Raw genomic sequence first — 57,671 nt, 5'->3', positions numbered from 1 at the left:
TCATGGCATGCAGGACGGGGTGCGGTAGGGAACGCATTCCCACGTGTACCTCGGGACGCCCCGTTACGTGGCGCTGCATGTCCCGCTTGAGCAAATCCAGTTGCGCCACTGTTTGCTGTGCGTAGGGGACCAGTGCGATGCCCAGCGGCGTCAGTTGAACGTTGCGGGTGTCGCGGAGAAACAGCTTTCCGCCGATCTCCGACTCCAACTGGGCGATGCTGCGGCTGAGAGGCGACGTTGCCATGAAGAGCCTCTCGGCAGCTCGGCTGAAGCTGAGAGTGTCCGCGACGGTCAGAAAATGGCGTAGTTGTCGAACATCCACAATTCAACATACCACTGCGATTGTCCCCACAAGCGGGTGGCCCGCAGCGCCGATTGTGACCGTGTGGGTCAAGGTCTTTTGCTGGAATGGTCCTTCACCTGCGGCGGTATCTGACGTTACGTTGCGGAAACGAGAACCTAAGGAGGTGCCGGAGCTGTGACGAAAAAGAGCTTGCGTGCGCTGATGGCCACTGAGAACCCCCTGATTGTGCCCGCAGTCTACGATGGCATCTCAGCACTGGCTTTCAAGGAGTCCGGCTTCAAAGCCGCCTACATTGGCAGCTACGGCACGGGGGCGACGAAATACGGGATCCCCGATATCGGCTACATCAGCGCCGAGGACATGGCAGACCAGGTACGTCGCCTCGCCCCGGTGGTCGACGTCCCCGTGATCGTGGACGGCGAGGGTGGTTGGGGAAACCCGCTGCATGTGGCCCGCAGCACCCGGCTGCTGGAGCGCGCCGGCGCGGCCGCACTCCATCTGGAGGATCACGCCTTCGGCAAGCACATCACGCAAAAGCCCTCGATCATCCCTGTGGAAGACGCAGTGGACAAGGTCAAGGCCGCTCTCGACGCGCGTGACTCGGATGACTTCCTGGTCATCGCGCGGACGGACTCCCAGAGAAGCCTCGGCGGGGCCGAGGCCGTCGAGCGACTGCTGGCATATCAGGATGCAGGGGCCGATGCCCTGTTCCTCGCCGGCACTCTGTCGCCCGAAGAGTGGCAGGCGTTCGTGCCAGAGGCGCGAGTGCCGATCATCGTCGTCGACAACCCGGCCACCAGTGCCGCGGACCTGGCGGAGCTCGGTGCTGGAGTCGTCCTGTATTACGCGCTTGCTCACTTCAGCGCCACGGCTGTATTGCGTGCCGCCTACGCGACGCTCGCCGCGGAGGGCTCGACGGTCTCCATCGAGGAATGGTGGAAAGGCCTGGAGGGCCTGCTTGCCTACGACTCGTTCCTCGGGATCGACGAAGTCCGTGCCAAGGCCAGACAGTACGGGCTCATTGAGTGACGCTCCAAGATGGCACCGCGCAGGCGTAGATTCCGGCACCGTGGCCGCACACTCCGATCCGGCCCGATTGATTCCAAAGGAGTAGGTCATGCCTGACGAGATGAAGGAAATCTTCGGCGAAGTCACGCGTAAACCACCGTACGACCCCGAACTCGCCCCTTTCGTCCATGTCTTCGGGGACACTCGCTCCATGCTCTCCTACGATCAACTGCCTGCAATCCGACAGACGACGGCGCAGACCTTGGTAACCGGAAAGCCGCTGGATCTGACGGTGGACGGCAAGGTCACGGTGGAAGAGCGACAAGTCCCCGGACCGCAGGGGGCTCCTGATATTACGTTGCTGATCCTCCGGCCTTCCGAGAATCTCGGCCCCAAGGCCGCCCTTTACCACATTCATGGTGGCGGGATGTTCGTCGGCGACAGGCGGCTGGGCGTGGATGCGTTGCTTTCCTTCGTCGCCGCGGGAAAGGCCGTGGTGGTGTCGGTCGAATACCGACTGGCCCCGGAGCACCCGGACCCTGCGCCTGTTGAGGACTGCTACGCCGGACTGGTGTGGACCGCTCGCAACACCACCGAGCTCGGCATCGACCCCGAGCGCCTGATCGTTGTCGGTGGAAGCGCGGGCGGCGGTCTCTCGGCAGGCACCGCACTTCTCGCGCGGGACCGTGGCTACCCCGGCCTGAGCCATCAAGTGCTCATGTGCCCGATGTTGGACGACCGCTTGCAGACCCACAGCAGTCACATGGTGGAAGGCGAGACCAGCTGGGACCGCAGGAGCAATCTCTTCGGCTGGACTGCCCTGCTCGGCGACCGCCGCGGTGGCCCGGACGTGTCGCCCTACGCTGCACCGGCTCGCGCCGTGGACTTGAGTGGCCTTCCGCGGACTTATATCGACACAGGCTCCGCCGAGCCATTCCGAGACGAGATCCTCGACTACGCCGGACGACTGTCGGAAGCCGGCGTGAGCGTTGACCTCCACATGTGGGGTGGCGCCTTCCACGGATTCGAGAGCCTGGCTCCAGATACCGGTGTCTCGCGGGCCTCCTTGGCGACGCGACAGGACTTCATCCGGCGGGCCGTTGAGAGCTGAGCGGCACGTCCGCTCGGGGCCAGGCTTCGCGTCCCTCGGCAGACGGGAAACCTGGCTGCATCAAGGTGCGGGGTCGGTCTGCCGAGCTCGGCACGAAGACATCTGACTCCTCGTCCGGAGCCGGCGCAGCCCCTGGCGAGGGCGACGGCCCGCGGCCCATCCCCCGGGCGGCGGGCCGTCCGACGCTGCTCCACTGCCACCCCAGGCCGATGAAGCGACACCAGTCGCGCTCGCGGCTTCTCTGTCTCCGTGGGAGATCTGTTCCACTTCTCAGGTGTAGCCCCTGACAGTCCTCCGGGTCATCGCCGCACCGGCTCTGGAAACGCTGCGCGGAGACGGTGGAGGACGTGACCGAGATCCTCGGCATTGTCCCGAGACGACCGCCACACAAGGAATGTTGTGACCGTCGTCCTCGGAGCGAGAGGCTTGATCACCACGCCGGGCGCGGCGACGTACTGGTGCCAGGGCGCTCCAGGATCCAGCGGAGCGAAGCAGCAGTGGCCGCCGCCCGCGATCAGTGCGGCGAACCCGCCGACGATGTCGAAGTCGACCGCGAAAACGGCCCTTGCAGCGGAACCGTATTGCTCTAGCTCCGGGCTGGCTGCGATGCCGGTTGTCGCCGGAAGAAGCAGCGTCAGATCTGCGAGTGTCTCGATCGAGGCAGAGACCAGCGGTGTGTACCGCCCCTGATCCGGCAGCGCCATCCCCATGGTCTCGATGAGGATGGGCAGGTATTGCAGACTTCGATGGTGCACCCGCTGCTGCACGATTCCCACGTCGAGTTCGTTCGCAAGGACCGCTCGGATCTGGGTCTCAGAGACCAACGGGCGTAGCTGTACGTCGACATCACCGGCCTTGTCGCCCTTCACGGCCGCCGTCACAAGTCGGAGGATGTCGTGCGGGACCGATCGGAACCCGAGGTTGACATCCGCCCTTCCTCGAGCCCGTTTGTACATGTCCCGCGTGAGTGAGTCCATCTCCCCGACTGCACGCTCGGCTCTCGGTACCAGGGCCATGCCAAGGGGTGTGAGTGCGACCTTGCGGGTGTCCCGGTTGAAGAGCCGGCCGCCGATCTCGGCCTCCAGTTGCTGAATGGCCCGACTCAGTGGTGATGGCGCGATGTGCAGTTGCTGCGCCGCGCGCCCGAAGTTCAGCGTCTCCGCTACGGCCAGAAAGTACCGCAGGTGCTTGTGGTCCATGGAATCACCGTTGCGCAAAGGCAAAAGTATATTTCTAGTGCACTTTTACGGAAAGATTTTTGTGAACTGTGTCAGAAGGGAAACCGGAAGGGAAGGTCCACGTCGACCTGTTGCAGTGCTGCCCTCGGGGTCGTCGTCGTGTGGTCGCTTCTCCGGCCGGCGAGCTTTGTACACTCCCACCTCCCGAGGCGGGCTGCTCTCAGGCGGGATTGAAGTCCTCCTGGCCCGTGAGGGAGAACTGAACTCCTGTCAGCTCCTCGGAAAGATCCCAGAGTTGGGTGGCGATCGTGGGATCAGAGGCAGTTGGCGTACGGCCGACCAAAGTGGGCGCGCCCTTCAGTTCGTTCTTACCATCGGGCCCGACGTAGCTGGCGCCAGGTAGGTCCTGGGTAGCGGCGTAGAGGGTGGGGAGCGCACCTGACCGAGCATCCTGGGCGTAGAAGCGTGCGTAGACAGCGAACACCGCACGCGCGACCGGGTTGATACCGCTCCACAGATTGGTGCTGGACAGGCCTGGATGGGCCGCCAGGGCGCGGACCTGTGAGCCGGCCTTGGACAGACGGTGCTGAAGTTCAAGAGTGAACAGCAGGTTCGCCAGCTTGGAACGACCGTATGCGCGCACCAGTCCCTGTCGGCTGGAGAGGTCGGGGCGGCTTGTGTAGGCGACCTCGTCAATCATCCGGTGGGCACCTGAGGCAACGGTGACGATGCGGCCGGAGATGTAGGGCAAGAGTCGGTTGGTCAGCGCGAACGGACCCAAGTGGTTTGTGCCGAAGAGGATTTCGAAGCCGTCCTTTGTGCGACCGGGCTTGTCGACCGAGACTCCGGCGTTGTTGACCAGTAGGTCGATGGGGCTGGACCAGGTGTCGGCGAACTCGTGTACGGACGCCAGGTCGGCGAGATCCAGGTGGCGTACTTCGGTACTGCCCGGCATGCGTGCTGCTGCCGCTTCGCCGCGTGCGCGGTCCCGCACGGCCAGGACAACGTGGGCCCCCGCCCGCGTGAGTGCGAACGCGGTCTCGAACCCGATACCGGAGTTGGCGCCCGTGACGATCGCGGTCCGGCCCGAGAGGTCGGGCATGTGACTGGCATCCCATGAAGGACTTGTATTGAGTGTCTCGATCATGCCTCGAATGTAGTCAATGGAAAGAATGATGACAAGAGAAACATTGCAGGTGGGGGCCAGTTTTTTGGGCGGGATGGTGTGGCGGTCGTGTACATGTCCACGTGTTGAGCGGCTACGCGTGACGTGACATGCGGTAATGCTGATGACGCCGGCGAGGTCGGCATCGGCCTCGCGTGGGGCTGGTGGCCCGGCGTGAGCCCTGCTGGTCCTGAGGGGCCGGATCTCTAGGAGGCCGCCTGTGGAGGAGTGAGGCCGCGCAGCAGGTGACGCAGGAGGGTCTCCAATGCGTCGACGGCGGAATCCGCCTCGAAGGCGCCGTTGGCCACCAGGACGGCCAGGCCGTGAATGCTCGCACCCAGCGACAGGGCGATGCCCTCGGGGTCTTCGTTGACGATCTCTCCGCGCTCCTGCGCCTCGGTGATCATCTGGAGTATCGGTCTCATCGTCCGATCCAGCGCGGCCGGCAGTTCCGCGTTCGTGTCCGGCCGGTGTTTGCGGGAGACCATCAGCTCCAGGAGTGCGCCGTTGGCGGCGGCGAAGCGCAAGTACGCGTCGGCGCGCGCAGTCAGGCGTTGGGCGAACGGGAGTGACTCGTCGTCGACCTCGTCCAGGGCTGCGGTGAGTCGCAGGTAGCCCGAGACTGCGAGCGCGTCGAGGAGGTCGTGCTTGTCCTTGAAATGTCTCCTCGGGGCGGCGTGACTGACGTCGATGTCGCGCGCCAGCTCCCGCAAGTTGATGCCCGCGGCGCCGTTCTCCTGTAGAGCACGCTCAGCGCTGGCGATGAGCGCGGCGCGTAGGTCTCCATGGTGATAAGAGCGGGCACCCATGCCTGCATCGTAGCAATGATGTTGCTCCCGGCTACATCTGGTTGGTGGGCGAGAAGTTGCCGGAGCCGTCGCCATGTCCGAGCCGAGGTCGATCCTGGTTGGTGGCGCCGGTGCAGGTCGGCACCTCTCGCCGCGACGATTTGCCGCGGGGCAGTGGCGCGTTGCTGCGGGGCAGTGGCGCGGCCGGGTTCGGTATCGGTCCCATTGGCTCCGGCGGGGCGCAGGGTGGCTCCTCGGTGATGGGCCAGGGCGTGGGACCGAGAGCGCAGGCCCATGGGTGCGAAGGTCACGTATGTCGGCGAGGGCTGGCGAGCCCCTCCACAATCATGTGAAACGTGCGTTCCGCGGCGGCGTCCTGGACCTCGGTGGGCAGCCTGCGCAAGGGGCCCTCCATGAGCAGGATTGCTACGCCGTGGACTGCGGACCAGGCGGCGAACTCCGCCCCGGGACGGTTCTCCGGTGCCATGAGGCCGGCGGTCACGAAGCCATCGACGAGCGAGCTGACCATACGAAAGGCGTCGTCCTCGGCCATTTCGGCGTCATTGTCGGAGAACGAGGTGTCGCCTTCCGTGCGGCGGAAAGCGGTGGCGAAGCAGCCCGGCTCGTCGCGTGCGAAGTCGATGTACGCACGAGCTCCAGCGAGGAGACGCGCGATCGCGACGTCCTGCGGGTTGCCGCTCTGAGGGATCGTGTCCAGGGCTGCCCGGATGCGCTCGGCCAGCATGTCCGTGGCTCGGTGCTTGATCTGCTTCAGCAAGTCCTGCTGCCCTGCGAAGTGACGGTACGCGGCCGTCGGTGACACTCCGGCTCGGCGGGCGACCTCGCGTAGCACGACGGCGTCGGGGCCACCGGTCCGGGCGAGGTCAATACCTGCTTCGACCAGCGCTTTCGCCAGATTTCCATGATGGTACGTGCTGCGGCTCATGCTCTTCATCCTGCCCAATGTTGACACCGTTAACTTCTGGGAGCAGACTGACGCTCGGAAGTTAACAGTGTCAACATTACCCCAAGGGAGCGTCATGCTCGCCTCATTTGCGTCGTTGATTCACCGACGGGCCAAGCTCGTTCTGATCCTCTCCGTGGTGGCGCTGGCCTGCCTGGGTGCCGTGGGAGTCGGCGCGTTCGGACAGCTGAAGGGGGGTGGCTTCGATGCGGAGGGCGCACAGTCCACTCGCGCGGGACGGATTGTTGACCGCGCCTTCGGAGGTGCGCCCAACCTGGTTCTGCTCGTCAAGGCCCGTAGCGGCTCCATCGACGATGCCGCACCCGCGGCCGCCGGCACCCGGATCGCCGATCGTCTCGCGAAAGACCCCGACGTGCATGACGTCACGTCGTACTGGCAGACGCGCAACCCGGAACTGAGGTCCAAGGACGGCGCTACCGCGGAGATCGTCGCCCACGTCGGCAAGGGTGACAACGAGGACAATTCGGAAAACGGGCTGGTCGGCCGGACTCTCGACACCTATGTGCACGACACGTCGGCCATCACTGTCCGTGCGGGAGGTGAGGCCGTCGTCAACCGTGCTGTCAGTACCCAAGTGGGCAAGGATCTCGGACTTGCCGAGTCGATAGCGGTGCCGTTGACGCTGCTCCTGCTGGTGCTTGCCTTCGGTAGCGTCGTAGCTGCCACCCTGCCCCTCGCGGTGGGGCTTGTCGCGATCCTCGGTACGTTCGCCGAGTTGTCGATCCTCGGCCGCATCACCGACGTTTCCATCTACGCAGTCAACCTGACGACCGCCCTCGGCCTGGCGCTCGGCGTGGACTACGCCTTGTTGATGGTGGCTCGCTTCCGGGAACTGACCGCACAAGGCACCGACACCCGCACGGCTGTGACAACCACTGTGCGGACCGCGGGCCGGACGATCCTCTTCTCCGCGGCCACGGTGATCGCCGCTTTGGCCGCACTGTTGATCTTCCCGCTGTACTTCCTGCGTTCCTTCGCTTACGCCGGCATCGGCGTAGTTGCCATCGCGGCCGCAGCGGCCCTCGTGCTCATGCCCGCCCTGCTGGCGGTGCTCGGCCACAGGGTCGAGGCGGGCCGACTGCCATGGTCCAAGAAGCGTCAGAGCAGTGCAGCGCCGTTCTGGGGTCGTCTTGCAGGGGCGGTCATGCGTCGCCCGCTGATGGCCCTGGCGCCGCTGGCACTGCTGCTGGCCATGGCAAGCCCCCTGCTGCACGCCGTCTTCGGCACGCCCGACCAAGAGGTGCTGCCCGCTGCCGCACCGGCCCGCGCAGCCTCGGACCAGCTGCGTACCGATTTCGCCGGCGACCAAGCGACTTCACTGCAAGCTGTCGTCCATGGTGACCCCGGAAGGCTGCCGGCGACCATCGGCAACCTGCCGCATGTCGCTCGCGTCACGGAAGTGACGAAGGGCGACACCCATCTCGTCACGGTTTCCACTGACTTGGCCGGGCACTCCTCGGCCGCACAGCACCTGGTGGGTGAGATCCGTGCGCTGCCCGCCCCACACGGCTCGTCCGTGATGGTCACCGGCGATGCTGCCCGCCTTGTCGACACCAAGCACGCCATCGGGGTGCGGTTGCCCTATGCGGCAGGGCTGGTCGTGTTGACCACGCTGATCCTGTTGTTCCTCTTCACCGGCAGCCTCGCCCAGCCTGTTCGGGCACTGATCCTCAACGCGCTGGGCATCTCCGCCTCCCTCGGCGCAATGGTGTGGATCTTCCAGGACGGCCATTTCGCCTCTGTCCTCGGCTTCACTCCGCATCCGGTGGATACCGCGATGACCGTTGCGCTGTTCTGCATCGCCTTCGGACTCTCGATGGACTACGAGGTGTTCCTCACCAGCCGTATCAAGGAGCTGCACGACGACGGTGCCGGAACCGTGGAGGCAGTCACCAACGGTCTCGCGCGCACAGGGCGCATCGTCTCCACAGCGGCCGGCCTCCTCGCCGTCAGTTTCTTCGCCTTCGGAACCGCGTCCGTGAGCTTCCTACAGTTCTTCGGGCTCGGCTGCGGGCTGGCCGTCCTGATCGACGCTCTCCTCATTCGCGGCATCCTCGTGCCCGCCGCCATGCGTCTGCTCGGCCGACACGCATGGTGGGCTCCTCGCCCCCTACGTCGTCTCCACGATCGAGTGGGCCTGACCGAAGCAGAGTCCGAACGCCCTCTGGTCTCCACACACTGAACCATCCCCGCACGGCCGCCTGTTCGCGGTTCTCGGCGAGCCGAACAGGACGTGACACCAACTCCCCGGAGAGGAATCCCTCATGACCAAGACCATCGTCATCACCGGTGCCAGCGACGGAATCGGGGCCGCGGCAGCACGCGGCTTGAGCAAGGCGGGCCACCAGGTTGTGGTCGTGGGACGCTCACCCGAGCGCACCGCGGCCGTCGCCGACGAGCTCGACGCCAGGTACTTTGTCGCGGACTTCACGCAGTTCCGTGAGGTACGCCGGCTGGCGGCACAGCTGGACGAGGCCCTGCCCCGAATCGATGTCCTCGCCAACAACGCCGGCGGTGTGTTCGGGGACCGCACGCCCACGCCCGACGGATTCGAGACGACCTTCCAGGTCAACCATCTCGCACCGTTTCTGCTGACCGGACTGCTCCGCACGAAGCTCATGACGAGTCGCGCGTCCGTGATCCAGACGTCCAGTGGAGCTGCCCGAGCCATGGGCCGGTTGGTCATGGACGACCTTCAGCACGAACGGGACTACACCCCGCAGCGTGCCTATGGCACGGCGAAGCTGGCGAACATCCTCTTCACAGAAGAACTGCACCGTCGCTGGCACGACTTCGGGGTCTCGTCCGCGGCCTTCCACCCGGGAATGGTGGCCTCCAGCTTCGCGACGCAGAGCTCGAGCATCATGCGCCCCTTCTTCCGTAACCCGATCAGCCGGGCCTTCATGGGCAGCCCCGAAGCGGGCGCTCAGCAACTGATCTGGCTCGCGGAGGGTGAGCCGGGCAAGGACTGGGAGTCGGGCCGCTACTACGAGAAGCGCCACGTTGCGTCGAAGATGCCGAAACAGACGGGAGACACCGCGCTGGCCGGTTCGTTCTGGGACGAGTCGGCCCGTATGACAGAGCTGGGGTCTGAGTGAGCGCGGCGAAGCCGACACGGTGTCGCTTCCCGGAGGACGACCCAGTAGGACCCAGGCCGATCAACGTGGAGATGATCGGGACGGGACTGGTCATCCAGCACTACGTGGCCGAGGTCGCCGAGAAGCACCATCTCGCGTCGGCGCGCGCCCGTTCTCGATCAATCCGTACGGCGAAGAGAAGTGGGTGTTACTCGCCCGGCGGGCTGCCGTTCTCCGGTCGTGCGCGGAGACCGCAATCGTGGGCGGGGCGGCGCGACAGATCGTGGGAGGTGCCATCTCGCCGGCCGGTAGGCTGCCAGGCATGGAGCGTACCGAGCGAGTGGAACGGCGGCCCGCGAACGACGGTCCGAAGGCCGCTGCCCGTAACCGGGCCGCTCTGATCACCGCAGCCCGGGAGATATTTGCGGAGCAGGGTCTGGATGCGCCGCTGTCCGCGGTGGCCCGTAGCGCTGGAGTCGGGCAGGGCGTCCTCTACCGACACTTTCCGGACCGGACTGCCGTGGTGAAGGCAGTTCTGGAGGAGAACGTGCGGCAGGTCGAGCAGGCAGCGGAGCTGGAGAGCACGACCTTCGCCGATGTCCTTGGGGTGTTGACGTGGCACCTGGCGGGGTCCGCGGCCTTCGTCGGCCTTATGCATGCCGACGGTGCCGCCGGGCCCTCCGGCATCCTTGCCCACGCCCTCGCACTGTCGGAGCGTGTGGAGACCGCCCTGCGGAGGCATCTGCCCCAAGGGCACCGGCTGGACGCTGGAGAAGACCTCGCGCTGTCGGTGGCCATGGTCTCGGCCGCTGCCGTCGGCCCCACCCGTGAAGCGCGTGAACGCCGCGCAGTGGCCGCCTGGCGGCTGCTCGGTGTCGAGGTGGGGCCGGTGCAGGCTTTCGGCGGTTGAGTCGGAGCCCGAGTCAGCCACCGTTGGACTGTCGGATGCCCTTCGCGAGTGCCTCGAAGGTGTACAGATATCCGCCGGCCGGACCGCTGACAGTCATGTAGGCCTGAGTGCCGCCGGGTGTGATGGCCACGTTGGTGGCCTCATCCAGACCTTTGGTTCGTGCCGGAAGCTCCACCGTTGCGATCCGCTCACCGTGCGTGTTGTACACGGCCATCGCCGCCCGACCGTGCAGCCCCTGGTAGAGGTTGCCGGCCGCGTCCACGGCGATCGAGTCGGTCTGGGCGGTTCCGCCGTCCACGCGGATTGCGGTGTGGCGGGGTGTCGCTGCACCCTCCATGTCGCGGCGCAGATACGAGATCCGGTTCTCCGTGAGCTCGCTGAACCACAGCCCTCGATACCCGACATCGAATGAGATCCCGTTCGGAGAGGCCAGATCGTCGGCGAGCACGGTGACTTTCCTCCCCGAGCGGTCGATCCGCACAATACGTCCGTGGGCTTCGCCCTCGGTCATGCCTCGAGAGTCACTGATGTACAGGTTGCCGTCCTGGTCGAACGCGATGTCATCGGGGTTCATCGGCGCACCGTCGACATCGCCGGTGAAGAACGTCCGCGGATCGCCGCCGTCGGGCGCGAGACTCACGATCTCGCCGTGCGCGAAGTCGCTGAGATAGAGCCGTCCGTCGTACGGACTGAACTGCGCCGAGGCGTAGGACGCATTGCCCTTGGTGTGTACCGCGCGATGGGTTTTCCTCCGGACGTCCACGCGTATGACCTTGGGCTTGCCGTCGGGCGCGGTGACGTCAACGACGAAGAGGCCGCCGTCCTCGCCGAACGTGGGTCCCTCCAGCAAGGTCATTCCGGTCTCGGCGTGTACCTCGGTCAGATGCATGAACTGCTGTGCCCGGACCGTCCTTTCCGCGGAGTGGGACGACAACTCGTCACCGCGGTCGGAGCTCTGTGTACCGCAGCCGGTGAGGATCAGCGCGCTTGTTGCGGCGAGGGCGCCGAGAGCTCTGGCCGAGCGTCGTTGCATAGGAGATCACATCTTTCTGCCCGCCGGGCGGTCGGGAGGGCCGGTTGGACAGCGCGCCAACCGGTCGAAAGTCCCTTGGCCGAATGTCGTCGTGCCGCTGGAACTCCAACCGGACATCGCTGTCCGGTTGTTGCTACCGTAGCGGACGGCCGCCCGATCGGGGCAGCTCTGTCGTCCAGGATCGAGGTCACTAAATGACGACCCCACAAACTCCGACCTCCTACGAGCTCGCCGCCCTGAGGCAGCGCTACCGCCTCGAACGAGATCGGCGCGTCCGCCCGGACGGCGCCCGGCAATACGTCGGTACGGACGCCGAGTTCAGCCTCTACGCGGACGACCCGTACACGGAGCCGATCGATCGTGACCCGCTGCACGACACCGTCGACGTTGCCGTCGTCGGCGGTGGGTTCGGAGGCATCCTTGCGGGTGCGCGGTTACGGCAGCAGGGCCTTGAGCGCGTCCGGATCGTCGAGAAGGGCGGCGATTTCGGGGGAACCTGGTACTGGAACCGATACCCGGGCGTCCACTGCGACATCGAGTCACACGTGTACCTGCCGATGCTCGACGAAACCGGTTACGTGCCGCAGTGGAAGTACGCCCCGGGCGACGAGATCCGCCGACACGCTGTGCGGATCGCGTCGAAGTTCGCGCTCTACCGGGACGCCCTCTTCTCCACCGCGGTCACGACACTGGAGTGGGACGAGGGGGCGGAGTCCTGGATCGTTGTCACCGACCGGGGCGATGCCTTCCATGCCAGGTACGTCGTCGAAGCTTCGGGTACTCTCACCGATCCGAAACTCCCGAAGATACCCGGCATCGAGGACTTCACCGGCCACACCTTCCACACCTCACGATGGGACTACACCTATACCGGTGGCACCCCGGAGGGCGGAATGACCGGCCTCGCGGACAAGCGGGTGGGCGTCATCGGCACAGGAGCCACCGCCATTCAGGCCATCCCTCTGCTGGCCGAGGACGCCGGGCACCTCTACGTGTTCCAACGCACCCCGTCCACCGTCGACGTGCGAGGCAACCGCCGCACCACGGCCGAGGACGTGGGCGCCGACGGTAAGGACTGGGCCCGGAAGCGACGTGAGAACTTCCTTCGTATCGTCTCCGGCGAGGACGTCGAACAGGACCTCGTGGCGGACCGGTGGACGGCGTCGGCAACCCTGCTCGAGAAGCTCCATTCGAGCTTCGAGCGCCCCGACGACCGGTCGGCTTTCGAGTCCGCCTACGAGGTTGCCGACGCCATGAAGATGAATGAACTGCGGGCCCGCGTCGAGGCATCCGTCACGGATCCGGACACAGCCGAGAAACTCAAGCCCTGGTATCGCTACGCCTGTAAACGCCCCACCTTCTCGGACCTGTACTACCCGGCGTTCAACCGCGAGAACGTCACCCTGGTCGACACCGCAGGCACACGCGGCGTCGAACGCGTCACGGAGAACGGTGTCACGGTCGGTGGCATCAACTACGAACTCGACTGCCTGATCTTCGCCACAGGATTCAACACCGGGGCTTCCAGCATCGGTCTGGCCGGACTTCCCGTTCTCGGCAGGGGTGGCGTCCAACTACCTCGTGGACGTTCGGGGGAGCACGCACGCACACTCCATGGCCTTACCAGCCGCGGCTTCCCCAACCTCATACAAATGGGCCCCCTCCAGAGCGCCATCAGCGTCAATTTCACTCACGTACTGGACGAGCAGGCCAAGCACGCTGCCGCTCTCATCGCGGCCGCTGAAGCCAAGACGGCCGTCATCGAACCGTCCCGTGAAAGCGAAGACGCCTGGGTCGCCGTTCTCACCGAGGACGCTCCCGACCACGAGTGGTTCCACGCCGAGTGCACCCCCGGCTACTACAACGGAGAAGGCCGCGGCAGGCCCAACGGTCCGACCGCCTACCCGCACGGAGCCGTCGCCTTCCACGAGTTGTTGCAACGGTGGCGCGACGAGTCCGTGGGCGAAGCCCTCCGAGCCCGGAACAGTCCTTCGACCGACATGACCTAGCCGCGTCCGGCCGGGTCGTCAACGTCCGGCCCCGGCCCCGGCCCCGGCGCCCGACCGGTGGCGTGGCGGGAATTCGCGTCGGGCTGTCACCGCGGGCGTCGAGCCCGCGCCTCACCGCTTCCGCGCCTGCTGGGCCAGTCGGAGTGCCCCTTCGACCGGTGGGGCCCGCAGCAGCTCCACCCGGGCCAGGGGGTGTGCCCTCAAGATCCGCTCGCGAACAGCATCCGCGTAGGCAGGCACCTGCGCCATGAGGCCGCCTCCCAGTACGACCGTGTTGGTGGCCACCCCGCGATCCGCCAGTGTGGTCACCAACTCGGCGATGCCGTCGGCCCCTTGGGCGAGTACCGCTCGCGCGTCCGCCGAGCCCTCCGAGGCCGCGTGAGTGACGGCCCGGCCGTGCCTGCCCCAGTGTTCCGGGCCGTCACCCCAGCTCAAGGAGTGCGCGAGGTCGGCCGGATCACCAACGCCGACGGAGCGCATCAGGGCCAGGCCCAGGGCGTCGGGCTCCTGGCCGCGGTCGGCCCGTCTCAGCACCGCCCTGGCCGCGTCCCTCACCAGGGCGGAGGCACTGCCGTCGTCGCTGAGCACCCACCCCCAGCCACCGGCGCGAACCAGGTCGTCGCCGCCACCCGTGGCCACGGCGATGGCCCCCGTCCCCACGACCACACCGATGCCCTCGTCGAAACCGGCCGCGGGCACCAGCAGTTCCGCGTCGTTGACGGTGGTCACCGGACACCCCAGTCGGACCGAGAGCGCCGCGCTCAGCTCGACGCACTGCCGGCGCCGCTCACATCCGTGAGCACCAACGGCCACCGAGGCCAGGGACACCTCGCTGCCCAGCACCGCGCCGAGCCGAACCGCCAGCCAGTCGGCGCCCGCTTCGATCGGCGGTACCGCCCAGCCGTCGGACGGCACCACGCGGTCGAGGACGGTGTGGCCGGGAAGGTCCGCTGGCACAGCCCGGACATGCGTCTTGGTTCCGCCGATGTCCACGCCCACAAGCCATGACGACGTCATACCGCACCCTCTGCTGCCGATGCCGGTACTTCGAAGTCGGCCGGGTCCAGGCCGCCTTGCTTGGTGTCGTTGTTGGCGAAGACGAACGACTCGATGACCAGTCCGCGCTCCTCGGCCAGCCCGGCCGCGAGTTCCTGGGCGACAGCGACCTCCAGCACACTGCGTGGACCGCAGTCGAGCTCAGGCAGTCTGATCACCGCGAGGTTCGGTCCGGCGGGCACGTCCTGCGTGGTGAGCAGCAGGCTGAGGTGGCCGGCGTCCGCGAGGGTGCGGGCCAGCTGTGTCTCCCTGCCATCGCCGTACAGAACGTGCAAGGTGCCGCCAGCCGACTCCATCTCGCCGTGCAGGTGGTTGCGGGTCGCGAACGCCGCGGCCGGGAGCCGGGCCACTTCGCGCAGCAGCAGCGCGGAAGCCTCTGCCGACGTCCGCGAAGTCCCCGACGCGATGGCGTCGACAGCGACACATTCGGCGGCCCGCGCCAGCAGCGGACCGAGGACAGTACTCGCCTGTTCGCGGACGGCGGTCAACCGGCCGGCGATGTCATGCCACGGGTCCGGGCGGTGCTCGCGGCCGGTGAACGCGCCGGCCAGCAGGTCGAGCGCGACGATCGTTCCGGTGAAACCGATGGTGGACGCGAAGGAGTCCGGCTCGTTGCCCAGCCCGACGCACAGATCTGCCAGTTCGTACAGCGGAGACGGCACCACGTTGAGCACGGCTACGGTCGGTACGCCCGAGCCCACCTGTTCGAAGGCCGCCAGGGTCTCGGCGCTCCGCCCGCCCTGGGAGACACCGATCAGCATGTCGGTGTCGAAGCCGTGGGGGATCCTGGCGATCTCGTCGGCCAGCACGCGGTGGGTGTCCATGCCGTTGCGCCGCAGCACTTCGACCGGCAGGGCCAGCGCGGCGTACGACGCGCCGATGCCGGTGAACAGGGGGCGCCTGGCGCGATGCAGGGCGGTGAGATCGGAATCGGCAAGCACGCTCCCCACCCGGGCGGCGATCCGCTGTAGGGCGGCGGGCTGAGCGTCCTGGCCCTGACGGAAGGTGATACGGGATCCGGACATGGTCAACGTTCCTGATTCATGAGTAGGTGGCTTTCCGCGATACCGCGCGCCGAGGGGTGCGGTCAGTGGGCGGAGGCGACAGCGAGGAGAAACCAGCCGGTGTGCGGGATCCACTGCTCGGCCCACCGCCAGCTCTCCGACTCGGGTGCGTCGGGCGGTAGGAAGGCGATGTCGTCCTCGTCGTTCCAGCCGGAGGTGATGCCGTTGACGATGCCGCCGGGGATGTTCGGAAAGTCCGAGGCGTAGTCGACGTTGTTGCGGCCGCGGCCTTGCAGCATGCACACGTCGAACGGGTTGCGGCCGGTAATCCAGGCCAACTGGTCGCCTGCGAAGGCCTGGAGCCGCAGCCGGTCATGTGTGCCGACATTGTCCAGTCCGGAACAGGCACTGGCAGCCGCCGACAGCGACGCGACCGTGGCGTTCTCTCCCTGCCACCAGTACCCGGTCTCGTTGGCGTGCGGGAAGAAGAACGCGTCACGCGGGACACCGCCGGAGGGCTGCACCCGTTGCCGCGGATAACCGAACGCGTTGGGGACCGCGTGGCTGCGGTCGATGGTGTCGAGCATGGCCCGCACCGCTGTCGCCGTTGCGGGCGCCGCCTCGGAGGCGACCGGGAGCAGTTGCGCGAACCGCAGCAATGCCAGCACGGGCAACCCGGCTTCGACGGCGTGGAAGAACGGCCGCTCCTCGGTGTCGGCGACGAACCAGCCCGGTCCGTTCTCGGGACGGAAGTAACGGGAGATCAGGGACCGGGCGCGCCGGCGGGCCACCTCGTGAGCGCCACAGGCCGCCGAAGCGCCGGCCGCCACCAGCTCAGAGGCTGCGAGCAGCGCGGCATAGTCGTCGACGATCGACTCGGTTCCGTCGTCGAGATATTCAGTGTTGTGAGCTTCCAGGTGAACAAAGGCATTCTCGGCCGCCGCCAGGTAATCGGCGTGGCTGAAGTCGCCGTGGTCGTCGAGAGTGGCGGCGCGCGCCAGCGCCGCGATGGCGAGGCCGCCGCCCTGCCGGTAGGCGGCGCGGTAGCCGTCGGTACGGACGCAGTCCTGGAGCGGTGCGGTGACCACGCGCTCTTCGAGTCGTTTTGTCAGCGCGTCGAAGATGCCCGTGTAGAAGTAGCCTTCGGGCGAGCGGAACCGTACGAGGAAGTCGGCACCCCACAGGGCCTCGTCGCGCAGCCGGACACCGAGCGAACGCATCAGTGCCGGGTGCCGGTCGGCCAGGTTGTCACGCGCGGCCATCATCGCCCAAGCGCAGAGAGGGATCTGCTGCGGGCTCATCGTGCGGGTGTAGGTGAGGTGGCTGAGGAACTTGCTGGTGTCGCCGCTGGCGTCGAGCCAGCCACCCCTCGCGTCGACTTCGTGGCCGGTGCTGTCCGCCCACAACCGGGCGTGGCGGTCCTTGCGGTCGATCTCACCGCTGGAGCGCATCGCTTTGAAGTAGGCGAGGACGTCGGACATGCTGCGCCGCTGGAGGAGGTCGGCCCCGACCTCGAAGGGCGCGGACTCGACGGTGCCGGCCGTGGTGACCACCCGGACCGTGTGACGCCCGGGTCCGACATGCTCGGGCAGGTCGATCCTGGCGAAGGGTCCAACGCTCCAGCCCGGCACCGCATGGGGGACGTCCACCGAAAGGGTCTCAGTCACCACGCCTGCCCCATCCGTCAGTTCGGCCTTCAGAGGCGCGTCTCCGTCGGGCAGCAGCACAACAGCCGCATGGGTCGCGCCGTTGGAGTGGCCGAGATGGCCAACAAATACCGCCGGTTGCTGCGGAGCGCCTGTCAGGTCATCCCTTGACTGCACCTGCGAGCACCGCCCCTTCCATCTTGTCGGCGAACGCCGCGTAGACGACGTACACCGGAATCAGCGTGATGACGATGCCGGCGGCCAGTACGCCGTACTGCGAGGAGTTCGCGAGGGACAGCGTGGGCAGCGCGACCTGCGCTGTGCGGATCGCCGAGTCCGGGCCGACGATCACGAGCGAGAAGAAGTACTCATTCCAGAACGACAGGAAGTTGAGGATGAGCACCACGGCGACGGTGGGTCGAGCGAGCGGGAAGTAGACCGACCACAGCAGACGCCAGCTTCCGGCGCCGTCGATCACGGCGGACTCCTCCAACTCCCTGGGCACGGCCCGCATTGCCTGGGTGAGCAGGATGACCGAGAGCGGGAGCGCGGTGGCGGGCAGGAAGAGGATCAGGAACTCACGTGTGTAGAAGAGACCCATGTTGATGGCGAGCAGCACCGTGGGGACGAGCGCGGCGAAGCCCGGGATGAGAAAGCCCAGTGCGAACACCCGCTCCACGGCGGCGCCGATCCTTCCGCCGGTCCTGGCCAGTGCGAAGGCGGCGGGGATGGCCAGCGCCAGGGTGAGCAGGTTGGCGCAGACGGTCACGTACGCCTGGTTGACCAGTGCGGGACCCAGCGTGGCGTCGCTCATCGCCCGGCCGAAGTTCCCGCTCTCGAACCCGGCGAACGGCGAGAACGGGGCGGTGAGGATGCCGACGTTGCTCTTGAAGGCCGAGATCAGCAGGTAGTACAGGGGCAGCAGGAGCAGCCCCACGTACAACCAGACAGCGAGGTGTGCGAGGTACTTGAGCGGACCCGAGCGGCGCAGGGGCGGCGAGTCGCGATGTGCGGTACGCAGCATGATGCGTCCTGTCAGTAGTTCTGCCGGAACAACCGGCGGATGCCGAGAAGACCGAGGACGCCGATGAGGAACAGCATCACGGCGACGGCCTGGCTGTAGCCGACCTTGGACTGGTTGAAGGCGTAGTCGTAGACGAGGAAGGAGAGGTTCACCGTCTCGGTGCCCGGTCCGCCCCGGGTCAGAAGGAGCACAACGGCGGCGGAGGAGAACAGCGTCCACAGGAACTGGAGCATGGTGACGACCCCGATGAACTCGCGGCACACCGGCCATGCGATCAGCCACATGCGTCGCCAGTGCCCGCAGCCGTCGAGTTCGGCGGCCTCGAACAGTTCGTCGGGCACGGTGTTCATCCGGGAGGCGAGAAGCACGGCGGAGACGGACATCGAGGACCAGATGATCACGACCACTATCGCGATCGAGGCGGTCGAGCCGTGGGCGAGCCAGGGACGTATCTGAGAGTCCAGTCCGACGCCCCGCAGGAACCCGTTGATCACCCCGGAAGGGGCGAACACGCCGACGAAGACCATGGCCAGCGCCGGCGCGGAAAGCAGTACGGGAGTGAAGAGCACCGCCCGCACGAAGCGGTGGCCCGGAGGCCGCAGCGACAGGTAGTAGGCGATCATGAAGGCTCCGCCGATCACGATGGGCAGCGAAATCACCATCTGAACCAGCGAGTTGAGCACCGCCTGGTGGAAGACGGGGTCGTTGAGGAGGCGCTGGGCGTTGTCCAGGCCGGTGTAGGTGCGCGGTGCGACGAGCCCCCGCCAGTCGGTCTGCGCGAACCAGAAGAGGCTGACCAGCGGGCCCAGGGTGAAGGTCAGGAACCAGCAGAGGGCCGGCAGGGTGAAGCCGAGCCAGGCCAGCTCACGCAGGCGGCCCGGCTTCCGCTGGGGCTGCGGCGCGCTCGGCACGGCGGCGGCCGGGGGTTCGGTGGCCGGTGCGGACAGAGTGAGACGGGGAGTGGACACGGTCTGCCTTCCTGCGGGGTGGCCGGGTGTGCACCGGCCACCCCGGCTGCTACTTCGAGGCTTCGTAGACCGCGTCGACGGTCGCGCAGATCTTCTTCGCGTCGTTGCCCTTGGTGTAGGCGATCGACGTGGCCCGGTACATGGGATTGGACACGTCGGCGGGCACGTGCAGATCCGGCATCACGGTGAAGTCCACGGCCTTGGGCAGCTGTGCCACCGACTGGCTCAAGAGCGGCGACTGCACCCCGGTGGTGTCCACGTCGGCGGAGGTCGCGAGGACGACTCCGCCCTGAAGCATCGTGTGCAGCACTTCGGGCTTGTACATGTACTGGACCAGCTTCTCGACGGCGGAGAGCTTCTTCTTGCCGTTGGGGCTGATCCACCAGCCGGCGGAGGTGGAGCCGTCGTAGGCCGTGGGCTTGTCGTAGGCGCCATCCGGAGCGACGGGCAGACCACCGAGAACGGTGGTCTCGGCCAGCGCCTTGCTGGTGCTCGCGTACGCCCAGGAACCCAGCGGTGCGATGGCTGCCGAGCCGTTCATGTACAGAGCCTGGGCCTGGTCGGCGCTCAGTCCCTCGACGCCGTCGACGAACACTCCGGCGTCGCGCATCCGCGTGAACAGCTCGATGCCCTTCATGGCTTCCGGGTTGTCACACGTGTGCCCCTCGGCGAAGACCTTCTTGGCCTCGTCGGGAGACAGGTAGGTCTCCAGGAACTGTAGGAAGATCTTCTGGCCGGACCAGTCGTTGCCGCCGATCGCGACCGGCTGTACTCCTGCGGCGCGCAGCTTCTTGGCGGCGCCCACGAGTTCGTCCGTGGTGGTGGGCAGCGATATGCCGTGCTTGTCGAAGAGGGCCTTGTTGTACCACCAGGGCCAGGTGAAGCCCGCGTAGGGCAGTCCGCGCAGATGGCCGTCGGAGTCGGTCCAGTCGGTGATTGCGCCGGCCGGGATCGAGGACTTCAGGCCCCATTCGCCGACGTAGTCCTCGACCGGAACGACGGCGTCGTTCTTCACCCAGTCCAGCTGCTTCTCCAGCAGGCCGACGAGCAGGACGTCCGCCTCCTTCCCCGCGAGCAGGGAGGTTTCGTAGACCTGGTTGAGGTCGTCGCCGTTCTCCAGCACCTTCACCTTGATGCCGCTCTGTGCCGTGAAGTCCTTGAGGGCGGCCTTGAGTGGCACGCTTTCGGTACCGCCACTGGTCCAGTTGGTCTGCAAGACGATCGTGTTGGAGTCACCGCTTCCGGGTGTTGCTCCACTGCCACAAGCTGCCGTGAGCGCCAACGCCGCGGCACACGCGACGCCGAGCCCGAGTCTGGCCGAACGATGCATCAGTGATCCTCCTGCTACCGGCACCCCGCGCCTGCGCAGGGGGAACAAGCGGAATGGGTCGTCTGGCCGAGATGCGACCAGTGCTGTGCGGCAAAGGTAAGCAGTGGACGGCAAGTGGTCAATAGTGGTCTATAGAAATATCTCCAGTGGTCTATTCAGGGATCTTGAGGCCGGGCTGGAATCCTCTCCGAGCCACCCTGAAGTGCCCGCCTGCGGCGTAAGTCCAGGGATCACCGGCCATGCACGCAACGATTCCTGAGCACTGCTGGTGGTAAGCAGTGGTACATTCGGACCTGATCAGGAGGATGAGTCATGGGCGTTGACGCCACCCCGCAGGCCCGCGCACCGCATCGCACCCACACCCCCGCGCCACTGTGGTCACAGACCGCCGACCTGATTCTGGAGCAGATCGAATCCGAGCAGCTCCCCGCCGGCTCCAGGCTCGCCGCGGAGCGCGAGCTCGCGGCACGGTTCGACATCTCCCGCGTGACACTGCGCAAAGCCCTGAATCACCTCGTCGACCGGGGCATCCTCACCGCTTCGCACGGCCGGGGCTGGTTCGTCGCTTCTCCGGTGGCCGATCGCGAATGGCCGAACGACCTCGAATCCTTCACCGCCACCGCCCGCCGCAAGCACATGGTGGCCCGCTCCCTGGTGCTCCACCAGGATGTTCAGCCCGCCTCGCTCGACGACGCGGACCGGCTGCAACTGCCCGCCGGCACACCGCTGATCCGGCTGGTCCGCGTACGGATGCTCAACAACGTCCGGGTTGCGATGGACCGCACGCTCTTTCCCGAAAGCATCGCTCCGGGTGTCATCGGCGTCGACTTCACCACGGCCTCGCTCTTCGAGGAACTGCACGAGCGGGGCGTGGAACCCAGCCGGTCCGTTACCACCATCGAAGCGCGCAGCGCTGATGATGTGCTCGCCGGTCACCTGGGGCTCGAACCTGCCGCGCCGATCCTCGTCCTCGACCAGGTCGTCTTCGGCCTCGAAAACACCCCGATCATGCTCTCGACCGTCGAATACAGCGGCGACCGCTACCGGCTGCGCACCACCCTTCGGCCGCGTTGAATTCCGGCCCATGAGTTCTCGGAGCCCAAGGCCGCGGCGCGGTGCCGGCAGGCTCTCCTCTCGGCGTTCTCAGGCGTTGGACTGGAGCCCCTCAAGCCAGCGTTGGTGCCAGCGGAGGAGTCCGGCCCGGACCCACCTTGAAGCCAGGAACGGGAGGGGCCCGCGTTGGGTCTCCTCCGTGACGACGGTGGTGGTGCCGTCGGGGTTCTGTGTGAGCTGCCACCGGTGGTGTGCGCGTGTGCCGAGGACGACGCCTTCCCAGGCGAGTTCGTGATCGGGGCGGAAGACCTTCACCGTGCTGGTGGCGCGGATGTTGAACGTCGTCCAGCGAAAACGTGTGCCTTCCGCGAGTTCGCTACCGTCCAGCACCTGCACATGTCGCGCATTGGGATAGAAGGACGGCCAGGCGGTGGCGTTGACGAGCAGCGCCCAGATGGCAGCGGGATCCGCCGCGATGGTGAGTTCATTGCGGGCATGGACGTGCGCCTGATTGGGGGCCATGCCGTCGGGCCAGTTCGTCATGTTGTCGGCTCCTGAGTGAAGTGCATGCCCCGCGGGCAACGAGCAGAGTGGGAGTGGCAGTCGCCTGACGAGTGGGAACTAGCCGGAGGTGAGACCGGCGGCGACGACGCGAGTCAAGGCGTGCAGCACATGGCGGGCCCGGACGGGATTGTTGAGTTCGGCTTCCAGGCCCTGGACGGTGTGCACCAGCGCCGCCGCGATCTCGGACCGCTGTCGTGGTGGGGCCCCGGTGTCCGCGAGTATCTGCTCGGCGATGGTGCGCATGGTTGCTTCGTACTGAGCCGCGTCCTCGGCGGCGACCCGTGCATATTCTTCCAGGAGCTCCAATGCGTGCTCGGAGCGCTCCGCCAGCCCCAGAGTGAGGTCCAGCTTGGCGTCGAGTGCGGCTGTCAGCCGCTCGGCGACGCCGCCCTCGCCATCGGCGGCTGACCGGGCCTTCTCGACAGAGTTGGCCAACAGCGCCGCGCCGACCAAGCGCAGCACTTCTTCTTTGCCGGTGACACGCAGGTACAGCGCAGGCCGTGACAGCCCTGCTGCTTGAGCGATGTCGCTCATCGTGGTTCGCCGGAACCCATGCCGGGCGAAGGCGTCGAAGCCGGCAGCGAGCAACAGGTCATGAGCTACTGCATCCCGCACTGACATCCTGACAGTCTAGGTACAAGTTGTCAGAACGTCCAGCGAACCTCGTGGGCGCGGCCCGGCGAGGCCGACGCCCCTGGCAGATGCGATGCGTCGGCCTCTCGTCCGTGCGCTGTCCCTTATGACCTCTATGACCTCTATGACCTCGTCGGCTTCACGGTGCCTTCCGGAGCAGGAGGCCGAGCCGGACGTATTTCGTTCAGCCAGGCGATCTGCTCGGTCATGCGCTTCGTGATCAGTACGGCCAGGTCCGTGGCCTTGGTCGCGTGGCCCTGGGTCCGCTCGCTGTCGCCGAGCATTCTGGACTGTGTGAGGTGCTCGCGCAGTGCGTCGGTGAGGATCTTGTCGAATGTTTCGCCGGTCGCCGTACCCGCCTTGCCGAGAGTCGCGAGGCTGACCATGCCGGGCATGTCGTGTCCCTCGTGAGGGCGGGTGTCGGGGACACCGGAGAGCTTCAGCAGTTCGCGCAGCTCTCGTAGGTCTTCGCGCAGTCGCGACCCGGTTCGGGCCGCCAGTGCCGCCACCGCCGGACTCGCTCTGCGGGAAGGCGCCATGTCGGTGAGGCGCTGCGCACGCTCGCTCATGGGGATCATCAGCTGAATCCATGCGACGTCGGTGGCGCTGAAGGTCGAGGTCGGTGATGCGCCGGCGCTGGTCGAGGTGCTGGTGGTCGGCTGCGTCGAGCAGCCGACCACCAGCAGCGCCATGGCTGTGGCACACACCAGACGCAGGGTCAGAAGGTGCCGGCGGAGTTGCACTTGGCCTTCTGGGTGATGCAGTCCTTCACTCGGTGCCCCTGGGCCGCGTTGTCCCACGCGTTGAAGAAGTCGCCGTGGATGGATGATGCCATTCCCGAGGCCAGCCGGAAGCCGGCCGCACTTCCGTGGGTCGGGTAGCTGACCACGAAGGAGAGGTTGGGGATGGCGACGGGGTAGGCACCGCTGCACTTGCCGTCGTAGGTGTACGCGACGTGCGACTTGTGGTCGGGACTGTCCAGGTTCTTGCCGTCCCAGCAGTCGGGGAAGACGAGTTGGTGGGTGAGGTGTGCGGTCGGGGCGCAGACCGGCCAGTTGCCGTCGGCGCTGCGGCCGATCTCGCCGCCCGCGCCGGCGCACCAGTACTGGCCGGGTGATCCCGCGGGTGTGGGTGTCTGTGCCTTGGCGTCACCGGCGATCATCCGGAATCCCTCGGGGAAGGGCAGGGTCGCCGAGGGGTCGGGCAGCCGGGAACCGTAGTAGACGATCATGTTCTCCGGCTCGACCGCCGTGTTGCCCTCGTACAGGGTGGGGATCCAGTACGCCGAGAGGTCCTCGGTGGGTGCGCAGGTGGTGGCCCTGTTGTTCAGCAGCGACTGGGTGGTGGAGAACGCGTCGGTGCTCTTGTTGCCGAAGAAGCTGTGCATGTGGGAGGCGCCGGCAAGTCCAGGCAGGACGATGGGGTCGTCCGGCTTGGAGTGGCTGTAGTCGCAGGTGGCGTTGAACTCCGGAACCCGGACCACGTCGGCGGGTACGGGCGCTGGGGTCATCGCGCGGAACTGCGCCACCTGGGCGTTCCACTTGGCCTGGTCCACGGGGACCCAGCCCGCCGCCTGGCCGTCTCCGTCGCCGACGAAGGAGAACCAGTTGATGTTGACGAAGTCGCCGGGTGTTGTACTGCGCAGTACGGCGAACACGGTCTGCGCACCGGTGGGGTGGGTGGTGACGTCGGTGGTCCGGGTGACCCAGTTCTGCCAGCCGCCGGTCGGAGCGACCTGTATGACGGCGAGCAGGGCTCCGGTCGCGCTGCCGGTACGCAGTTCGACAGTGCCCGAGCCGACGGCGGAGGCGACCCGGGCGGACACTGTCAGTCGGCCCGCGGCGCCGAGGTCGACGTTGTCGAAGCGCATCCAGTCGCCGTCGGCGAGGAACGCCGCGTTCTCCCCTCCTCCGGCGTCCGCGGTCGCCTCCAGTGCGACACCTGACTGGGCGGCGTAGGACTCGGCCTGGACGGTGACCGTGGCGGCCCGCGCCTGCTGGGCCGACACGGTCAGGCCCAGGGCAGCGGCCAGCGTGACGACCAGTGCTCCTACTAACAACGTGTACAGATGGGCGGGATATCTGCGCATCTCACTTCCTCACGAGCATCGGGGATGACACGCCGGATCCCTCGGACCGCGGCGACAGGGGGGCCAGGAGTCGGACAGCGGAATGTGTCCGGCTGTGTGATCCGGATGCCCCGAGCAGCCCCGCGCGGCCAATTGCCGTGCGGCTCGGGGGCGTTGGGCGAGTCCGCCGGTGACTACTGGAAGACCCGCACGTAGTCGACGAGCATCCTGGACGGGAACGGGGTGCTGGAGTCGGTCGGGCCGGGCCAGTCGCCTCCGACCGCCAGGTTGAGGATCATGTAGTGCGGGTGGTCGAAGATCCACGGACCGCGGGTCTGCTCGACCTGGTCCTTGTCCAGGGAGAAGACGGTCCGGCCGTCGAGACTGTAGGTGATGCCCTTGCTGTTCCAGTCGGCGGTCCAGGTGTGGAAGTCGTCGGAGAAGTCCGCGTCTCCGGGCAGCCGGTAGGGAGAGCCGATGCCGCCTCCGCCGTTGTAGGCGGGCGCGTGGACGGTCGAGTACGCCGTCTTCACGTCCTTGCCGAGCACTTCCACGATGTCGATCTCGCCGTTGTAGGGCCACGGTCGCCCTGTCAGGAAGTCGGCGCCCATCATCCAGAACGCGGGCCACAGTCCGTTGCCCTTGGGCACCTTGATACGTGCTTCGATCCGGCCGTACGTGAACTGGAACGTCGCGCCGGTGTTCATCCGCGCCGAGGTGTACTGGCACGTGGTGCTGCCGCTCAACGGGTCCCGCGGGCACGACGACCCTGCGGTGACCTCCTTGCGCGCCTCCATCACCAGGTTTCCGGCCCCGTCCAGCGCGGCGTTGCGGTGATCGGTGTAGTACTCCAACTCGTTGTTCGGTCCCGTCCCCGGATCCGCCCTCCACTTCGAGGCGTCGGGCCTGCTTCCCGCGGCGCCCTCGAACTCGTCGCTCCACACCAGCCGCGGCGGGTTCGCGGGGTCGCTCGGCAGGGGCGGAGCCGGGATCGGAGCGCCACCACTGCCGTACACCTGGAACTCCCACAACGAGTAGCCGTAGGGAGTGGCACGCTCGGTGCCGTACATGCGCACGTAGCGACCGCTGCCGGAGACGGTGAGCGTCTGCTTGAATCCCGTGCCGGACGTCGTCGAGTAGATGGGCTGCCAGTCCTGTCCGTTCGAAGAGACTTGGATCTGGAACGACTTGGCGTAGGCGGGATCCCACTGTAGGACGACCTTGTCGATCTGGGCCGTCGCGCCGAGGTCGATGGAGATCCAGCCCGGATTGGTCCATCCCGTGGTCGAGCTTGTCGCCCAGCGGGACGCCGGGTCGCGGTCGAAGGCCCTGGCCGGCGTGCATTCCCAGCAGTTCTGGTCGCTCTGGGAAGAGGAGGCCGCACCTGTCCTGCCGTATGAAAGCAGCGTGCCGGGGTCGGTGGGCCCACCGGAGTCCGTGGTGCCGTACACCTGGAACTCCCACAGGGAATACCCGTATTGGGTGCCACGCTGGGTGCCGTACATCCGTACGTAGCGGCCAGTGCCGGCCACGGCCAGGCTCTGGGCGCCGCCCGTGGCCGTGGTCGTCTCGTGAACCGGCGTCCAGTCCTGCGCGTTGTCCGACACCTCGATCCTGAACGCCCTGCCGTACGCGGCCTCCCAGTTGAGGGCGACGCGGCTGATCCGGGTGCTGGCCCCGAGATCGATCCGTATCCACTGCGGATCGGCGAACGCGCTGGACCACCGGGTGCCTAAGTCGCCGTCGACGGCGGCGGGAGCGCCGAAGGCTCCCTCGGTGCTCGAAGCAGTGGCGGGCTTCCCCTGCGAGAGCAGAACCTCCGCCGCCTGTGCGGGTGGTGCGGGCAAAGCGATGAAGGCCAACAAGGAGGCAGCTATGGCCCAGAAGAGCACAAATCTATTGCGAAGAGTTTGCATATGCTACTCCTCAAGTGGGGTTTGAGGTCAGGGAGCGCTCCCCCAGGGGAGAATGGAGGGGGCTGGCAGACCTGTCAAGGCTCTTGTCCACTAAGAAAAATCGGCGGCAGAGGGATGGTTGGAAGCCGGGGGAGCGATCCCCGACGCGCGGCTGCGATGGGCAAACGCTTGCGAGAAACTGCAAAGTAGGGTGATGGCTGCGGCGGGTTCATGCCGCCCTGCCTGCGGATACGCTGCTGTCTTCGCCACGACGCAGAGCCGGAGGTCGCCTCGATGAGAAAACCCTCCCCGCGCAGGTACTCGGGAGGCGGCACAGGGGACGGCCAGGCATGAAACGCCCCACTCTCGAAGTGGTCGCCGCCCGGGCCGGCGTGTCCAAATCGAGCGTCTCCCGCGTCATCAACGGTGAGACGACCGTCGCCCCGGAGATCCGAGACGTCGTTATGCGAGCCGTCCGCGAACTCGGGTATGTGCCCAACGGAGCGGCACGCAACCTCGTTACGCGCCGCACGGACACCCTTGCCCTGGTCGTCTCCGACCCGCCTCAAGGAGTCGTCTCTGACGACCCCCTGTTCTCAGCTGTCGTTCGCGCGGTCAGTCGTGAACTGGAGACCGCGGGCAAGCGACTTGTGCTCATGCTCGCGGAGTCGGACGAGAGCCGGACCAGAGTGGAGCAGTACATCGCCGGCGGGCACGTGGACGGCGTCATCCTCGTGGCCCTGCACGGTACGGATCCACTGCCGGCCGCGCTGGCGAGGCAGGGCCTGCCCGTCGTCTCCTTCAACCGCACCTCCGCACAGGACGTCCCGTACGTGGCCCTGGACAACGCCGGCGGCGCGGCGCTGGCCGTACGTCACCTTCTGGAGCGAGGCCGACGCAGGATCGCGACCATCACCGGACCGCTCGAACTCTACGAGGCCCGGGAACGCCTCGACGGCTACCGCCGGACACTGCGCGACACCGGACGCCGCTCCATCGTGGCTTTGGGGGATTTCACCAGGGTTTCCGGTGCTGAAGCCATGCGTCAGCTCCTGGAGGACGACCCTGACCTCGATGCCGTGTTCGCGGCCAACGACCTGATGGCGATCGGAGCCCTGCGCACCCTGCGCCAGGCGGGACGACGCGTACCGGACGATGTGGCCATGGTCGGCTTCGACGACATAGAAGCCGCGTCCTATACGACCCCGGCGCTCACCTCGGTACGCAGCCCGATGGCCGACCAGGCAACCGCCGCAGTCCACTTGCTCCTCAGACTCATCGGCGGTGGCCCCACGGATCCGGTGATCATGCCGAACGAACTTGTGGTCCGCGAATCGACCTGATGCGACAACACACCCTCCATCAACCAACAGGGCGCGAGATGCGGTCGCGAAGGGCCTTGAGCCGCCACGACGGTAGCCACGTCTGTCTCGGGGATGCTTCGAAGGAGCGGTGGTTGCCCCGAGTCCACCGCACCAAGGTCCACGGCAATGCGCACCGACGGTGCGGCCATGTGGCCTATTTGGAAAAGGCGGTCAAGGATTTCGCTACGGTGGAATCCTGCCGTGCCAGCCATTCTGAAATCACTTGGTTTGTTTCCTCAGGCATTTCCTCCTGAATCCAGTGACCGCAGTCCAGGCCGACCACCTCCACATTGGGCACGAACTCTGTCAGGGTCTCGGACCTCGGGACCGCCAAGTCCCGGTCGCCGTATATCATGAGGGCGGGCTGCTGGATGATCGGGTCGACGTCCGCCAGCAGGTGCCAGTTGCGGTCGAGGTTCCGGTACCAGTTGATGCCGCCCGTGAATCCCGATGTTTCGAACCCGGAGATGTAGACCGCCAGGTCGCTGTCGCTCATGACGGGCTCACCGAGCGGTGCTTCCGCCAGGGCGAGGTTGATAAACGCCATGCCCGGCTCAGGGGGCGCCGGGGGCACGTTCTTCCGGTAAAGGTTGCGGATGAACTGGCTTGTGTTCGCATCGAACACGGCGTCCGCAACGCCCGGCTGCCGATTGAAGTGGACGAAGTAGAAGTCGCCGCCGAGGAACCGTTCCATGACCTCGATCCACGGCGTTTCGCCGCGCACCTGGTAAGGCAAGGACAGGTTGATCACCTTGTTCACACGGCTGGGGTGAAGCAGGGCCAGCGACCAGACGACGAACGCACCCCAGTCATGGCCGACGAAGGTGGCGTCGTCGTATCCGTAGTGGTCAAGGAGCGCGACGAGGTCGCCCGACAGGTGCTCGACGTCGTAGTCCGTCACGTCGGCCGGGCGGGACGAGTTACCGAAACCCCGCTGGTTCGGTGCGATGACGTGGTAGCCGGCTTCGACGAGTACGGGCATCAGATGACGCCAGGAGTACGCGTGCTCGGGCCAGCCGTGGCAGAGCACGATGGGCTTTCCCCTGTTTTCTCGCCCTGCTTCGAAGACTTCGATTTCCACACCGCTGACCGGAATGATGACGGGCTTGGGGAAATCGGCAGAATTGGTCATCGTGTTTCCTTATTGCTTTCGGGGTGATTGGGATTGGGATTGGGTGAAGTTCCGGTCGATCATGACGGCCGCTCAGACCTTGCCATCGACGCCACCATCCGCTCCAAGCGGACCCGCCGCGTCTTCTCGGTACGGGCGGTGACCAGACCGAGGTACAGCGCGAACTGGTCGGACTTGCCGAGCGTGTCGTAGAACGCCCGCGCTGCCGGGTTCGCGTCGAGGGCTTCGACGAGATCCGGTGGCGCGGTGGCGTTCTTCGGCGAGGCGTATGCCCTTGCCCAGCGGCCGTCTGCCCGCGCCGCCTCGACCTCGGCAAGGCCGCGGGGGCGCATCCGGCCTGCCGCGATCAGCGCCTCGGCCTTGTCGACGTTCACCTGCGACCAGGTGGAGCGGGGGCTGCGGGGTGTTGTGCGCTGAAGGAAGTACGTGTCGTCAAAGCCGCGCCGCAGACCGTCGATCCAGCCGAAGCAGAGCACCGTGTCGACCATCTCTTCCCAGGTGAGCGACGGGATGCCGGTGTGCTTCTTGGCGATCTTCACCCAGAGCGCGGTCCGTTCCCCGTGATGTGTGTCGAGCCAGACCTCAAGCTCGGCCGGGCTCGCGGGGACAAGGATCTCGACGCCGTCCTCGTACTTCTGCATAAACCGCAGACTAGAGGCCCTATAGGACAGACGCTGACCTACTTGAACGCACCGCTCAGGTGACCTGCTCAAGCGGCTTACTCAGGCGACTTGACCGGCTCACCACTTGGCGAGCTTCGCCCTGCTGCCGCAGGCCATCCGTCGCGTCGACGAACTGCTTGCGCTGACGGCCGACGTCGAGGTCGCGTACTCGGGTGTGCCCGATATCCCCGCTGTGGTCGCCCGGAGGAACATGGCGTCACCATGCCCCGGTGGCCACAGGCGGTGACCACCGCCCGTCAGACACTGCTTGACCTTGCCGCTGGCGGCAGGGTTGCACGATCACCGGCATGAACAGCACCGCAGAGCACAGCACCAGGATCGTCGCCGTCACCGGAGCCGGCGCCGGGATCGCGGGTCCGTGTGGGCGGATCCGGCGGCCGCCGGGGTGCCGGGCCACGGTCGGCGAGCACCCCGGCGTCGGGGCGGCAAGCCCCCTTCGGCAAGTACCAGCCGTGCGGGCGACCACTGTCCTGGGTCCTGACGCGGCGGTGTCCAGCTCGGTGGCTATATCAGTGAGTGCTGATACCGGTTGTCGATCGCGAGTGACAGCGCCCGGTGTCGGTGGCTAGTGATATCGCTGAGTTTTGGCCCGCGCCGCTGCCCAGGACTCTGCCGCAGGCTGAACTCCACACGCGAATCGCGTTCCTTGCGGTCGATGACGTCGGTGGTGGTTCTGCTCTCGGCAGACTCGCCGACCGGAACACCCAGACCTGCCAGGCTGGCCGTATGGGGACGAACATGTCGGTGCGCCGGCTCGATCTGGGGTATTTCATCCGGCCCGCATCGGAGACCGGCGGCCCGCAGCCGCGGGTCGAACCTGTGCTTGCCTACCTGGTGCAGTGCGATCACGGCCTGATCCTCTTCGACACCGGCATCGGCAAGGCGGACCCCGAGACCGAAGCCCATTACCGTCCCCGACGCCGGGCCCTGAAGGATGCCCTGTCCGCGGCCGGAGTCGCCCTTGACGACATCTCCCTCGTCGCGAACTGCCACCTTCACTTCGACCACTGCGGCGGGAACCCTCTCCTGGGCGGCAAGCCCATCCTGGTCCAGGACGTCGAGCTGGCCACTGCCCGCAACGGCGACTACACCTTCGACGAACTGATCGACTTCCCCGCAGCGTCCTACGAGGAGCTCGCCGGTGAGGCCGAGGTCCTACCGGGCGTCTGGATCATTCCGACGCCAGGGCACACCCAAGGGCATCAGTCACTGGTCCTCCGGCAAGCCGACGGCACGGTAGTCCTCGCCGGTCAGGCACACGACTTCGCCTCCCACTTCGCATCCGACCAACTGGCCCGCCAAGCCGCACTTCACGGAGTGGAGCAGCCGCTTCCCGCCTACCAGCACTGGCTGGAGCGACTCGCCGACTTCGACCCACGACGCGTTCTCTTCGCCCACGACTGCTCGGTCTGGGAACCGTCGCAGAGCACCTTCTAGTGCGGATCGGACGAATCCAAGCAGGGTCGCCCCAAAGCGCACCGGCGACGTTCGCTGTCAACGCTGCGAACAGGGACCGTCAGTGTCGAAGTGGTGTCGGTTCTCATCGACATTTCGCGGCCGTGTGATCGACAAGTGGCGTTGCTGCTGCCGCCATCATCTTGCCCTCGACCTGGTCGTGGCTCGGTACGCTGCCGATCAGCGCCCTCACGCAAGCCGACGTTCTGAAGCGGGCTGAGCGAAAGGCGCCTGACGAGTGAAAGACCAGGTCAGGCGCCTTTTTGTGTGCGTCTAGAAGAAGCCGAGCTTCTGGGGGGAGTACGACACCAGAAGGTTCTTGGTCTGCTGGTAGTACATGGCCTCATGGGCCTCTGAACTGCGCTAATGTCTGGATTTTCTGGATGCGAAGCGTGCGTTGGTCCGGGCCTGGTCCGGATCATGCTGGTGGCAATGCTGGACCGCAGGATGCCGTCTCGCGATTGCGATGCCGCCGGATCGGTCGCAGGGGCACTGCGCGATCATTCCGACTGTGCACGCCACTTCTCCTCCCTGGCTAACGAATTGCGAGTCGACCACCGGATCCGCTCGTCAGTCTCACCACCTTCGCCGGGTCGGCCGGAACCGTCGGATCAACGTCGTACCGGCTACGCCTGGTACTCGTCTTCGGTGCGTGTGGTGTGGCCGGGGCCGGGGTGGGCGACGCCGGGGACCATGGGGCTGGGGTAGTCGAGGGGAATCGTGCTGAAGGCGCTGTTGGGGATGGGGGCGGTGTCATTGTCGGCGATGATCAGCTGGACTTGGTCGCCGTAGGTATCCGCGAGTGCCTTGAAGCGGCTGTAGATGCGGCGTCCGCGTTCACGGTCGGCCGGGTTGTTGCCCAGCGCCTTGCGGGGGGAGTCGATGATCAGGAGGGAGGGGACGAGGACGTCTGGGTGAGTGAGCCCGAACTCCAGCAGGGCAAGACTGTAGGCGATGTTCACGCAGGTGGTGATTCCGCCGCCGGAGGCCTGCAGTCTGTCGAAGGGATCGCCGTCGACAACCGGCAGGTACGTTTCGGGGTCCACCACGGCTGTCTGTACCCACGGCAGATGCAGCTCCGTCAGCAGGGTGTGGAAGTTGCTGCTCAGGTCGCTGACCAGGTTTCCGCGTGCGGCGAGTGCGGCCGTCTTGGATTTGATGTCTGCCTGGGTACGCGCGCGTCGCGCTTTGATGTCCTTGACCGTCTGAGCGATCGAGCGTGCGCGGGCCCAGGCGTCGCGCAGCTGCGTCACGGCGTCGATGCTCGCACCCAGAGCGGCGACGCGGGCGCTGGAGTCGGCAATCGCGTCGAACCGCGGAGCGACCACGTCGCGGGTCTGGGCATCCAGTTGCCGCCGTAGCGTTGTGGTGAGGAAGTCGGCCTGCTGCGCACGGACACGCGCGGTATCGAGAACCTGCGCATCACCTGCAAAAACGCCCTGGGCGTCACGCAGCTGACTCTCCAGGGCCTCACGGGCCTGCTGGACGGCTGCGGGGTCAATCGTGTCGTCAGGCGGGTCGTGCTGAAGACAAACGATGCAGTGATCATCCTGGACGGACCGTGCCTCCAGCCGCTGCATGCATCGCGGGCAGACGACAAAGTCGAACGGGGAGAGCTTCTCGATAGCGGTTGCGGAGCGCTCCAGCCGTAGGAGGTCAAGCTCGACCTGTGCGACGACGGCTTGACGGGCTTCCACCAGCTCCCGGGCGGCCGCCACCTCCTGGGCGGCGTCCCTCGCCGCTTCGACCGCCTGTCGGAGCTCTCGACGCAGGACCGCATCGGCGGCACTGCTCTCCTCCAGCTCGGAGCGAAGGGAACCCAGCGCGGTCTCAGCGAGCTGCAGCATCTCGCGCAGCTGCACGAGTTCGGCGCGGAGCTCGTCGTCGCTGCGCGAGTCCGAAGCGGCCAGGAAGCTGCTGACACTCTCGTGCTCGCTCTCCTTCGCTTTCATCTCTGCCCGAAGGTTGCCCGCCAGACGTTGCAGTTCCAGCAGAGCGCTGTCCGTCAGGCCGAACATCATCTTGAAGAGGGCTCGCCGCTTCGGATTGAAGTGGGATTCGTGGTGGTGGACGACCTGGGTGTCGATATTGATCGCTTCGAGATAGACGTAGGCGAAGAGGTCGGCGAACGTCACATTCAGCGTGCCAGCCTTGCCGTCGCGGCGCGTGGGGATCGTTTCCCGGGGGAAGCCGAGGGCGTTCAGCAGATGGTCGGACAGTGTCGTCTGGCCGGCCTCGGCCCGGACGATGAAGCTCTGGCGCAGGTTCATAGTGGCGGGGTCGAGGACATCGACACGGTTCCTGCTGTCCTCATCGCCGATCGTCCTCTTGAGCACCAGGTGCTCGTCACCAACGAGGATCTCGGCTCGCACGGAGTGGACATGGTCGCGCACGGCCGGAGTCAGGATGGCGCTGCCGCCGATGACGTGCTTGAGCAGCATGAGGAGGCTGGACTTGCCGCTACCGCTGGGCCCGCTGATGACGGTGGCCGTCTGGTCGAACCGGTAGGTTTTCTCGGCGTCGGCGGTGGTGACCGTCAGGGAGAGGAACTTGAGATGGGCTGCCATCAGATTTCCGTTCGCCAGGGCCTGTCCACCGCGTCGGGCAGGCGCTCGTAGATGAGCGTTTTCAGCGCTGACCCCGACTTGTTGAAGTGTTTCTTCAGCAGCGCCGTCCGCTGGGCCACGACCGCCCACTCAGCTGACTCGGTCAGGGTGCCGGCGACGATGGCGCCACTCGCGGTGATGCGGAACTCGGCCATCCCGGTGCCGGCATACGTGATCAGATCGCGTGCGGCCAGCGAGCCGAGGACGCTGTAGTAACGCTGGTCCCATGGGCCGTACTTGTAGCGCGTCATCCGGCTCTCCACTGCCAGTCGTTCCGAGCCGGTGGGCTCCGTCCCGCGGGGCCAGCTGATCCCATCTTCGGCGAGCAGACGCTCCAGCATCGCCGGGTAGCGCAGGAGGAAGTCGAGCTTCGCCAGTTTCGTCAGCCCGTCCAGACCCTTCTTCGCCGTGGTGAACCGGTCGATCAGAAGCAAGACCCTGGCCTCGTGATAGTGCGCCTCACGTCTCTCCTCACTGCGCGCCTGTGTCCTGATGCGCACGGCGGCGGCCTGGCGATCCGAGGCGTTCGTCACGATGCTTCCTCACCGGCGACATCGAACCATTCCGAGAAGTAGAACTCGCACTCGTCGCACAGCTGATAAGCCAAGCCACGCAGATGCATCTTGTTGATCTTGAACGGGAGCGCCGCCGACATCTGCTCCGGCGTCAGCTGCTGAGTGAGGAGCCGGTTCATCCGCGCTCCGTACGGGCGGCCCTCTCCGGTGGCGTTCTGCGCGTGCTCACGGCATTCGAAAGCGGTAGCCGCTACCTCCAGGCGCATGTTCGCGAGATCGGTGATGTCCCCCGGCAGCCCCGAGCGGTGCTGCGCCCACGCCAGGTACCACGCTGACCGTAGCTTCTCCGCATGGGCGGCCTCATCGGGAGGCACGAGCCCTCGCGCCAGCTTTTTGCGGAGGTTCGCCCCTCCGGGAGCGCTCACCGGCAGCTGACCACGGGCGAAGGTGGGTACCGTGAGCCGGCTGTAGACGATCTCCTCCAAGACAGAGGAGCGGTACAGCGTGCGGCGGGCGATGCGATGCTGCATCTGCGTGTTGTAGCGAGCCCGGCTCGGGTTGGCGATGTACTCGGCCAGTTGCCCGCGTTCACCTTCGCCTCGATTGGCCTTCTCGATGCGCTCGACAAGCCGCCGGTAGGTGGTCTCTACGTCCACATGATCCAGCCCCAGGGACGCGATAGCCGGCCGCAGGAGCTGCTGAATGTTGACGTCAGTAACGAACCTGGCGGACGGCACCTTCTCGAAGTCGATGTGCAGCACCGCCATGAAGGCCTTAATCGTGGCGATGAAGCCATCGGGAATGGCTATGTCGGCCATCCTAGCGACCTCTGGCACCACCGGAATGTTCGAGTAAGGCTGCTTCCAGCGGATCTTCAGGAAGTACTGTGCAATGGCCTTCGCCACGGTGTCGATACCGTCGGTGACTTCCGGGTCAGAGCCGCACATCCGCGCGAGAGCGGCGGCGTTGTTTTTGGAGGTGTTCAGAGCTCCGTTAGTGGTCAGGCGCAGCTGGACGTTGCTCGCACCGCCACACGCGCGCCAGCTGTTGAACAGGTGAGCCAGGCCCCCGTCCTTGCACAAGTCGCCGACGTTCCAGAGCGTCCGGCGGTACTGACGGTGCTTCACCGAAACCAGCTCGACCCGGCCGTCCTTGAAACCGACGACGAAGTCCTCGTGCCACTCGCAGACGACGTACTCGATGTCCTCGTGAGTGAGCATGGCCAGACACGCCTGCGCCGCGATTTCAGCCTGGAACCGGTACAGGCCGAGGGTGTCGGAACCGCTGTCCTCGCCCGGCGCACTCCGGAAGATCGGGTGCACGAAGTCATCGTCATCATCCACAGCGTCTACAGCTACGTCGACCACAGCCACCCCCAAGCTGCCCGCCCACCGTGCCCACCGCCGCGAGCTGGAAAATCCAAGATCCCCAGGGTTACCACAGCCCAGCCGCAGCGCGTAACCAGGCGATCACAGAAAACTGGAATGCTCTGGCTCTCACGCCTGTTGATTGCGAACCGACCTCCATTACCAGGGCTTGCCCTCTCCTGGGTGGGAATTCGAAGATCCCGCGAAGAGCTGGCTCGGCAGTGCGACCCTGGCCTCAACTCCGGAACCCGGAGTGCACCGACGAACTCGAGGTCGAATGGCAGCCCCTAACGAGGTCGGCCGGTATGTGTACTGGTCAGACCGAGCAGTCCAACGAGTTGCCGAGGAGAACGGCATCGAGCTCGCGGGACGTCGAAGCTGGACATTCGGCCTCTCACTCATCGGTCTCCAAGGCGGCTTCGGACCGAAGCAGCGGATGACACGAAACCGGCTTGAGGAAGCGCGCCGCGTTCTGCGGCACATCGGTAGCGCGGCGACGGAGGCCCTGGACACAGAACCCGAAGCCGCGTACGTCAGAGGCGTTGGCAAAGTCGAGTTCGCAGAGTTCGCCGCATGGCACACCCAAGACGCCGCACTCATGCACGTTCAGGTTCGAAACGTGCACGGCCAGAGGATCGACCTCTGCCTCTTCGGAAGCATGGACAACCTACGCGGCTTCGGCCCGAGCGACGGCTTTGTTGACGGCTGGACCTCCTCAGCGGCACCAGCAGTGGAGGAGCTGCTGCGTACCAGGGGAAGACAGAACACCTCCCAATGGGACTGCCAAGAGTCCCGCTCCGTTGAAGCGTTGAAGATCGTTCTGGACCAGGGTTTCTCCAGCGCCAGCGGAGAACATGCGGGCCGCCCAGAGACCCGAGGCTTCACCATCGGCCACGCCGGGCACTGCGAGTTCTTCGCCGAGATCTACACCGACGTCGTACTCGACCCTGCACGGTGGAACCTCGAAGGCGAGTCAGCCGGCGCCGAACGCATCATGGTCGGCAGACCGCTGTGGATCCGAACAATGACCCCCGACGCCGTCATCCGCTACGCCGAGCTGCGCAACGGACCTGGGTGGTCCCGCCGTCGCTGGCTGCGTTCGCTGCGCGCCCTGACGCGGCGCCGGCGGACCGACATCTCGCCGCCCGACGTGGTCACCGTGGCGTTGGTGACAAGCGAAGTCAGTTCTCCCCATCCCACTCGACGACGCAGGTTCCAGGCCCCGGACTGACAGGCGAGAGACCGCGTCTGGCAGAGCAGTGCCGCTCCGGGGGCCGCAGAGCCTCCACTGAGCCCGGCGCCGCGTACTGCCCCGCTGCCTGAGTCTCGGTCTCTGCCACTGTGTCGCCCTGGTGGTGTCGACGGTGACAGCTATCGGGCTTCGGCAATTGTCTGGTCCGCCTTTTCCGGCTGTCGCACGGCGACGCGCCATCACGGTCCTGGAGCCTCTCCGCGGCGGGCAGGGGGCAGAGGCCCCGAGCGGATAACGACGGCCCTGCTCGGCGGAATCCGGTTACCTTCCCCTACGCCTCCCCGGCAGCCTGATGGAAGGCGATGCGAAGGGTCACTGTGCTTCAGGCAGCAAGAAGCAGGGCAGGGCCCGCTCGGTAGCTCCTTCCCCCCCATCCGGCTCGACCCGATACAGGTGAGCCTGCGGCGTGCGGGTCACCGTTTCCGTCAGGAGACCGTCCATGAAGAGGGCGCCGACACCGTTCTCCAGCGCCCACCCGGCGGGGAGCGCGCCAGTGGCTACGGCCGCTTGATAGGAGGAGCGGCGGCCCGGTTCACTCGTAGTGAGGGCAGACCGAGCCGGACAGCAGGCCCAGCCCGTCCGGCAGAAACGTCAGCGGTCCGGAGAAGTCGGTATGCGAGCCTTCGGCCCAGCAGTTGGCTCCAGCGCTGATACCGCACAGCAACGTGCCGCGATCGTAGGCCTCGCACATCAACCGGTCCACGCCGTGCGCACGCCAGACCGCCAGCAAGTTCGTAGTGTTGCCGCCACCTACATACACAACGTCTTGCGAGAGCAGAAACGTGCGCAACGCGGCATCATCGAGTTCCCTCCGGAACAGCGGCAAGACACTGGGCTCACAGGCGCGTGACTGGAACGCAGAGAGAAACTGGTCTAGGTAGGCGGGGGCCTCACCGTTGGCTGTGGGCATATAGCATACCTTGGGCCGAGAAACACGTGTGTGATCGAGCACCCAGTCGTCCAACAGGCCGTCGTTGTCCATGGAGAAGCCGCCTCCGAGAAGGGCCAGACGATGCACGGGAACAGTGCTCCCTCAGCACACAGGCTCACCAGAGCGGACGATGCCCCGAACAATGCCGAGCCATCGACTGCCTCCGCAATCGATTAAGAACCCTGTCACGTGCGCTGCCCTGTCCGCTCACACGTCGTCACGCGCAGCCGGGCCACCAGCGGCTTCAAAAACACCTACTCACCGAAGGTTGATCACGCCGGCCAGGTCTCCGGCGGAGTCGCAGTCCTGCCAGCCCCACCCTGGCGGCGTTCTGCCGCGCGGCCGGCATCCGTTCCTCCACGCTGACCCCGCAGCTCCAGCACCTGGAACAAGACCTCCAGGGGCAGCTGTTGATCCGCGGCCAGCACGGGCATCGGATGCGGCTAGCCCCTTCGGTGAGAACTCCTGGCCGTTGGCTCGCCGTACGCCGACCAACTCGGTGCCTGTGACACCCAGGGGTGTCAGAACGAGGACCGCGACAGGCGTTCGGTGACGGGCGTATGAGCAGCAGGAAGACGGGCTACCCCCTCCGCTCACGAAATCGCAAAAACGATCGAGCGTCATGAGCATGCCGTGATAGCGTCCCGGCGGCCTGCGATCTTCAGACGGAATTCTCGGCATCCGGTGAGCATGGTGCGCCGGCCCGGCAACTGGGCTGCCCAGTCGCCTGATCAGTTCTCCGGCGGACCTTCGGTGCGCCGGACAGGGGAGGGACGCTTTGAAGCTCATCTCGCTACGCGCGAAGACTGCCGCAGGGGCATTCGCTGTCACCGCGGCAGCCCTGCTCGCCACCGCCACACCCGCCCAGGCGGCCACCTACAACGTCACCGACAACTGTGACGTTGCATGGATCACCTGCTCGTACGGTGATTTGTGGCTGTTCTACAACTCGAAAGAAACAGCCATCCAGGACGGCTACTACAAGTCCGCGTTCACGTTGTTCTACGCCAACGTGGACGACCACTGGGGTACCAGCCAGTACCAGGGATCGGCACTGACAACCTACCGGTACGTCTTCGGTAACGGCGGCAATGGCAACGGCCAGTACATGAAGAACAATGCGGCGTCCGTGCAGAACTGTGCCCCAGACGACAACTACCGCGTGTACTACAACTCCGGCTACGGCGGCACCTCTCAGTACTTCGCGAAGAACGGACCCTACGGAGACTGCAATATCACCAACCTGATCTCCGCCCTGAAGAACAACAACGCGTCCTCCCACTTCGCTTGAGAAGGAACTCCCGTGAAGCACATCAAACAGTCAGCCGCCGCAGTAGCCCTGACCGCTTCAACTCTTCTGGTCAGTTCGTGCTCCTCCGGCACGACCCCGGACACCACGACGAACGCGGCCGACGGCAGACCGATCGTGAACAAGGAAAACTGGCCCGCGAAGATCCCCTCGAGTGGCCTGGCCAAGGATCTGACCCTTCCACTGGAGGCGTACATGGCATCCTACGAGGACCAGGTCACCGTCGAGCAGGCCGCCAACGAACTCCAGCAGTCCTGCATGAAGGACTACGGCATCGACCTGACGCTGCCACAGGCGGGCGCCAACCCGCCTCCCAGTGACAACGATGCCAACATCGAACGCCGTTACGGCATCACTGACCGGGCCCAGGCCGAGAAGTACGGCTACGAACTCCCCCCTGCACTGCGGGAGCACACCGAGCAGACCATGCGTGACCTGTCCGGCGTCGAGGTCGAGGTCCTGACCGGCCACACCAAGCCCGAACTACCCAAGGCCCCCGAGGGAGTCAAGGCAGGATCGGCGTTCAGCGGCCCCGGCCAGACGAAGCCCGCTCGGGCGGAGTACAACGGAAAGAAGTTGAAGACGGGCGGCTGCATCGGCTGGTCCAAGGATCAACTCGGCGTGGAGGAAGCCGACCCGATCATCGTGGCGCAGCTCGCCGGGGACAGCCTGGTGCAGTCGATGAAGGACGACAAGGTCATCAAGGCCGTCGCCGCCTGGTCTTCGTGCATGGACAGCAAGGGACACGCGGGACTTGCCGATACGTACAAGGCGATGGACCAGGGTGTCACCAACGATGGGGAGCCGTCGCAGGAGTCCATCGCTCTGGCGGTTGATGACATCGACTGCAAGGAGCAGACGGATCTGGTGAAGATCTGGTCTGGCGTGGAGTCGGCGATCCAGGACAAGCAGATCGCCGACAACAAGAGCCAGCTGACCGGCATCAAGGAGCAGCACGGCAACGAAATCGCTGCTGCGCACAAGCAGATGGCGGATTCCGCCCAGTGAAGGCTGGTGCGGTAGTGCCCGGCCCGGGCATGGTCCGGGCACTGTGCCTGATGGCGGCGTGTGTGCTGGCCGCCGGGTGTACGGACAGCGCCGCTGACAGGGCCCCCGCGTCGCAGCGGCCGGTGACTCCGAGCACGGAGCAGGGCAGTCCGCAAGTGCGTCCATCTCCTGTGGCTTCGGTGCACTCCGAAGGCCGTACGCGTGTCTTGGAGTACGGGGACTTGGTCGTGCGTGCCACGCCGGAAAGCAGCGGTGTGCGTACCGAGATCGAGGTGGCCAACACCTACGAGCGGGATGCGACGTACTCAGTCCAGATCAGCATCGAGGACGGTGAGGGCTGGACCGCGTACAACCGGTTCTGGCTTCAGGATGTCCCTCCGGGCGAAACCGGCCGGGAAGTTGCGGTGATCGGCTCGAAGGACATGGGTCCGGTTCCGCAGGTTCCGAAGATCTACGTCGATGAGTTCACTCCCATCGTCGACCGAAACTAGAAAAGGGAACACTTACTGTGCGTATAAGACAGAGACAGCGCGCGGTGGTGATAGCGGCAGCAACTGCGCTTCTCGCCTCGTCACTGTCCATCTCCGCGCAGGCTCAGGGACCGAAGGTACCCGACAACGCCGTTCAGGGCGGCAAGAGTCTGCCGAAAGCTACGAGTAAGCCCCGCGAGGTCGGCAACAGGGACCGCGCCGCCGTCCTGGGCGAGAACTACTCTTCTTCCAAGGACGTGGCTCTGTCTACTTCCGGCGACGGCGCGGGCTTCCATGTCCTGACCGGCAAGGAGAGAGACGGCTACAAGTTCACTACCGTCGCCACCCTGCGCGAAGACGGATTCGATGCGGACTCCTGGATCGGCAACGCGTGCGTGACCGGGTCCGGGAAGTACGCGGCCATCGCCTACGCACCCCGGACGTTCACCAATAACCCCGAGTTGATGGTGCGCGGCGCGTTCACCGCCGTCGTCGAGCTGGGTAGCGGCAAGGTGACCAAGCTGCCGTTCACCGCGTCGCTGGCCTACTTCTCTCCGGGCTGCGGCACCGGGGACGATGTGGTGTTCACCCAGATGACTTACGACGGGGACGAGCAGCAGAAGACCCGCCTGATCACCGTGGACGCGGCCACAGGCAAACAGTCCCAGCAGGTCGCCTTCCCCGGTCAGGTCACCTCAGCGGTCCCGACTCGTCACGGCATCGTGGCCGGCCACGGCAACAAGCTCGTCCGCATCAACGGGCAGAAGGAAACCGTCCTCGCCGTAACGAAGCATGTGCCGTTCCAGATCGTGTCTGACAGCGGCGACGGCGTGACCTTCATCGACCGGGAAGCCGACACACAGGAGACCAAGGCGAAGTCCTGGGCCAAGCACCTGGTCGCCACGCAGGTCAAGGGCAAGAAGACCACCCCGAAGACGGTGGCTGAAGGAAACCTCACCGACTGGGACCTGTCCGCCACCCCGGGCGGCATGGTGTTCCTCACGGGTCAGGCGAAGAACACGGGGACTCTGCCGGGACCGGTGAAGAACCCGGGGGGTCTCGCCAAGGGGGCCCGCATCTCGAGTCTGGGCCACGCGGGCGTGTCCACCTCTTGGGCGGACGGCAGGACCAGCCTGATCACGCCGGAGGACACTAAGCAGGTCCGTGATGCGCGGATCACTCTGGACGTGGTCGCCACCGGCAAACGCACCGAGCTGGACGCCACACCTCAGCTGTCCGCCGAGCGGGCCGAGGCCGGAAGCCGGCTCTCCCCGGCGCTGGGCATCCCGACGGGGACAGAGTCGTCCGCGGAGCCGTCTGTCAGCGGTGAGAGCGAGGGTCTGTCCACGCAGACAATGCGTACCCAGGCTCTGACAGCGTCGGCGACCGGTCCGAGCGAGGGCACCGATGAACGCTACTGCGCGGTCACGCGCAACGATGTCAAGAAGCAGGCATTCCAGCCCACCCCCCGGCAGGTGGAATGGGCCGTGGACCAGGCCGTCGTCGGTGAGCTGGACTTCTACCGCTCGCCGAACTGGAAGAACACCGGCATGGGTGGCTACCAGCCTCAGGGCCTGTTCCCGCCGATCGTGCTGGCCGGCGACCCCAACGGCACGCTCGACAACGAGGACCCCGACGTCACCGACCGCTGGCACATACCCTCGCAGGTGATGCTCGGCGTTACCGCGCAGGAATCCAACATGTGGCAGGCCACCCGGTTCGCTGTCCCCGGTGTCACCGCCAACAGCCTCATCGGCAACTACTACGGCACCGAGTACACCTCCGACGGTACCCAGGCCGACCCTTGGCGCATCAACTTCTCTGAGGCCGACTGCGGTTACGGCATCACCCAGGCCACTGACGGCATGCGGCTGGCGGGCAAGGAGAAGGAGGGTGAGACAGCTCTGTCCCCTCTCACCCAGGAGGCTGTCGCGCTGGACTACACCGCCAACATCGCCTACGGCGTGCAGATCCTCTCCGACAAGTGGAACCAGACGTACCGTGCCGGAATGAAGGTCAACGACGGTCACCCGCAGTGGATCGAGAACTGGTTCTTCGCCCTGTGGGCCTACAACTCCGGCTTCTACGAGACGGCCGATTCCGACGGGCACAAGGGACTGGGCTGGACCAACAACCCGGCCAACCCGTTGTGGAAGGCCAACCGGATCCCCTTCCTGCAAAGCGCAACAGACCCGTCCAAGGACGACTACAGCCATGCCGCGCACCCGCAGGACTGGCCCTACCAGGAGAAGGTCCTCGGCTGGGCCGCTCGCCCGATCTCTGCGATGTTCGCTCCCGGTGACTTCAAGCCGGGCTACCTGGCTGCCTGGTGGAACAGCAACGAGTACCGCAGCACCGTCAAGCCGCCGGTCGACCTGTTCTGCGACGCCTCCAACGACTGCGACCCGTCCAAGATCAGCGACAACGATTCCAACGATCCCGGCCTGGGCGCCTGTCAGCTTGATGCGGGCGACTCCGACACCAACCCGCACTGGCTGCACTGCTGGTGGGACAAGTCGGCTGAGTGGAAGAGCTGCGACACCGGGGCTGAGTGCGGCCACCAGGTTCACCGCTTCAACACCTCGTATCCGGAACAGCCGGACGCCAACTCCTATCCGCCGCGCTGCAGTAGTGGCTTGCCCTCGAACGCGCTGATCGTGGACGACGTACCCGACGGCACCACCCCGGCAGGATCCGGTTCACGCGGCTGCGGGGCAGTGCAGTCGGACGGCACGTTCACCTTGACCTATCAGCCCTCCGACATCATCGATGCCGACACCGGGCAGACGATCACCACCTACCCCGGCAAAATCGACACGCACCAGATCGGCGCGGCGTATGGCAACCACTTCTGGTTCACCCACACCCGCTCCCCCGAATCCTTCCCGGCGCCCGGCGACCGGATGAAGGTCACCGGCACCTGGAAACTCGGCCAGAAGATCACCGAGCACAGCGGCCAGGCCAAGGTCTACGTGCACATCCCCGACCACGGGGCGCAGACCTCCAAGGCCGAATACCGCATCAAGCACGCACACGGCACCACCGTCAAGGCGATCTCCCAGGACGCCAACCAGTCCAACAAGTGGGTCGACCTGGGCGCCTACCAGTTCAACGACACCGTCCCCGAGGTCAGCCTGGACAACTTCAACGGCGGCGACGGCTCCAAGGACATCGCCTTCGACGCCATCGCGTTCGTGCCCGGGGACTACGACGGTCTGAACGACATCATCTTCCCCGAGGCGGACCCGAACGCGCCCGACGTCGACTTCGTGGCCGCTCAGGACGCCAAGGAAGTCCTCGCGGGCGCCGCTCTGAAGGCTTCGGCGGCCGCTGAGCCGGGGGAGCAGACGTGCGCGACCGGTCGCGACGGGATCAGCTGGTGCGGCTCCTACGTCCCGTTGGACGAGGAGAAGGCCAAGTCCTCGAACACGCTCAGGAGCGCCGCAGCGGCGGGCCCCGTCGGATGGTGCTCGAACGTCAACGGCGCGGCCATGCAGTCCAGGACGCAAGGATGTCTGCGCGGCCTGCTTCCGCTGACCGCGACACGCGACGGCGTCCCCGTCGGTAACGCGACGATGAAGGTCATCCAGGAGATCAACCTCAACCCCAAGTCCAACGAGTTCACCACGTGGACCGAGCTGTCTCTGGTCAACATGACGGGGCTCACCTCCACCACGCTCACATCGTTCGCGGAGGATTGCTGGCCGACCGGCGACTGCACCGAAAGCACCGGCCCCTGGACCGGCAGCACCACCTGGACCCCCGGTGACACGCACATCGCCACCCGGACCAACACCTACACCTGGAACAAGACCACCGGAGGCGAATCGAAGCTGGACTTCACCTGGGACACCACCTGGTCCACACCCAGCGCCGGAGTTCAGGCCGTCCCGAAGTGGAGCAACAACGCCTTCGATGTCCGCTGCGACAACAAGGTGGGCGGCAACACCGGATGCGTGTTCCCCAACTACACCCCGACGCTTCAGATGAACACGAAGAAATACCCGGCCGCTGCCGCGTACTACTGGGTGCTCATGGAGAAGCTGGCCTCCCACCCCGGAAGCGAGCAGCACAACAAGCCGCTGCACCGCCTGGCGGATGAGACGAAGGCCAAGGAAAACCGGGACAAGATGTGCATGCTCGCGGTGGCGGAGTGGAATCCACACCCGAACGCGGACGGCACCAGCTGCGACGAGTACCCGTTCGCAAAATCCCGTGAGAGCGGCGGGATGACGCTGTCCTCGGGCAAGTACTGCGCGCAGTTCTACGCGGACAAGCAATCCGACGGCAGCTGGATGCTGGAGCTCGACAGCAACTACCCGTATCCGACATGGAACGAGATCTGCGGCCGCGCCGCGGTCCCGGCCAAGCAGAACACGGATGCCGGTGGCGACCTCGGGCGGTTCACCTCCGAGATCCGCCTGCTCGACAATGACGCGTACTTCGTCCAGACCGGGTTCGAGTACTGCGACATCGATTCGGTCTGCCACATCACCTGACATCTGGACAAAAAGCGAAGCGTCCTGCCGGATCATGGTGATCCGGCAGGACGCTTCGTTTCGTGGGTCAGCCCGTGACCCACTCCAGCATGCGCCCTTCATGGACCGACGGGCGACGCCGCGCGGTCGGCAGCCGCAGCGATTCCTCCACCGCGTTGCACAGGTCGGTCAGCATCAGAGCCATGGACGGCCAGAGCGGCAGGTACTCGGGATCGCCGAACGAGATCTCGCCGACTTCTCCGTAGTGGCCCGTACGGTGGTCGACGAACAGCAGATCACCGGTGAGGGACTGAGCGAAGGGAACCCACTGGGTGTGTGCGGTGCGCCCGACCACTTCTTCCTCGTAACCCTCCTCGACCGCTTCGTGCGCCATGGCGGAAAGGTTCTGATGCCATTCCAGGATTCCTTCGGTATCCAGAAGGCTGTACCCGAGAAGAAAGGCACCTGGCGCCATGCTGGATCTGCGCGGTGTGACACCATTGTGTTCCGAGAGAAGCGACTTCAGTTCACCGTGGAGCGGGAAACCAACTCCGCTCTCCAGCCTGGATATATCAGCGGCTGAGGCTCCTGGGCGGAGCGTGGAATAATCGCCCGGCGCGTTCTGTCGAAGCCACTCTTCAAATCGGCGCCACAGTTCCTGCATGTTGTGTATCCCGTCCATTGTGGTTCCCCGCGCGGGCCAGCCGAGCTGTCAGTTCCTCCTGTCACCGTAGCAATCCGGCCGGCCGACGGTGGCTCGAGTGTGCCCGAATGCCACGTAGCGACGATCACCCCGGCACGATCTCCCGACGACCAGCGCGAGCACCCCACCCCGGCGCACACCAGCAGTGACCTTCCTCCGGCACCCAACCATCGGCAAACGTTGCTCACCCGAGCTTACGAACCAGACGACCCCCTCCCATCGTCACGAACATGTAGTCTATGAGTCGCCGCAGTTCAGAGCCGGTACACGAGCTCCTGCGGTCGGTAAAATTGAGTACAAGCGCGGCGTTGACGCCGGCGTTATCAACCAGGGGCTGCTCTACCTGGCTTGGCTGATGGACCGCCGAGTCGAGTTCGAGCACCTGGTCCGCGACCGGTTCGGGGTGAAGGCCGCGTACAGGTCCTGTGGAGCGGTCCGCGTCTGATCTGCATTGCCGGCGACTTTACGCGCTACGACGTTCATGCCGTGCGCGAGCATCGGAGGTCGATCGACTTGGTCCGCTACCGACTCTTCGGCAGCGACCTGCTTGGGCTAGAGACCGTGGCTTCCGTGAGAGGCGGCACGCACGTAGTCCGCCGGGCACGGCACCGATTCTCCGGTGCGGTGGTAGACGTTCAGGTCGCGGCGATGGCGGAGCTGGCGAGCTCGGTCGACGAGGTCTTGCTAGGCCGTGTCCGCAAAGTGGTGGGCTCGTTGGGCCGTTTGTGGTGCGTCGTCATGAGTTGACCGATGAGTCGTGGGCGGTGATCGAGCTGTTGCTGGCTCCGCCGCGGATGGGCCGGCCGGTGCGCGATCGCCGTCAGGTGGTCAACGGGATCCCGTGGAAGCTGTCCACGGGCGCGGCCTGGCGGGACCTGCCCGAGCGGTACGGGCCGTGGGGGACGGTCTACGAACGCTTCCGCCGCTGGTCGGCCGAGGGGACCTGGGAACGGCTCCTGGCCCATGTCCAGCAGCGCTGCGACGCTGTCGGCGCGGTCGACTGGACGGTCGTGTGTGTCGACTCCACGACCGTACGGGCCCACCAGCACGCGGCCGGGGCCCGAAAAGGGGGTCCTCGCCCTGGCCGGGTGAGGCGATCGGGAGGTCCCGCGGCGGGCTGACCACGAAGATCCATCTAGCCTGCGACGGGCAGGGCCGGCCGCTCGCCTTCACCATCACCGCCGGGAACGTCAACGACTGCACCCAGTTCGAGAAGGTCATGGCCCGCATCCGTATCGGACGGTGCGGGCCCGGCCGGCCCAGGACCCGGCCAAAGCGGGTCGTCGCCGACAAGGGCTACTCGTCCACGAAGATCCGTTCCTATCTGCGCCGCCGCGGCATCAAGGCCGCCATCCCCGAGCGGATCGACCAGATCAACGGCCGCGTCCGCCAGGGCGAAAGCCGCTGTCGGCTCGACCGGGCCGCCTACGGGCGCCGCAACGTCGTCGAGCGCTGATTCAACAAGCTCAAGCACCACAAGGCCCTGGCCACCCGCTACGACAAACGCGCCCGCCACTACAAAGCCCTGGTCACCATCGCTTGCCTGCGAATCTGAGCTGCCCTGACTTTGCGGACACGACCTAGCAACAATCCTTCGACCGACATGACCTAGCCGGCGTCCGGTCGGGTCGTCAACGTCCGGCCCCGGCACCTGACCGGCGACGCGTCGGGAATTCTCATCGTCTGCTACCGCCGGGCTCGAGCCCGCGCCTCACCGCTTCCGCGCCTGCTGGGCCAGTCGGAGTGCCCCTTCGACCGGTGGGCCCAGCAGCAGCTCCACCCGGGCCTGGGGGAGTGCCCTCATGATCCGCTCGCGAATGGCCTCCGCGTAGGCAGGTACCTGCGTCATGAGGCCGCCTCCCAGTACGACCGTGTTGGTGGCCACCCCGCGATCCGCCAGTGTGGTCACCAACTCGGCGATACCGTCGGCCCCTTGGGCGAGTACCGCTCGCGCGTCCGCCGAGCCCTCCGTAGCTGCGTGGGTGACGGCCCGGCCGTGCCTGCCCCAGTGTTCTGGGCCGTCACCCCAGCTCAAGGAGTGCGCGAGGTCGGCCGGATCGCCGACGCCGACGGAGCGCATCAGGGCCAGGCCCAGGGCGTCGGGCTCCTGGCCGCGGTCGGCCCGTCTCAGCACGGCCCTGGCCGCGTCCCTCACGAGGGCGGAGGCACTGCCGTCGTCGCTGAGCACCCACCCCCAACCACCGGCGCGCACTAGTTCGTTGCCGCCACCCGTGGCCACGGCGATGGCCCCTGTCCCCACGACCACACCGATGCCCTCGTCGAAACCGGCCGCGGGCACCAGCAGTTCCGCGTCGTTGACGGTGGCGACCGGACACCCCAGTCGGACGGAGAGCGCCGCGCTCAGCTCGACGCACTGCCGGCGGTGCTCACATCCGTGAGCACCAACGGCCACAGCGGCCAGCGTCACCTCGCTGCCCAGTACCGCGCCGAGCTGAACCGCCAGCCAGTCGGCGCCCGCTTCGATCGGCGGTACCGCCCAGCCGTCTGACGGCACCACGCGGTCGAGGACGGTGTGGCCGGGCAGGTCCGCGGGCACAGCCCGGACATTTGAGCTTGTCCTACCTTCCAAGCGTGGGTTTGAGGCGGTCATTCGCAGGACCGTCGGACCCCGGGGTTCCGGGTATGGCTGTCGACTTGTCGCCGTCTGATGGCTTAAATGACTTGGCCACCCGAAGCCCCGCGACGACTCGACCGCTAATCGGGATACGCGACTCGATCGCTGTGTAGGACAACGTCGGCGAGGGCGTCTGCGGGCTTGCTGTGAGCGACGAGCTCGTCCCGCTCGTCGGAACCGCAACCATCAGTAAGGCCCGCCCACGAGCGATCGGCCGCAGCGCCTCGCCCTTGTCACGCTCCCAGCTCCGGCACGTAAAGGGTGATGCGCTGCCTGGTCGGTACTAACGGGCAGCCCGCGACCGGCCTTGGAGCCCGTCGGTCTCGTCGTTCGGCTTGGCAGGTGCCTCAGAGTCGTTGGGCTCCTGGCACGGACCACGACGCGTCGGGAACTTCTCGTGCGGCCCAGTCTGCGAACCCGGTGGCCTCGCGGCCCAGAACCTGGTGGACCCCGTCAGAGACGTACGCATCAGCTCCGGTGCGAATCGCCTTCAGCATCGCCAACCGCCACCGCACGTACTCCTGCGGTGTGCCGGCCGCCAGCATGCGAGCCACGTGGGCAGCCGGATCCTCGGGCTTGAAGCGGACCGTGACCCCGGAAGCCGTCGAGAGGATTCCTGCCGCTTCCTCGAACGTAAGCGCAGCGGGGCCCGACAGTGACAACCGCTCGCCGATGAACGCCCGCTCGATGAGGACCTTCGCGGCAACCTCGGCGACGTCACTCACGTCGACGAACGGCTCGGCCCCTGTGCCGACAGGCTCGGTGATTAGCCCGTCGATGGGCACGAACATCGCCTCAGTGAAGTTCTGGTCGAAATGCGTGGGGCGCAGCATGGTCCAAGGTACCGGCCCCGCTGCAAGCGCCTGCTCGGCAAGATCCACTGCGCCGCCGGGAAAGTGCTCCACAGCGCGCGAAGAGAGCAGGACCGCGTGCTGCACACCCGCCGCGTCCGCAACCTCCAGGAACGCGGTCAGCTGACCGCTCCAGTCTCGCGCAGAGCCGGGGCCGACGATGAACACCCCGTCCGCGCCTGTCACCACGGGTTGCCAGGTAGAGGTGTCATGCCAGTCGAAGCGTGCTGGGGAATTCCGGCTGGCCACGACCGCGGGATGCCCCTGCTCTTCCAGCGTCATGGTCAGACGCCGCCCGGTTTTTCCGCTGCCACCAAGAAGAACGAACTTTGCCATGTCGTCGACGGTACGGAGTCGCTGTCCGGTGATGGATAGGCGATCAGCCAGAAAACATTTGCGTTCGTCTATTCTGGCGGAATGGACGTACTCAGTTTCCAGCTCACTCGTGCGCGGGCACGTGGTGCAGTGTTCTCCACCTTGCGCCGCGTCGCGCCCTGGGGGCTGGAATTCAGCGGCCTGCGGCCCCTGACCGCGCACATCCTCCTCGACGGCGCAGGGTGGCTCACCACATCCCAGGAAGAGCCGGTCCAGCTCACCGCTGGCGACGTCATCCTCTCCACCCCCGGAGACCCGTACCAGCTTGTCAGCGATGTCGGCGCGGCCATCGAGACGATCACGGACGCTCGCCGCCGCGGCAGTGACCACGGGCCGGGACCGGCGTCCCACATTCTCTGCGGCGCCTACATCGTCGAAGGAAGCGTCGGGAAGAGTCTGCTGGAATCACTGCCTCGATTCGTCCGTGTCCCGGCACACGCGCAGAAGCCCCGGCATCGCGACGCGATCAGCCTGCTGGCGGCAGAGGCAGAAGGAACAGAGTCCGGGCAGCAGGTCCTGCTCGATCGGCTGCTGGACCTCAATCTGGTCTACGCGCTGCGCACCTGGTGGCAGCAGGAGCAACAGCAGGCGCCCGGCTGGTTTCGGGCACTGGCCGATCCGCGACTTGCACGAGTGGTCCATGCGATCCACGAACACCCCGAGCGTAATTGGACGTTGGAAACCATGGCCCTCACCGCGGAAATGTCGCGGGCCGGCTTCGCCGCCGCCTTCAAAGAGGTCATCGGGCAGAGCCCCGGCAGTTATCTGACCCGACTACGGATGGGACACGCCGAAGACGCACTCCTGCGTACCAGCGCCACCCTGGCCACCATCTCGGCCGACGTCGGGTACACCAACGAATTCGCGTTCGCCACAGCCTTCCGCCGCACACACGGCCTCCCGCCCGGACAGTGGCGTGCCGCCCACCGACCGACGCTCCAAGGAGAACCCGCCGATGTCCGCACAACATGACGTTGGTCCGTGCCCGGAAGGCGCTGAGCAATGGGAAGGCTTAGTAGGCACAGCCGCGCCGTTGGGTGCGCGGGCGGCTGGAATCCTCCCGCACTCGTGAAGACGGCGTCGCCCCCCTTGGGGGATGGCATGGACCATACGGTTTCCTCAGCTCTAGAGGTCGGGGCGCCACTCCGGATGAGCCGACTGGCTGAGGGCGGACAGCGCCCCTCTCTATTGGTGTCTGTGGTGTCCGACATAATCATGTGTGTTGCTTGATGTAGCGAAGGGGTGGGAATGCCGAAGCAGTCCACGGGGCAGCCGGTGCGGTCTGCGGAGCGCATGCTGGCAGTGCTTGAGATGTTCTCCTTTGACCAGCCTGCGTTGTCCGTGGCCGAGGTCAGCGCGGGCCTGGGCCTGGCGACCAGCACGGTACGGCGCTTGCTGAACGTCCTGGAAGCGCATGGGTTCGTGCGGTACAGCGCGCAAAGTGGAAAGTTCGCGCCGGACTTTCAGGTGGTGCGCTTGGCTGCTGTTGCGGTGGAGGGAAACGACCTTCTCGCGGCGGCGGGCGGAGTGTTGGACGGACTGCGGCAGCGGACGAGTGAGGCATGTCAGCTGACGGTGTTGTCAGGGGGGGAGGTGGTGTTCGTGGATCGCAGGGAGTCACAGAGCGTGATCCGGATCTTCAGTCCGATCGGGTTTCGGTCTCCGGCGTGGGACGGCAGGGCCTCAGGGAAGGCGTTGATGGCGTGGTTGCCGGCAGACGAGGTGGAGGGGCTGCTGCCGGGGGCGGAAGAGTGGCAGCAGGGATCGGGACCGAACGCTGCAGACAGTCCGGCCGAGTTCTTGGCGCGGCTGGCCGTGGTGCGGGAACAGGGCTACGCGGTGAATGACGAGGAGACGGAGCGCGATGTGTGGGCGGTGGCTGCTCCAGTACGCGATCATTCGGGGCGGGTTGTCGCGGCGGTGAACGTGCCGGTGTTGAAGGCTCGAGTGGAACAGGGCAGTCGGGCCAGGGAGTTGACCGAGGCGGTGGTGCAGGCCGCCGAGGAAGTGTCGCGTGCACTTGGCAGCTACCGAGGTCGTACTGGTAGGCAGAGTTAGACGCTGAGACCGCTGCGGGCACCGGCCGCTTGAACTCCCGCCGGTTCGGAGGCTGAGGCAGACGCCGAGGTATGAGGTGCCGCAGTCTGCGTCGCCCGGAGGGTCGCGACTGTAGCCGACTCGCCGGGCCTATCGCGCCCAAATACCTCCATCAGCGGGATGCGCAAGGGCACCCACGTAGCACAGTGAGGGGTCGCGGTCACGTGCCAGTAGAAGTGGCCCGTCAAGATGGACGACATCGGTGCGTTGTGCGAGTACGACTCCGGGCGCCATCGACAGAGATGTCGCGACCATGCATCCCGTCATCGTTTTCAGACCCGCGATCCGTGCCGCCGATTCCAGCCGGAGCGCCTCGGTCAGGCCTCCCGTCTTGTCCAGCTTGATGGTGGCGAACGCGTACTTGCCCACCACATCCTTCAGCGTCGCCAGATCTCGGCAGGACTCGTCCGCAGCAAGCGGGACAGGGCTCTTGTACGAGGTGAGGAAGCCGTCATCAGCCGCTGGCAACGGTTGCTCGATCAACTCAACACCCAGATCCCGTAGGGGCGGAGCGAGCTCACGCAGCTGCTCGGGGGTCCACGACTCATTCGCGTCTGCGATGAGGCGGGCGGAGGGCGCAGCGGCTCGTACCGCTTCCACGCGCTCCAGATCCCCGGCGCCGCCGAGTTTCACCTTCAGTACCGGCAGTGCGGCGTGGCGGCGTGCCTCGGCCTCCATGCGCTCTGGGGTGTCCAGACTCAACGTGTAGGCCGTCACGACGGGCCGCAGTGGGGCAGGGAGGCCCGCGAGAGCAGCGATACCTTCTCCAGTGGAGCGGGCAGTGAGGTCCCACAGCGCGCAGTCCAACGCGTTGCGTGCCGCACCCGCTGGAAGCGCTGACTGGAGTTCTCCGACGCTCATGCCGGCTTCCACCAACGCGCGCGTCTCCTCGATTTGAGCGCAGACACTCGCGACGCTCTCGCCATATCGGGCATAGGGAACGCCCTCTCCGCGGCCCGTCACGCCATCCTGGCTGATCGCCACGGTGACCACCTGCGCGACCGTCTTCTCTCCACGGCTGATCCGGAACACGCCCTGGATCGGGAAGTCCTCCACGAGGACGCTCAGAGTACGCACGTATTCTCCCGCTCAATCAGTGCTGGTGCTAACGAGGTGCGGGGCGGCGGGGCTTGACGACGCCGCGCTGCTGAGCCGCTTTTTTCCGACGAACGCGGCAACGACCGACAAGGCTCCCACCGCTGCAAGATAGACACTGAAGGCTGTGTTGGTCCCTGTGGAGTCGTTGAGCCACAGCCCTATGGAAGGACCCGCCGCGCCGAAGACGACGGTGCAGGCGTTATAGGCGAAGGCGCCGGCGGTCACCCGTACCTGGGCGGGGAACATGTACGACATGGCCATGGCTCCCGCCACGGCCACGATGCCCTTGCCGATGGCCAGGAGTGAGCCGCCGACCAGGGCGCCGAACACACCGCGGCTCGCCAAGGCGAAAGCGGGCACGCTGACGACGGCGATGAACAATCCTCCGACGACGAAGGTGCGTTGGAGTCCTCGGCTGGCCATGAGCCGTCCCGCGACGAGGGTTGCCCCGATCATCACCAGGTTGATGACGACGGAGATCCAGTAGGAGACGCCATGACTGATGCCACCGGAGTCCTGCATGAAGGTGATGAAGTACGAGGACAGCACCGGAGTGATCAGTGCGTAGGCGGAGACGACGCAGAAGAACAAGACCATGGCCCTGGCCTGGGTGCGGAAGGCGCCCCTGATCGGGGTGACTTTCCTGTGTTCAGTCTTTGTCGCGGCGGTGACGCGAGCGAACTCCGGTGTCTCCGCCACCCGGTTGCGCAGATAGACCCCGGCGAGACCCAGAGGGGCCGAGAGCAGGAACAGGATGCGCCACGCCCAGTTCTCGAACGCTGACTCCCCGACGATCGCTGTGCACAGACTGGCCGCCAGCACAGAAGCGGTGATGCCCAGGAATGTCATCGTCACCAAGTAGCTGATGCGGACCGGACGGCGGCGAGGATCGCTGTGTTCGTAGATGAATGCGATGGCCGAGCTGTACTCACCACCCGTACCCAGTCCCTGGACGAGTCGGCAGGCCGCCAACAGCAGCGGGGCGGCAATGCCGATCTTTGAGTAGGTCGGGATGAAGCCGATGACTGCCGTTCCGGTGCACATCAGAAGGATGGTGAAGGAGAGTGCCCGGCGACGGCCGAAGGTGTCTCCCAGCCAGCCGGCCAGCAACCCGCCGAGGGGACGGCTCAGGTAGGTGAGACCGAAGAGGGCATAGGCACTGATCAGGGCGGCAGTGGGGTTGCCGGAGGGAAAGAACTGCTTCGCCAGGATGGACGCGACCACTCCGTAGACCGCGAAGTCATACCACTCCGCGAAGTTGCCTATGCCTGCGGACGCGATGAGTCTGCGTGAGGACTGATCGTGGGGAACGTCGGACGCTGGAAGCTTTTGCATGGAGGCCTCCTAGGCCAAGGGTGGCTCATACCTGGCGTGTCAGTACGGAGGTAAGCGGCGCCTCAGTGGGTACTGCACGTTTCCCAGGACGCGGCTTCGCTCATCAGGATCCATGTAATGGTCTGATGGGCCAGATTTGAGCCACGTAATGTGCTCGAAATCGTCCTGTTGCGCCGAGTGGCTGTCAACCCCTCAGTCGGTGCCAGTGGCACGCGGTCCGCCGCAAGTTCCTATTTAGGCAACTTGCATCTATTTAGGCAGTCACTCCGTGTCGCATTGACTACGGAGAGTGAAAGGCTTGACACTCGCGTCGAGGGAGGAGCCATAATGTGAACACCAAAGTCATATAGTGACTCCAGGGAGGTGGTCACGATGATTCCCCCGAAAGCCCAGTCCGCGATCCCGCCGACGCGTTCCTCCAAGCAACTGGCGCTGTCCGAGGCGATGGCTCTGGTGCCGTCAGGCGCCTTCGTCGCCCTGGGCGGTCTTTGGTTCCAGAACAACCCGTCTTCTGCTGTGCGCGAGCTGATACGCCAGGGGACAGGCGAGCTCACGATTGTGGCCGCTCCACCCGCGAGCTATGCGGTGGATCTACTGATCGGAGCGGGCGCTGTCCGCACCGCCTACCTCGCCCATGTCTCGTTCGACCATCTCGGGATGGCCCCCAACTTCCGCCGTGCTGCAGAAGCCGGGACGGTGGAGATCGTCGACGGTGACGAGGCGCTCATCCTGGGTGGACTGATGGCCACGCTGGAGGCCCTACCGGAACACCCCGTGCACTCGGTAAAGGGCACGGACCTACTCCGCAGCTCACCCCTTGCAGGTGAGGCCAATTCTTCGGGAGGCAGTGATGTGGCCGCTCCTGCAGCCATGCGACCCGACATCTGCCTGTTGCACGCCCAGGAGGCCGACGTCTACGGCAATGTCCGCTACGACGGCACGCCGTTCTGCGATCCGCTCCTTGCCAAGGCATCGGGCAAGGTGATCGTGTGCGTGGATCGCATCGTCAGCAATGAGGAGATCCGCCGTGCACCGCACCGCACGGTGATCCCCGGGTACCTCGTCGACGTCGTCGTGGAGACACCATACGGCGCACATCCCTGCGCCAGTCAGGGTCGCTACGTGCATGACGAAATGCGTTTGACTGCGTACATAGCAGCCGGCCGCTCAGCTGCCGACTGGCGCATGGAGTATCTCGAACCCTACGTGCTCACGCCCCGCACGCAGGAGCAGTATCTGGCCGCAGTCGGTGGCGCTGCGCGAATCGCACGTCTAGACGGTGATGTCGCATGAACACCATCGCCACCGATGACGAGTTGATGGCCATCCTGATCGCACGTGAACTGCGCAACGGGGAGATGGCAGTCACCGGGGCCAGTTCCCTCGTCCCGGTCGCCGCGTGCCTGCTGGCACAGCAGATGCATGCGCCGGACCTGACACTGATCCTGCCGTCCGGGGTGGTCAATCCACAGGCTGGCCGGCTCTACCGATCGGCTTCCGACGGCCGCTGGGTGCCGGGAGCGGAAGCGGTCGGCAGCGGCTACGACCTCTTCGAGATGTCCGAGAACGGGCGCCTGGACGTCATGTTCTACGGTGGCGTCCAGATTGACAAGCACGGGAACGTGAACCTGACCGCAACAGGACTTGGCCAGGGGCCAGGGCCCGCGTTCCGCGGGCCCGGCCTGGCGAACACCTCGTTCGCGGTGGTCTCCGGGCGGATCATCCTGTTCAGTTCCTCCCACACGTCCCGCACCTTCGTCGATCGGGTCGACTACCTCACCGCCGCTGGACATCTCGAGGGCGGCACCAGCCGTGCGGAAGCGGGCATCACTACGGCGGGGCCGGTTGTCTGTGTCACCCCCTTGGTGACCTTTGACTTCGACGGAGAACACCGCATGCGCGTGCGCAGTGTGCATCCAGGCATCTCCGACGAACAGGTAATCGCCCGTACCGGCTTCGATCTGCGGGCCCATCCACCCTGGCCCAGAACCGAGCCCCCGACGGCGGACGAACTGCGGACCCTGAGGCACTCCGTCGACGGTACCGGCGAACTGCGTGCGGCTCGACGGAGCACGGCTCGCGAAACGACTACTTCCACGCGGCGAAAGGTTTGACGCGATGCAGCGAACAGCACTTCAGGGCCTGCGGGTCATCGACTTCTCCCGTGTGGTGGCGGGCCCGTACTCCACGATGCTCCTGGGCGATCTGGGTGCGGAAGTGATCAAGGTCGAGCGCCCCGGCAAGGGGGACGACAGCCGCAGTTGGGGGCCACCCTCCCGTGGCGAGGTCAGCACCTACTTCCTGGGTTTGAACCGCAACAAGAAGAGCATAGCCATCGATCTGTCGACCGAGGACGGCGTCGCCCTCGCCCGCGAGCTCGTGGCCGGCGCCGATGTCGTCATCGAGAGCTTTCGACCCGGCGTGATGCAACGGCTCGGACTGGACTACGACAGTCTCCGTGAAAACCATCCGAGCCTCATCTACTGCGCCATCTCCGCCTTCGGGCAGGATGGCCCGTACAAGGATCGCCCCGGATACGACCTGATGGTCTCTGCACTCGGTGGCCTGATGAGTATCACAGGCACCCCCGGTGGCGAGCCGGTGAAGACCGGGGTCGCGCTGATCGACGTGTGCACGGGCCTGTACGCGGCGCTGGGTGTGCTCGGAGCCCTTCACCATCGCGAGGCCACGGGGCAGGGCCAGCGCGTCGATGTCTCGCTGCTCAGCACCGAACTGGCCATACTGATCAACGCTGCCAGTCAGTACCTCATCGGCGGTAGCGTGGCCGATCCGCAAGGTTCCGCTCATGCCAACGTGGCCCCTTACCAGGCTTTTCCCACGCTGGACGGGCATGTGCTGCTGGGCTCGCCGAACGACAAGCTGTTCGGAGTGATGGCTGAGGCTCTCGGACACCCCGAATGGCAGGACGATCCCCGGTTCCGCACCAACGAGGCCCGCGTCGTGCATCGTGACGAACTGGTCCCGATCATCGCTGCAGTGACGGAACGAAACACGTCCGCGCACTGGGTGGACGTTCTGTCGCGCACAGGCGCGCCGGTCGCACCGATCAACCGCATGGACGCGGTGTTCAAGGATCCGCAGGTCCAGCACCTCGACCAGGTGGCCGAAGTCGAGCATCCGCTGTTCGGCAGCTACCCGGTCGTTACCTCCGCGCTGCGGATGTCCGCCACTCCTCCG

Annotated in this window: 46 protein-coding genes and 3 pseudogenes (2 of these 49 cut by a window edge); 21 read left to right on the top strand and 28 right to left on the bottom strand. The window is 66.0% G+C overall.

The window, feature by feature from the left end:
* A protein-coding gene (locus tag ACIQAC_RS34755) for a LysR family transcriptional regulator (protein WP_402198326.1) crosses the window boundary here: on the bottom strand, window positions 1-322 show its beginning. The gene continues 575 nt to the left of window position 1, outside the view; only the first 322 of its 897 coding nucleotides appear in the window; its start codon is at window positions 320-322; its stop codon lies beyond the left edge, outside the window.
* A gap of 156 nt (window positions 323-478) precedes the next feature.
* Here ACIQAC_RS34755 and ACIQAC_RS34750 point away from each other — a divergent pair, with 156 nt between their 5' ends.
* Together ACIQAC_RS34750 and ACIQAC_RS34745 are read left to right on the top strand one after the other, a co-directional pair.
* Window positions 479-1,333, top strand: coding sequence for an oxaloacetate decarboxylase (locus ACIQAC_RS34750; RefSeq protein ID WP_402198324.1), 855 nt, complete (start codon window positions 479-481; stop codon window positions 1,331-1,333).
* A gap of 88 nt (window positions 1,334-1,421) precedes the next feature.
* Window positions 1,422-2,423 carry an alpha/beta hydrolase gene (locus ACIQAC_RS34745; RefSeq protein WP_402198321.1) on the top strand — a complete coding sequence of 334 codons (1,002 nt, stop codon included), beginning with the start codon at window positions 1,422-1,424 and terminating at the stop codon, window positions 2,421-2,423.
* A 299-nt stretch (window positions 2,424-2,722) separates the two neighbouring features.
* Here the strand turns inward: ACIQAC_RS34745 and ACIQAC_RS34740 are convergent, their stop codons facing one another.
* The 4 genes from ACIQAC_RS34740 to ACIQAC_RS34725 all read right to left on the bottom strand — a co-directional run bounded on the left by ACIQAC_RS34740 (window position 2,723) and on the right by ACIQAC_RS34725 (window position 6,500).
* Window positions 2,723-3,622: a LysR family transcriptional regulator gene (locus ACIQAC_RS34740; protein ID WP_402198319.1), complete on the bottom strand. Its 900-nt coding sequence runs from the start codon at window positions 3,620-3,622 to the stop codon at window positions 2,723-2,725.
* A gap of 199 nt (window positions 3,623-3,821) precedes the next feature.
* Entirely contained in the window at window positions 3,822-4,748 is a 927-nt protein-coding gene (locus ACIQAC_RS34735) for an oxidoreductase (protein ID WP_402198317.1), read from the bottom strand.
* A gap of 224 nt (window positions 4,749-4,972) precedes the next feature.
* On the bottom strand, window positions 4,973-5,575 hold the full coding sequence (locus ACIQAC_RS34730) for a TetR/AcrR family transcriptional regulator (RefSeq protein ID WP_402198315.1): 603 nt from the start codon (window positions 5,573-5,575) through the stop codon (window positions 4,973-4,975).
* A 286-nt stretch (window positions 5,576-5,861) separates the two neighbouring features.
* Window positions 5,862-6,500 (bottom strand): TetR/AcrR family transcriptional regulator, encoded by a 639-nt coding sequence (locus ACIQAC_RS34725; protein WP_402198312.1) that lies wholly within the window; start codon window positions 6,498-6,500, stop codon window positions 5,862-5,864.
* A 94-nt stretch (window positions 6,501-6,594) separates the two neighbouring features.
* Between ACIQAC_RS34725 and ACIQAC_RS34720 the strand changes: the two genes are divergently transcribed.
* The 3 genes from ACIQAC_RS34720 to ACIQAC_RS34710 all read left to right on the top strand — a co-directional run bounded on the left by ACIQAC_RS34720 (window position 6,595) and on the right by ACIQAC_RS34710 (window position 10,526).
* Window positions 6,595-8,721: an MMPL family transporter gene (locus ACIQAC_RS34720; RefSeq protein ID WP_402198310.1), complete on the top strand. Its 2,127-nt coding sequence runs from the start codon at window positions 6,595-6,597 to the stop codon at window positions 8,719-8,721.
* 82 nt (window positions 8,722-8,803) lie between these two features.
* The gene (locus ACIQAC_RS34715) at window positions 8,804-9,637 is read left to right on the top strand and encodes an SDR family NAD(P)-dependent oxidoreductase (RefSeq protein ID WP_402198307.1); all 834 of its coding nucleotides are present in this window, start codon (window positions 8,804-8,806) and stop codon (window positions 9,635-9,637) included.
* Window positions 9,638-9,938: 301 nt separating this feature from the next.
* The gene (locus tag ACIQAC_RS34710; protein WP_402198305.1) at window positions 9,939-10,526 is read left to right on the top strand and encodes a TetR/AcrR family transcriptional regulator; all 588 of its coding nucleotides are present in this window, start codon (window positions 9,939-9,941) and stop codon (window positions 10,524-10,526) included.
* A gap of 13 nt (window positions 10,527-10,539) precedes the next feature.
* On the opposite strand, the gene ACIQAC_RS34705 is transcribed toward ACIQAC_RS34710, so the two are convergent.
* Window positions 10,540-11,559, bottom strand: a complete 1,020-nt coding sequence (locus ACIQAC_RS34705; RefSeq protein WP_402198302.1) for an SMP-30/gluconolactonase/LRE family protein — start codon at window positions 11,557-11,559, stop codon at window positions 10,540-10,542.
* A 194-nt stretch (window positions 11,560-11,753) separates the two neighbouring features.
* Here ACIQAC_RS34705 and ACIQAC_RS34700 point away from each other — a divergent pair, with 194 nt between their 5' ends.
* Window positions 11,754-13,568 carry a flavin-containing monooxygenase gene (locus ACIQAC_RS34700; RefSeq protein ID WP_402198300.1) on the top strand — a complete coding sequence of 605 codons (1,815 nt, stop codon included), beginning with the start codon at window positions 11,754-11,756 and terminating at the stop codon, window positions 13,566-13,568.
* Between the two features lie 111 nt (window positions 13,569-13,679).
* Here ACIQAC_RS34700 and ACIQAC_RS34695 read toward each other — a convergent pair whose 3' ends face one another.
* From ACIQAC_RS34695 to ACIQAC_RS34670, 6 genes are all read right to left on the bottom strand, one after another.
* Window positions 13,680-14,585, bottom strand: a complete 906-nt coding sequence (locus ACIQAC_RS34695; protein WP_402198298.1) for a BadF/BadG/BcrA/BcrD ATPase family protein — start codon at window positions 14,583-14,585, stop codon at window positions 13,680-13,682.
* A complete protein-coding gene (locus tag ACIQAC_RS34690; protein ID WP_402198295.1) occupies window positions 14,582-15,649 on the bottom strand; it encodes an SIS domain-containing protein in 1,068 nt (355 codons plus the stop codon). The genes ACIQAC_RS34695 and ACIQAC_RS34690 overlap by 4 nt, the downstream gene beginning before the upstream one ends.
* Before the next feature lie 62 nt (window positions 15,650-15,711).
* Window positions 15,712-17,295, bottom strand: coding sequence for a glycoside hydrolase family 9 protein (locus tag ACIQAC_RS34685; RefSeq protein ID WP_402198294.1), 1,584 nt, complete (start codon window positions 17,293-17,295; stop codon window positions 15,712-15,714).
* A gap of 139 nt (window positions 17,296-17,434) precedes the next feature.
* Window positions 17,435-18,298, bottom strand: coding sequence for a carbohydrate ABC transporter permease (locus ACIQAC_RS34680; RefSeq protein ID WP_402198291.1), 864 nt, complete (start codon window positions 18,296-18,298; stop codon window positions 17,435-17,437).
* Between the two features lie 11 nt (window positions 18,299-18,309).
* Window positions 18,310-19,266, bottom strand: coding sequence for a carbohydrate ABC transporter permease (locus tag ACIQAC_RS34675; protein WP_402198289.1), 957 nt, complete (start codon window positions 19,264-19,266; stop codon window positions 18,310-18,312).
* A 49-nt stretch (window positions 19,267-19,315) separates the two neighbouring features.
* Entirely contained in the window at window positions 19,316-20,596 is a 1,281-nt protein-coding gene (locus ACIQAC_RS34670) for an ABC transporter substrate-binding protein (protein WP_402198287.1), read from the bottom strand.
* 312 nt (window positions 20,597-20,908) lie between these two features.
* On the opposite strand from ACIQAC_RS34670, the gene ACIQAC_RS34665 reads away from it, so the two are divergent.
* The gene (locus ACIQAC_RS34665) at window positions 20,909-21,670 is read left to right on the top strand and encodes a GntR family transcriptional regulator (RefSeq protein ID WP_402198285.1); all 762 of its coding nucleotides are present in this window, start codon (window positions 20,909-20,911) and stop codon (window positions 21,668-21,670) included.
* 69 nt (window positions 21,671-21,739) lie between these two features.
* Here the strand turns inward: ACIQAC_RS34665 and ACIQAC_RS34660 are convergent, their stop codons facing one another.
* From ACIQAC_RS34660 to ACIQAC_RS34640, 5 genes are all read right to left on the bottom strand, one after another.
* A complete protein-coding gene (locus tag ACIQAC_RS34660; RefSeq protein ID WP_402198282.1) occupies window positions 21,740-22,192 on the bottom strand; it encodes an SRPBCC family protein in 453 nt (150 codons plus the stop codon).
* Window positions 22,193-22,270: 78 nt separating this feature from the next.
* Window positions 22,271-22,834, bottom strand: a complete 564-nt coding sequence (locus tag ACIQAC_RS34655) for a TetR/AcrR family transcriptional regulator (RefSeq protein WP_402198279.1) — start codon at window positions 22,832-22,834, stop codon at window positions 22,271-22,273.
* A gap of 134 nt (window positions 22,835-22,968) precedes the next feature.
* Window positions 22,969-23,553, bottom strand: a complete 585-nt coding sequence (locus ACIQAC_RS34650) for a DUF305 domain-containing protein (protein WP_402198277.1) — start codon at window positions 23,551-23,553, stop codon at window positions 22,969-22,971.
* Window positions 23,554-23,564: 11 nt separating this feature from the next.
* Window positions 23,565-24,935, bottom strand: coding sequence for a DUF1996 domain-containing protein (locus ACIQAC_RS34645; protein ID WP_402198276.1), 1,371 nt, complete (start codon window positions 24,933-24,935; stop codon window positions 23,565-23,567).
* Between the two features lie 173 nt (window positions 24,936-25,108).
* The gene (locus ACIQAC_RS34640) at window positions 25,109-26,830 is read right to left on the bottom strand and encodes a discoidin domain-containing protein (RefSeq protein ID WP_402198274.1); all 1,722 of its coding nucleotides are present in this window, start codon (window positions 26,828-26,830) and stop codon (window positions 25,109-25,111) included.
* 329 nt (window positions 26,831-27,159) lie between these two features.
* On the opposite strand from ACIQAC_RS34640, the gene ACIQAC_RS34635 reads away from it, so the two are divergent.
* On the top strand, window positions 27,160-28,152 hold the full coding sequence (locus ACIQAC_RS34635) for a LacI family DNA-binding transcriptional regulator (RefSeq protein WP_402198272.1): 993 nt from the start codon (window positions 27,160-27,162) through the stop codon (window positions 28,150-28,152).
* 175 nt (window positions 28,153-28,327) lie between these two features.
* Here the strand turns inward: ACIQAC_RS34635 and ACIQAC_RS34630 are convergent, their stop codons facing one another.
* Window positions 28,328-29,305 (bottom strand): alpha/beta fold hydrolase, encoded by a 978-nt coding sequence (locus ACIQAC_RS34630; RefSeq protein ID WP_402198270.1) that lies wholly within the window; start codon window positions 29,303-29,305, stop codon window positions 28,328-28,330.
* Between the two features lie 59 nt (window positions 29,306-29,364).
* On the bottom strand, window positions 29,365-29,946 hold the full coding sequence (locus ACIQAC_RS34625; protein WP_402198269.1) for a YdeI family protein: 582 nt from the start codon (window positions 29,944-29,946) through the stop codon (window positions 29,365-29,367).
* A gap of 768 nt (window positions 29,947-30,714) precedes the next feature.
* Here ACIQAC_RS34625 and ACIQAC_RS34620 point away from each other — a divergent pair.
* Window positions 30,715-31,425 (top strand): N-acyl homoserine lactonase family protein, encoded by a 711-nt coding sequence (locus ACIQAC_RS34620; RefSeq protein ID WP_402198266.1) that lies wholly within the window; start codon window positions 30,715-30,717, stop codon window positions 31,423-31,425.
* A 644-nt stretch (window positions 31,426-32,069) separates the two neighbouring features.
* Here ACIQAC_RS34620 and ACIQAC_RS34615 read toward each other — a convergent pair.
* Genes ACIQAC_RS34615 through ACIQAC_RS34605 form a run of 3 tightly spaced genes read right to left on the bottom strand, consistent with a single transcriptional unit; the run spans window position 32,070 to window position 35,907 of the window.
* Window positions 32,070-34,010, bottom strand: a complete 1,941-nt coding sequence (locus ACIQAC_RS34615; RefSeq protein WP_402198264.1) for a hypothetical protein — start codon at window positions 34,008-34,010, stop codon at window positions 32,070-32,072.
* Window positions 34,010-34,582, bottom strand: coding sequence for a hypothetical protein (locus tag ACIQAC_RS34610; protein WP_402198263.1), 573 nt, complete (start codon window positions 34,580-34,582; stop codon window positions 34,010-34,012). The genes ACIQAC_RS34615 and ACIQAC_RS34610 overlap by 1 nt, the downstream gene beginning before the upstream one ends.
* Window positions 34,579-35,907 carry a dsDNA nuclease domain-containing protein gene (locus ACIQAC_RS34605; protein WP_402198260.1) on the bottom strand — a complete coding sequence of 443 codons (1,329 nt, stop codon included), beginning with the start codon at window positions 35,905-35,907 and terminating at the stop codon, window positions 34,579-34,581. Before ACIQAC_RS34605 ends, ACIQAC_RS34610 begins: the two co-directional genes overlap by 4 nt.
* Window positions 35,908-36,238: 331 nt before the next feature.
* Here ACIQAC_RS34605 and ACIQAC_RS34600 point away from each other — a divergent pair, with 331 nt between their 5' ends.
* Window positions 36,239-37,162 (top strand): hypothetical protein, encoded by a 924-nt coding sequence (locus ACIQAC_RS34600; RefSeq protein ID WP_402198258.1) that lies wholly within the window; start codon window positions 36,239-36,241, stop codon window positions 37,160-37,162.
* A gap of 333 nt (window positions 37,163-37,495) precedes the next feature.
* On the opposite strand, the pseudogene ACIQAC_RS34595 reads toward ACIQAC_RS34600, so the two are convergent.
* A pseudogene (locus tag ACIQAC_RS34595) lies at window positions 37,496-38,165 on the bottom strand (Type 1 glutamine amidotransferase-like domain-containing protein).
* A gap of 727 nt (window positions 38,166-38,892) precedes the next feature.
* On the opposite strand from ACIQAC_RS34595, the gene ACIQAC_RS34590 reads away from it, so the two are divergent.
* The 4 genes from ACIQAC_RS34590 to ACIQAC_RS34575 all read left to right on the top strand — a co-directional run bounded on the left by ACIQAC_RS34590 (window position 38,893) and on the right by ACIQAC_RS34575 (window position 45,400).
* On the top strand, window positions 38,893-39,405 hold the full coding sequence (locus tag ACIQAC_RS34590; protein ID WP_402198256.1) for a hypothetical protein: 513 nt from the start codon (window positions 38,893-38,895) through the stop codon (window positions 39,403-39,405).
* A gap of 12 nt (window positions 39,406-39,417) precedes the next feature.
* Window positions 39,418-40,431, top strand: coding sequence for a hypothetical protein (locus ACIQAC_RS34585; RefSeq protein ID WP_402198254.1), 1,014 nt, complete (start codon window positions 39,418-39,420; stop codon window positions 40,429-40,431).
* 227 nt (window positions 40,432-40,658) lie between these two features.
* A complete protein-coding gene (locus ACIQAC_RS34580; protein ID WP_402198252.1) occupies window positions 40,659-40,922 on the top strand; it encodes a hypothetical protein in 264 nt (87 codons plus the stop codon).
* A 236-nt stretch (window positions 40,923-41,158) separates the two neighbouring features.
* The gene (locus ACIQAC_RS34575; protein WP_402198249.1) at window positions 41,159-45,400 is read left to right on the top strand and encodes a hypothetical protein; all 4,242 of its coding nucleotides are present in this window, start codon (window positions 41,159-41,161) and stop codon (window positions 45,398-45,400) included.
* A 67-nt stretch (window positions 45,401-45,467) separates the two neighbouring features.
* On the opposite strand, the gene ACIQAC_RS34570 is transcribed toward ACIQAC_RS34575, so the two are convergent.
* Window positions 45,468-46,043, bottom strand: a complete 576-nt coding sequence (locus ACIQAC_RS34570; RefSeq protein WP_402198246.1) for an SMI1/KNR4 family protein — start codon at window positions 46,041-46,043, stop codon at window positions 45,468-45,470.
* A gap of 328 nt (window positions 46,044-46,371) precedes the next feature.
* On the opposite strand from ACIQAC_RS34570, the pseudogene ACIQAC_RS34565 reads away from it, so the two are divergent.
* Window positions 46,372-46,772, top strand: a pseudogene (locus tag ACIQAC_RS34565) (transporter); the annotation flags it as partial.
* 38 nt (window positions 46,773-46,810) lie between these two features.
* Window positions 46,811-47,637: pseudogene (locus tag ACIQAC_RS34560) on the top strand (IS5 family transposase).
* Between the two features lie 156 nt (window positions 47,638-47,793).
* Here ACIQAC_RS34560 and ACIQAC_RS34555 read toward each other — a convergent pair.
* Both ACIQAC_RS34555 and ACIQAC_RS34550 read right to left on the bottom strand, forming a co-directional pair.
* Window positions 47,794-48,639: an N-acetylglucosamine kinase gene (locus ACIQAC_RS34555; RefSeq protein ID WP_402198244.1), complete on the bottom strand. Its 846-nt coding sequence runs from the start codon at window positions 48,637-48,639 to the stop codon at window positions 47,794-47,796.
* A 425-nt stretch (window positions 48,640-49,064) separates the two neighbouring features.
* Entirely contained in the window at window positions 49,065-49,904 is an 840-nt protein-coding gene (locus tag ACIQAC_RS34550; RefSeq protein WP_402198241.1) for an NAD(P)H-binding protein, read from the bottom strand.
* An 81-nt stretch (window positions 49,905-49,985) separates the two neighbouring features.
* On the opposite strand from ACIQAC_RS34550, the gene ACIQAC_RS34545 reads away from it, so the two are divergent.
* Together ACIQAC_RS34545 and ACIQAC_RS34540 are read left to right on the top strand one after the other, a co-directional pair.
* Complete coding sequence (locus ACIQAC_RS34545) at window positions 49,986-50,915, top strand: cupin domain-containing protein (RefSeq protein WP_402198240.1); 930 nt, start codon at window positions 49,986-49,988, stop codon at window positions 50,913-50,915.
* A gap of 276 nt (window positions 50,916-51,191) precedes the next feature.
* Window positions 51,192-52,001, top strand: coding sequence for an IclR family transcriptional regulator (locus tag ACIQAC_RS34540; RefSeq protein WP_402198239.1), 810 nt, complete (start codon window positions 51,192-51,194; stop codon window positions 51,999-52,001).
* A 129-nt stretch (window positions 52,002-52,130) separates the two neighbouring features.
* On the opposite strand, the gene dgcA is transcribed toward ACIQAC_RS34540, so the two are convergent.
* Complete coding sequence (gene dgcA / locus ACIQAC_RS34535; RefSeq protein WP_402198237.1) at window positions 52,131-53,117, bottom strand: N-acetyl-D-Glu racemase DgcA; 987 nt, start codon at window positions 53,115-53,117, stop codon at window positions 52,131-52,133.
* A gap of 12 nt (window positions 53,118-53,129) precedes the next feature.
* Window positions 53,130-54,473, bottom strand: a complete 1,344-nt coding sequence (locus ACIQAC_RS34530; protein ID WP_402198236.1) for an MFS transporter — start codon at window positions 54,471-54,473, stop codon at window positions 53,130-53,132.
* A 372-nt stretch (window positions 54,474-54,845) separates the two neighbouring features.
* Here ACIQAC_RS34530 and ACIQAC_RS34525 point away from each other — a divergent pair, with 372 nt between their 5' ends.
* The 3 genes in view from ACIQAC_RS34525 to ACIQAC_RS34515 are tightly spaced (at most 4 nt apart) and all read left to right on the top strand, a layout consistent with a single transcriptional unit that may run on beyond the window.
* Window positions 54,846-55,766, top strand: a complete 921-nt coding sequence (locus ACIQAC_RS34525) for a CoA transferase subunit A (protein WP_402198234.1) — start codon at window positions 54,846-54,848, stop codon at window positions 55,764-55,766.
* On the top strand, window positions 55,763-56,587 hold the full coding sequence (locus ACIQAC_RS34520; RefSeq protein WP_402198233.1) for a CoA-transferase subunit beta: 825 nt from the start codon (window positions 55,763-55,765) through the stop codon (window positions 56,585-56,587). The genes ACIQAC_RS34525 and ACIQAC_RS34520 overlap by 4 nt, the downstream gene beginning before the upstream one ends.
* 4 nt (window positions 56,588-56,591) lie before the next feature.
* A protein-coding gene (locus ACIQAC_RS34515) for a CaiB/BaiF CoA transferase family protein (protein WP_402198231.1) crosses the window boundary here: on the top strand, window positions 56,592-57,671 show its 5' portion. 135 nt of this gene lie beyond the right edge of the window; the window shows 1,080 of its 1,215 coding nt (coding positions 1-1,080); its start codon is at window positions 56,592-56,594; its stop codon lies off the right edge, out of view.

Origin of the sequence: Streptomyces sp. NPDC088387 (genome assembly GCF_044753385.1) — a bacterium.
Taxonomy (GTDB): Bacteria; Actinomycetota; Actinomycetes; order Streptomycetales; family Streptomycetaceae; genus Streptomyces.
This window is presented reverse-complemented; position numbering and strand designations above follow the sequence as displayed.

Bases quoted from the DNA above. Each gene is read 5' to 3' on its own strand.
- ACIQAC_RS34745 (WP_402198321.1), top strand. From the start codon at position 1,422: ATGCCTGACGAGATGAAGGAAATCTTCGGCGAAGTCACGCGTAAACCA.
- ACIQAC_RS34740 (WP_402198319.1), bottom strand. From the start codon at position 3,622: ATGGACCACAAGCACCTGCGGTACTTTCTGGCCGTAGCGGAGACGCTG.
- ACIQAC_RS34735 (WP_402198317.1), bottom strand. From the start codon at position 4,748: ATGATCGAGACACTCAATACAAGTCCTTCATGGGATGCCAGTCACATG.
- ACIQAC_RS34730 (WP_402198315.1), bottom strand. From the start codon at position 5,575: ATGGGTGCCCGCTCTTATCACCATGGAGACCTACGCGCCGCGCTCATC.
- ACIQAC_RS34725 (WP_402198312.1), bottom strand. From the start codon at position 6,500: ATGAGCCGCAGCACGTACCATCATGGAAATCTGGCGAAAGCGCTGGTC.
- ACIQAC_RS34720 (WP_402198310.1), top strand. From the start codon at position 6,595: ATGCTCGCCTCATTTGCGTCGTTGATTCACCGACGGGCCAAGCTCGTT.
- ACIQAC_RS34715 (WP_402198307.1), top strand. From the start codon at position 8,804: ATGACCAAGACCATCGTCATCACCGGTGCCAGCGACGGAATCGGGGCC.
- ACIQAC_RS34710 (WP_402198305.1), top strand. From the start codon at position 9,939: ATGGAGCGTACCGAGCGAGTGGAACGGCGGCCCGCGAACGACGGTCCG.
- ACIQAC_RS34705 (WP_402198302.1), bottom strand. From the start codon at position 11,559: ATGCAACGACGCTCGGCCAGAGCTCTCGGCGCCCTCGCCGCAACAAGC.
- ACIQAC_RS34700 (WP_402198300.1), top strand. From the start codon at position 11,754: ATGACGACCCCACAAACTCCGACCTCCTACGAGCTCGCCGCCCTGAGG.
- ACIQAC_RS34695 (WP_402198298.1), bottom strand. From the start codon at position 14,585: ATGACGTCGTCATGGCTTGTGGGCGTGGACATCGGCGGAACCAAGACG.
- ACIQAC_RS34690 (WP_402198295.1), bottom strand. From the start codon at position 15,649: ATGTCCGGATCCCGTATCACCTTCCGTCAGGGCCAGGACGCTCAGCCC.
- ACIQAC_RS34680 (WP_402198291.1), bottom strand. From the start codon at position 18,298: ATGCTGCGTACCGCACATCGCGACTCGCCGCCCCTGCGCCGCTCGGGT.
- ACIQAC_RS34670 (WP_402198287.1), bottom strand. From the start codon at position 20,596: ATGCATCGTTCGGCCAGACTCGGGCTCGGCGTCGCGTGTGCCGCGGCG.
- ACIQAC_RS34665 (WP_402198285.1), top strand. From the start codon at position 20,909: ATGGGCGTTGACGCCACCCCGCAGGCCCGCGCACCGCATCGCACCCAC.
- ACIQAC_RS34660 (WP_402198282.1), bottom strand. From the start codon at position 22,192: ATGACGAACTGGCCCGACGGCATGGCCCCCAATCAGGCGCACGTCCAT.
- ACIQAC_RS34655 (WP_402198279.1), bottom strand. From the start codon at position 22,834: ATGTCAGTGCGGGATGCAGTAGCTCATGACCTGTTGCTCGCTGCCGGC.
- ACIQAC_RS34645 (WP_402198276.1), bottom strand. From the start codon at position 24,935: ATGCGCAGATATCCCGCCCATCTGTACACGTTGTTAGTAGGAGCACTG.
- ACIQAC_RS34640 (WP_402198274.1), bottom strand. From the start codon at position 26,830: ATGCAAACTCTTCGCAATAGATTTGTGCTCTTCTGGGCCATAGCTGCC.
- ACIQAC_RS34635 (WP_402198272.1), top strand. From the start codon at position 27,160: ATGAAACGCCCCACTCTCGAAGTGGTCGCCGCCCGGGCCGGCGTGTCC.
- ACIQAC_RS34630 (WP_402198270.1), bottom strand. From the start codon at position 29,305: ATGACCAATTCTGCCGATTTCCCCAAGCCCGTCATCATTCCGGTCAGC.
- ACIQAC_RS34625 (WP_402198269.1), bottom strand. From the start codon at position 29,946: ATGCAGAAGTACGAGGACGGCGTCGAGATCCTTGTCCCCGCGAGCCCG.
- ACIQAC_RS34620 (WP_402198266.1), top strand. From the start codon at position 30,715: ATGGGGACGAACATGTCGGTGCGCCGGCTCGATCTGGGGTATTTCATC.
- ACIQAC_RS34615 (WP_402198264.1), bottom strand. From the start codon at position 34,010: ATGGCAGCCCATCTCAAGTTCCTCTCCCTGACGGTCACCACCGCCGAC.
- ACIQAC_RS34570 (WP_402198246.1), bottom strand. From the start codon at position 46,043: ATGCAGGAACTGTGGCGCCGATTTGAAGAGTGGCTTCGACAGAACGCG.
- ACIQAC_RS34550 (WP_402198241.1), bottom strand. From the start codon at position 49,904: ATGGCAAAGTTCGTTCTTCTTGGTGGCAGCGGAAAAACCGGGCGGCGT.
- ACIQAC_RS34545 (WP_402198240.1), top strand. From the start codon at position 49,986: ATGGACGTACTCAGTTTCCAGCTCACTCGTGCGCGGGCACGTGGTGCA.
- ACIQAC_RS34540 (WP_402198239.1), top strand. From the start codon at position 51,192: ATGCCGAAGCAGTCCACGGGGCAGCCGGTGCGGTCTGCGGAGCGCATG.
- ACIQAC_RS34530 (WP_402198236.1), bottom strand. From the start codon at position 54,473: ATGCAAAAGCTTCCAGCGTCCGACGTTCCCCACGATCAGTCCTCACGC.
- ACIQAC_RS34525 (WP_402198234.1), top strand. From the start codon at position 54,846: ATGATTCCCCCGAAAGCCCAGTCCGCGATCCCGCCGACGCGTTCCTCC.
- ACIQAC_RS34520 (WP_402198233.1), top strand. From the start codon at position 55,763: ATGAACACCATCGCCACCGATGACGAGTTGATGGCCATCCTGATCGCA.